This is a genomic window from Achromobacter sp. KK8 (genome assembly GCF_054188005.1).
This window is the reverse complement of the sequence record NZ_CM135178.1, coordinates 4602060-4658126: the sequence shown is the minus strand read 5'-3', so window position 1 is coordinate 4658126 and position 56067 is coordinate 4602060. Positions and strand designations below refer to the sequence as shown.

Annotated in this window: 53 protein-coding genes (2 of these 53 running past the window's edge); 40 read left to right on the top strand and 13 right to left on the bottom strand. The window is 68.6% G+C overall.

Translation table 11 applies throughout. The features are described 5' to 3' along the window. The 8 genes from ACVN9Z_RS21635 to ACVN9Z_RS21600 form a co-directional block, all read left to right on the top strand. On the top strand, positions 1-266 hold the 3' end of the coding sequence (locus ACVN9Z_RS21635) for an aminotransferase class V-fold PLP-dependent enzyme (protein ID WP_006384342.1). The gene continues 940 nt to the left of window position 1, outside the view; only the last 266 of its 1206 coding nucleotides appear in the window; its start codon lies off the left edge, out of view; the stop codon is at positions 264-266. Positions 267-310: 44 nt separating this feature from the next. Further along, complete coding sequence (locus ACVN9Z_RS21630; RefSeq protein ID WP_049050828.1) at positions 311-1864, top strand: ABC transporter substrate-binding protein; 1554 nt, start codon at positions 311-313, stop codon at positions 1862-1864. A gap of 10 nt (positions 1865-1874) precedes the next feature. Continuing rightward, the gene (locus tag ACVN9Z_RS21625) at positions 1875-2831 is read left to right on the top strand and encodes an ABC transporter permease (RefSeq protein ID WP_020927733.1); all 957 of its coding nucleotides are present in this window, start codon (positions 1875-1877) and stop codon (positions 2829-2831) included. Beyond that, a complete protein-coding gene (locus tag ACVN9Z_RS21620) occupies positions 2828-3658 on the top strand; it encodes an ABC transporter permease (protein ID WP_054443375.1) in 831 nt (276 codons plus the stop codon). The genes ACVN9Z_RS21625 and ACVN9Z_RS21620 overlap by 4 nt, the downstream gene beginning before the upstream one ends. Continuing rightward, positions 3655-4521: an ABC transporter ATP-binding protein gene (locus ACVN9Z_RS21615; RefSeq protein ID WP_458212600.1), complete on the top strand. Its 867-nt coding sequence runs from the start codon at positions 3655-3657 to the stop codon at positions 4519-4521. The genes ACVN9Z_RS21620 and ACVN9Z_RS21615 overlap by 4 nt, the downstream gene beginning before the upstream one ends. After that, a complete protein-coding gene (locus ACVN9Z_RS21610; RefSeq protein ID WP_053499887.1) occupies positions 4518-5357 on the top strand; it encodes an ABC transporter ATP-binding protein in 840 nt (279 codons plus the stop codon). The genes ACVN9Z_RS21615 and ACVN9Z_RS21610 overlap by 4 nt, the downstream gene beginning before the upstream one ends. A gap of 122 nt (positions 5358-5479) precedes the next feature. After that, entirely contained in the window at positions 5480-5878 is a 399-nt protein-coding gene (locus tag ACVN9Z_RS21605) for a DUF2946 family protein (RefSeq protein WP_024068885.1), read from the top strand. Positions 5879-5965: 87 nt separating this feature from the next. Continuing rightward, entirely contained in the window at positions 5966-8035 is a 2070-nt protein-coding gene (locus ACVN9Z_RS21600) for a TonB-dependent copper receptor (protein WP_054484357.1), read from the top strand. Here ACVN9Z_RS21600 and ACVN9Z_RS21595 read toward each other — a convergent pair. Further along, positions 8025-8939 carry a LysR substrate-binding domain-containing protein gene (locus ACVN9Z_RS21595; protein ID WP_006384141.1) on the bottom strand — a complete coding sequence of 305 codons (915 nt, stop codon included), beginning with the start codon at positions 8937-8939 and terminating at the stop codon, positions 8025-8027. The two genes, ACVN9Z_RS21600 and ACVN9Z_RS21595, sit on opposite strands and share 11 nt — an antisense overlap. Before the next feature lie 108 nt (positions 8940-9047). Between ACVN9Z_RS21595 and metC the strand changes: the two genes are divergently transcribed. From metC to ACVN9Z_RS21550, 9 genes are all read left to right on the top strand, one after another. Further along, positions 9048-10196: a cystathionine beta-lyase gene (gene metC, locus ACVN9Z_RS21590; RefSeq protein ID WP_047990801.1), complete on the top strand. Its 1149-nt coding sequence runs from the start codon at positions 9048-9050 to the stop codon at positions 10194-10196. A 133-nt stretch (positions 10197-10329) separates the two neighbouring features. Further along, the gene (locus ACVN9Z_RS21585) at positions 10330-11451 is read left to right on the top strand and encodes an amino acid ABC transporter substrate-binding protein (protein WP_020927727.1); all 1122 of its coding nucleotides are present in this window, start codon (positions 10330-10332) and stop codon (positions 11449-11451) included. Between the two features lie 19 nt (positions 11452-11470). Then, entirely contained in the window at positions 11471-12619 is a 1149-nt protein-coding gene (locus ACVN9Z_RS21580) for an amino acid ABC transporter permease (RefSeq protein ID WP_458212599.1), read from the top strand. After that, positions 12616-13713, top strand: a complete 1098-nt coding sequence (locus tag ACVN9Z_RS21575; RefSeq protein WP_458212598.1) for an amino acid ABC transporter permease — start codon at positions 12616-12618, stop codon at positions 13711-13713. Before ACVN9Z_RS21580 ends, ACVN9Z_RS21575 begins: the two co-directional genes overlap by 4 nt. After that, complete coding sequence (locus ACVN9Z_RS21570; protein WP_054497043.1) at positions 13710-14465, top strand: amino acid ABC transporter ATP-binding protein; 756 nt, start codon at positions 13710-13712, stop codon at positions 14463-14465. The genes ACVN9Z_RS21575 and ACVN9Z_RS21570 overlap by 4 nt, the downstream gene beginning before the upstream one ends. Before the next feature lie 88 nt (positions 14466-14553). Then, positions 14554-15057: a sigma-70 family RNA polymerase sigma factor gene (locus ACVN9Z_RS21565; protein WP_054499013.1), complete on the top strand. Its 504-nt coding sequence runs from the start codon at positions 14554-14556 to the stop codon at positions 15055-15057. Then, complete coding sequence (locus ACVN9Z_RS21560; protein ID WP_054499014.1) at positions 15044-16030, top strand: FecR family protein; 987 nt, start codon at positions 15044-15046, stop codon at positions 16028-16030. The genes ACVN9Z_RS21565 and ACVN9Z_RS21560 overlap by 14 nt, the downstream gene beginning before the upstream one ends. Before the next feature lie 162 nt (positions 16031-16192). Beyond that, positions 16193-18574: a TonB-dependent siderophore receptor gene (locus tag ACVN9Z_RS21555; protein ID WP_458213521.1), complete on the top strand. Its 2382-nt coding sequence runs from the start codon at positions 16193-16195 to the stop codon at positions 18572-18574. An 89-nt stretch (positions 18575-18663) separates the two neighbouring features. Further along, positions 18664-20337: an NAD(P)/FAD-dependent oxidoreductase gene (locus ACVN9Z_RS21550; protein ID WP_458212597.1), complete on the top strand. Its 1674-nt coding sequence runs from the start codon at positions 18664-18666 to the stop codon at positions 20335-20337. A gap of 45 nt (positions 20338-20382) precedes the next feature. Here ACVN9Z_RS21550 and ACVN9Z_RS21545 read toward each other — a convergent pair whose 3' ends face one another. Beyond that, entirely contained in the window at positions 20383-21309 is a 927-nt protein-coding gene (locus tag ACVN9Z_RS21545) for a LysR substrate-binding domain-containing protein (protein ID WP_049054372.1), read from the bottom strand. A gap of 99 nt (positions 21310-21408) precedes the next feature. Here ACVN9Z_RS21545 and ACVN9Z_RS21540 point away from each other — a divergent pair, with 99 nt between their 5' ends. Both ACVN9Z_RS21540 and ACVN9Z_RS21535 read left to right on the top strand, forming a co-directional pair. Then, complete coding sequence (locus tag ACVN9Z_RS21540) at positions 21409-22428, top strand: aldo/keto reductase (RefSeq protein ID WP_238925936.1); 1020 nt, start codon at positions 21409-21411, stop codon at positions 22426-22428. 14 nt (positions 22429-22442) lie between these two features. Continuing rightward, positions 22443-22865, top strand: coding sequence for an SRPBCC family protein (locus tag ACVN9Z_RS21535; protein WP_054507515.1), 423 nt, complete (start codon positions 22443-22445; stop codon positions 22863-22865). Positions 22866-22936: 71 nt separating this feature from the next. On the opposite strand, the gene ACVN9Z_RS21530 is transcribed toward ACVN9Z_RS21535, so the two are convergent. Beyond that, positions 22937-23503, bottom strand: coding sequence for a TetR/AcrR family transcriptional regulator (locus tag ACVN9Z_RS21530; protein WP_053498852.1), 567 nt, complete (start codon positions 23501-23503; stop codon positions 22937-22939). Positions 23504-23704: 201 nt separating this feature from the next. Between ACVN9Z_RS21530 and ACVN9Z_RS21525 the strand changes: the two genes are divergently transcribed. The 5 genes from ACVN9Z_RS21525 (at position 23705) to ACVN9Z_RS21505 (ending at position 30456) form a co-directional block, all read left to right on the top strand. Beyond that, positions 23705-24859 (top strand): efflux RND transporter periplasmic adaptor subunit, encoded by a 1155-nt coding sequence (locus ACVN9Z_RS21525; RefSeq protein WP_054514023.1) that lies wholly within the window; start codon positions 23705-23707, stop codon positions 24857-24859. A 68-nt stretch (positions 24860-24927) separates the two neighbouring features. After that, positions 24928-28071, top strand: a complete 3144-nt coding sequence (locus tag ACVN9Z_RS21520) for a multidrug efflux RND transporter permease subunit (protein WP_238874338.1) — start codon at positions 24928-24930, stop codon at positions 28069-28071. A gap of 5 nt (positions 28072-28076) precedes the next feature. Next, positions 28077-29537, top strand: coding sequence for an efflux transporter outer membrane subunit (locus ACVN9Z_RS21515; RefSeq protein ID WP_458212596.1), 1461 nt, complete (start codon positions 28077-28079; stop codon positions 29535-29537). Positions 29538-29562: 25 nt separating this feature from the next. Next, on the top strand, positions 29563-30198 hold the full coding sequence (locus tag ACVN9Z_RS21510; protein ID WP_458212595.1) for a TetR family transcriptional regulator: 636 nt from the start codon (positions 29563-29565) through the stop codon (positions 30196-30198). A 15-nt stretch (positions 30199-30213) separates the two neighbouring features. Then, on the top strand, positions 30214-30456 hold the full coding sequence (locus tag ACVN9Z_RS21505; RefSeq protein ID WP_054505994.1) for a transporter suffix domain-containing protein: 243 nt from the start codon (positions 30214-30216) through the stop codon (positions 30454-30456). 42 nt (positions 30457-30498) lie between these two features. On the opposite strand, the gene ACVN9Z_RS21500 is transcribed toward ACVN9Z_RS21505, so the two are convergent. Further along, on the bottom strand, positions 30499-32655 hold the full coding sequence (locus ACVN9Z_RS21500; protein ID WP_233639521.1) for a mechanosensitive ion channel domain-containing protein: 2157 nt from the start codon (positions 32653-32655) through the stop codon (positions 30499-30501). A gap of 181 nt (positions 32656-32836) precedes the next feature. Here ACVN9Z_RS21500 and ACVN9Z_RS21495 point away from each other — a divergent pair, with 181 nt between their 5' ends. From ACVN9Z_RS21495 to arsH, 6 genes are all read left to right on the top strand, one after another. After that, positions 32837-33427: a YceI family protein gene (locus ACVN9Z_RS21495; protein ID WP_054507520.1), complete on the top strand. Its 591-nt coding sequence runs from the start codon at positions 32837-32839 to the stop codon at positions 33425-33427. Positions 33428-33681: 254 nt separating this feature from the next. Continuing rightward, positions 33682-34008 (top strand): ArsR/SmtB family transcription factor, encoded by a 327-nt coding sequence (locus tag ACVN9Z_RS21490; protein ID WP_035181149.1) that lies wholly within the window; start codon positions 33682-33684, stop codon positions 34006-34008. Positions 34009-34052: 44 nt separating this feature from the next. Next, positions 34053-34553: an arsenate reductase ArsC gene (locus ACVN9Z_RS21485; protein ID WP_006384123.1), complete on the top strand. Its 501-nt coding sequence runs from the start codon at positions 34053-34055 to the stop codon at positions 34551-34553. Positions 34554-34556: 3 nt separating this feature from the next. Then, a complete protein-coding gene (arsB, locus tag ACVN9Z_RS21480; protein WP_006384122.1) occupies positions 34557-35639 on the top strand; it encodes an ACR3 family arsenite efflux transporter in 1083 nt (360 codons plus the stop codon). 3 nt (positions 35640-35642) lie between these two features. Further along, positions 35643-36842, top strand: coding sequence for an MFS transporter (locus ACVN9Z_RS21475; RefSeq protein ID WP_049055604.1), 1200 nt, complete (start codon positions 35643-35645; stop codon positions 36840-36842). A gap of 31 nt (positions 36843-36873) precedes the next feature. After that, entirely contained in the window at positions 36874-37638 is a 765-nt protein-coding gene (gene arsH, locus ACVN9Z_RS21470) for an arsenical resistance protein ArsH (RefSeq protein ID WP_458212594.1), read from the top strand. Between the two features lie 30 nt (positions 37639-37668). On the opposite strand, the gene ACVN9Z_RS21465 is transcribed toward arsH, so the two are convergent. The 4 genes from ACVN9Z_RS21465 to ACVN9Z_RS21450 all read right to left on the bottom strand — a co-directional run bounded on the left by ACVN9Z_RS21465 (position 37669) and on the right by ACVN9Z_RS21450 (position 40675). Beyond that, complete coding sequence (locus tag ACVN9Z_RS21465; RefSeq protein WP_020927687.1) at positions 37669-37974, bottom strand: hypothetical protein; 306 nt, start codon at positions 37972-37974, stop codon at positions 37669-37671. A 68-nt stretch (positions 37975-38042) separates the two neighbouring features. Next, positions 38043-39269, bottom strand: coding sequence for a hypothetical protein (locus tag ACVN9Z_RS21460; protein ID WP_458212593.1), 1227 nt, complete (start codon positions 39267-39269; stop codon positions 38043-38045). Positions 39270-39375: 106 nt separating this feature from the next. Further along, on the bottom strand, positions 39376-40005 hold the full coding sequence (locus ACVN9Z_RS21455) for a glutathione S-transferase family protein (protein ID WP_320565451.1): 630 nt from the start codon (positions 40003-40005) through the stop codon (positions 39376-39378). 52 nt (positions 40006-40057) lie between these two features. Continuing rightward, positions 40058-40675: a TetR/AcrR family transcriptional regulator gene (locus ACVN9Z_RS21450; protein ID WP_049055608.1), complete on the bottom strand. Its 618-nt coding sequence runs from the start codon at positions 40673-40675 to the stop codon at positions 40058-40060. Between the two features lie 131 nt (positions 40676-40806). Here ACVN9Z_RS21450 and ACVN9Z_RS21445 point away from each other — a divergent pair, with 131 nt between their 5' ends. The 7 genes from ACVN9Z_RS21445 to ACVN9Z_RS21415 all read left to right on the top strand — a co-directional run bounded on the left by ACVN9Z_RS21445 (position 40807) and on the right by ACVN9Z_RS21415 (position 49598). Further along, a complete protein-coding gene (locus ACVN9Z_RS21445; RefSeq protein ID WP_109442112.1) occupies positions 40807-41892 on the top strand; it encodes an MBL fold metallo-hydrolase in 1086 nt (361 codons plus the stop codon). A 449-nt stretch (positions 41893-42341) separates the two neighbouring features. Beyond that, entirely contained in the window at positions 42342-44042 is a 1701-nt protein-coding gene (gene mqo / locus ACVN9Z_RS21440) for a malate dehydrogenase (quinone) (protein WP_049053977.1), read from the top strand. Positions 44043-44201: 159 nt separating this feature from the next. After that, positions 44202-45167, top strand: a complete 966-nt coding sequence (locus ACVN9Z_RS21435; RefSeq protein ID WP_458212592.1) for a hypothetical protein — start codon at positions 44202-44204, stop codon at positions 45165-45167. Between the two features lie 251 nt (positions 45168-45418). Further along, complete coding sequence (locus ACVN9Z_RS21430) at positions 45419-46744, top strand: MFS transporter (RefSeq protein ID WP_035181302.1); 1326 nt, start codon at positions 45419-45421, stop codon at positions 46742-46744. After that, entirely contained in the window at positions 46741-47760 is a 1020-nt protein-coding gene (locus ACVN9Z_RS21425) for a histone deacetylase family protein (RefSeq protein ID WP_053500662.1), read from the top strand. The genes ACVN9Z_RS21430 and ACVN9Z_RS21425 overlap by 4 nt, the downstream gene beginning before the upstream one ends. A 64-nt stretch (positions 47761-47824) precedes the next feature. Further along, complete coding sequence (locus tag ACVN9Z_RS21420) at positions 47825-48796, top strand: LysR family transcriptional regulator (RefSeq protein ID WP_006384364.1); 972 nt, start codon at positions 47825-47827, stop codon at positions 48794-48796. A gap of 175 nt (positions 48797-48971) precedes the next feature. Continuing rightward, positions 48972-49598, top strand: coding sequence for a glutathione S-transferase family protein (locus ACVN9Z_RS21415; protein ID WP_006384363.1), 627 nt, complete (start codon positions 48972-48974; stop codon positions 49596-49598). A gap of 82 nt (positions 49599-49680) precedes the next feature. Here the strand turns inward: ACVN9Z_RS21415 and ACVN9Z_RS21410 are convergent, their stop codons facing one another. After that, on the bottom strand, positions 49681-50148 hold the full coding sequence (locus ACVN9Z_RS21410; RefSeq protein ID WP_238879267.1) for a DUF6389 family protein: 468 nt from the start codon (positions 50146-50148) through the stop codon (positions 49681-49683). 78 nt (positions 50149-50226) lie between these two features. Between ACVN9Z_RS21410 and ACVN9Z_RS21405 the strand changes: the two genes are divergently transcribed. The 3 genes from ACVN9Z_RS21405 (at position 50227) to ACVN9Z_RS21395 (ending at position 52595) form a co-directional block, all read left to right on the top strand. Then, positions 50227-50757 (top strand): GbsR/MarR family transcriptional regulator, encoded by a 531-nt coding sequence (locus ACVN9Z_RS21405; protein WP_006384361.1) that lies wholly within the window; start codon positions 50227-50229, stop codon positions 50755-50757. Positions 50758-50868: 111 nt separating this feature from the next. Next, positions 50869-52125 (top strand): SDR family oxidoreductase, encoded by a 1257-nt coding sequence (locus ACVN9Z_RS21400; protein WP_458212591.1) that lies wholly within the window; start codon positions 50869-50871, stop codon positions 52123-52125. After that, positions 52122-52595 (top strand): DUF2269 family protein, encoded by a 474-nt coding sequence (locus ACVN9Z_RS21395; protein WP_006384359.1) that lies wholly within the window; start codon positions 52122-52124, stop codon positions 52593-52595. Before ACVN9Z_RS21400 ends, ACVN9Z_RS21395 begins: the two co-directional genes overlap by 4 nt. Before the next feature lie 71 nt (positions 52596-52666). Here the strand turns inward: ACVN9Z_RS21395 and ACVN9Z_RS21390 are convergent, their stop codons facing one another. The 4 genes from ACVN9Z_RS21390 to ACVN9Z_RS21375 form a co-directional block, all read right to left on the bottom strand. Continuing rightward, positions 52667-53647 (bottom strand): Bug family tripartite tricarboxylate transporter substrate binding protein, encoded by a 981-nt coding sequence (locus tag ACVN9Z_RS21390; protein ID WP_458212590.1) that lies wholly within the window; start codon positions 53645-53647, stop codon positions 52667-52669. A 101-nt stretch (positions 53648-53748) separates the two neighbouring features. Next, a complete protein-coding gene (hpaH, locus tag ACVN9Z_RS21385) occupies positions 53749-54549 on the bottom strand; it encodes a 2-oxo-hept-4-ene-1,7-dioate hydratase (protein WP_054481340.1) in 801 nt (266 codons plus the stop codon). A 49-nt stretch (positions 54550-54598) separates the two neighbouring features. Continuing rightward, on the bottom strand, positions 54599-55006 hold the full coding sequence (locus tag ACVN9Z_RS21380; RefSeq protein ID WP_458212589.1) for a nuclear transport factor 2 family protein: 408 nt from the start codon (positions 55004-55006) through the stop codon (positions 54599-54601). Positions 55007-55024: 18 nt separating this feature from the next. After that, positions 55025-56067: the 3' portion of an NAD(P)/FAD-dependent oxidoreductase gene (locus ACVN9Z_RS21375; protein ID WP_038503541.1), read on the bottom strand. It continues 184 nt past the right edge of the window; only the last 1043 of its 1227 coding nucleotides appear in the window; the start codon falls outside the window, past its right edge; its stop codon occupies positions 55025-55027.

Here is a 56067-nt window from a genome sequence, read left to right as displayed (position 1 = left end):
TCGAAACCCACATCCTGGAGCTGACCGACCATGCCGGCGCCGCCCTGCAGCGCAAGGGCTACCAGATCGTCAGTTCGCGGGCGCCGGGCGAGGCGTCGGGCAACCTGTCGTTCAAGCATCCGGGCCATGACGCGCAGGAACTGGCGCAGCGCCTGCGCGACGCCGGCGTCGACCTGGCGGTGCGCGGCGGCAACTTGCGCATTTCGCCGAGCTACTACAACGATTCCAGTGAAATCGACCGGCTGGTCGAGGCGCTGCCGTCCTGACGGCGCGCCCGGCACGGACCGGCATTGTGTACAAGGGGTAAAACATGACGATGATGCATACCTGGCGCCGCCTGGCGCACCTGTTGAGCGCCTGCGCCCTGGCGGCTGGCGCAGCGGCCGCGCAGGCCGCCGAGACGCCCAAGCAGGGCGGCACGCTGCGCTATGGCACGGTGTCCGAGATCGTGTCGCTCGATCCGCACGTCTATGGCGGCAGCGCCTGGAAGGTGCTGATCGAGGCGCTCTACAGCCCGCTGGCGGGCTATGACAAGAGCGGCGCGATCGTGCCGCGGCTGGCGCAAAGCTGGGAACAGCCCGACGCCCGCACCATCGTGTTCCACCTGCGGCCCGACGTGGCCTTCCAGGACGGCTCGCCGGTGACCGCCGACGACGTCAAATTCTCGCTCGACCGCATCCTGGACCCGGCCACCGGAGCCACGCTGCGCTCGAACCTGCAGGGCGCCGTCGTCACCGTGGTCGATGCGGCCACCGTCAAGGTGGAAAAGCCCTCGGCCGACGCCACCATGCTGAGCGTGCTGGCCTTGCCCGAGGCCGCCATCGTCTCGCGCAAGTGGGTCGAGGGCGGCGCCAACCTGAAGCTGTCGGCCAACGGCACCGGCCCGTTCCAGCTAAAGAGCTACGAACCGGCCGTGCGCGCCAGCCTGACGCGCAACCCGCGCTACTTCGTCAGTGGCCAACCGTACCTGGACGGCGTCGACTTCCGCATGATCAAGAGCGACGACGCGCGCGTCAACGCCTTGCGCAGCCAGTCGCTGGACATGATCGACTTCGTGCCGTGGAAGGACATCGACGTGCTGCGCCGCAATGCCGGCACCCGAATCGACACCGCCGGCGGCGCTTTCATGAGCGTCTGGTTCAACACCGGCAAGAAGCCGTTCGACGACGCCCGCGTGCGCCGCGCGGTGTCCTACGCCATCGACCGCGAGGCCGTGTCCAAGGCCGCCTTCTTCGGCTACGGCAAGCCGATCTACGGCGCGCCCACGCCCGAGGATTCGCCGTACTACGACAAGTCGCTGGACGGCACCTACAAGCGCGACACCGCCAAGGCCCGCGCCCTGCTGGCCGAGGCCGGCTACGGCAACGGCGTGGACGCGTCCATGGTGGTGTTCCAGGGCCTGGGCATCTACACCACGATGGCACAGGTGGTGCAGGCCAACCTGAAGGAAGTCGGCATCAACCTGAAGCTGGAACCCGTCGAATGGGCCACGCTGGTCGAGCGCAAGAACCGCGGCGACTACGAGTCGATGATCTACGGCGTGTCGGTCAAGCTGCCCGACCCGGACGCCTACGCCTATTACCTGGGCGGCGACTCCAGCTACTGGGCCAAGCCGATAGGCTACCGCGATCCCGAGCTGGAAAAGCTGCTGGCCCAGGGCCGCGCGCTGACCGATCCCAAGGCGCGCCAGCCGATCTACCAGCAGGCGGAAAAGCGCATCCTGGAGACCAGCCCGTGGGTCTTCGTGAGCTGGCGCGAGCAGGCCCAGGGCTACCTGCGCAAGGTGCAGGGCTACACCCAGCTGGGCGGGGCGCTGAGCGAAAGCAGCCCGGGCATCTCGCTGCCCACCATGTGGCTCAAGTGAGCGCGCCGGCATGCTGCCCTTTCTGCTGAGGCGCCTGGGGTCGGCCGCCATCACGCTGGCGCTGGCCACGGGCGTGGTGTTCATCGCCATCCACCTGCTGCCCGGCGATCCGGTCGCCATCATGCTGGGCGACCAGGCCGGCAGCGATCCGGTGGCCGTGGCGCGGGTGCGGGCGCAACTCGGCCTGGACCTGCCGCTGGGCACGCAGTTCACGCACTGGGCCGGCGCGCTGGCGCGCGGCGACCTGGGGGTTTCGCTGCGCACCGGCGAACCGGTGGCCGACGAACTGGCGCGGCGCATTCCGCGCAGCCTGGAGCTGATCGGCGCCGGGCTGTTGATCGCCGTGCTGCTCGGCGTGCCGCTGGGCGTGGTCGCGGCGCGCTCGCGCGGCCGGCTGGCGGGCGCCCTGGCCGCGGTGATCGCGGTGGCGGGATTCTCGGCGCCGGTGTTCGTGCTGGGCATCCTGCTGGTGCTGCTGTTCAGCCTGGCGCTGGGCTGGCTGCCGTCGTCGGGCTTCGTGCCGTTCTCGGACGACCCGCTGCAGCACTGCCTGGCGCTGATCCTGCCGTCGCTCACCATCGGCCTGAACTTCATGGGCGTGGTGGCGCGCATGACGCGCGCCAGCCTGGCGGACGTGATGGGCCGCGACTACGTCAAGCTGGCCCGCGCCAAGGGCATGCCGCGCGGCCGGGCGATCCTGCGGCACGCGCTGCCGAACGCGCTGGTGCCGGTCATCGCCATCGTCGGCGTGCGCGCCGGCAACCTGCTGGGCGGCACCGTCATCATCGAGGCGCTGTTCGATTGGCCGGGCCTGAGTTCGCTGCTGGTGAGCGCGGCATTCTCGCGCGACTACCCCGTGATCCAGGGTTCGCTCCTGGCCATCTTCGCCTTGTTCATCCTGATCAGCCTGGTCATCGACCTGGCGCAGGGCTTCGTCGACCCCCGTATCCGCAGGCCTTCCGCATGATCGCATCGCTTCGTATCCCCAAGACCGGCGTGGCGGTCCGGCTGGCGCTCGGCTTCCTGGCCGTGGTGGTGCTGGCCGCCATCCTGGGCCCGGCGCTGGGCCTGGCCGATCCGTACCGCATCGACGCCGCCAACCTGCTGTCCTCGCCGTCCTGGCGGCACTGGCTGGGCACCGACGAACTGGGCCGCGACCTGCTGGCGCGGGCGGTCCACGGCGCCCGGGTGTCGCTGTCGGTGGCCGCGGCGGCGGTGATCCTGGCGGGCGTGCTGGGCGTAGCGCTCGGCGTCGGCGTGGCCTTCCTGGGCCGGCGCGCCGAGGCCGCCGCGATCCGCGTGGTCGACGTCTTCGTGTCGCTGCCGGAGATCTTCGTGGCGCTGGTGGTGCTGGCCTTCATCGGCGGCAATCTGCCGACGCTGGTGGGCACCATCGGCATCCTGTACGCACCCCAGTTCGCCCGCGTTGCCTGGGGCGTGGCGCGCGGCATCCGGGCGCGTGAACACGTGCTGGCGGCCAGTTCGCTGGGCGCGGGCAGCGGCTGGATCATCTGGCACGAGGTGCTGCCCAATATGCGCTCGATCATCGCGGTGCAGGCTTCGTTCACGTTCTCGTTCGCCATGCTGCTGGAGGCCGGCCTGAGCTTTCTCGGCCTGGGCGTGCGGCCGCCGGTGCCTTCCTGGGGGCAGATGGTGGGATCGCTCAAGGATTACCTGTTCACCAATCCGTGGCCGGTGCTGGTGCCGGCGCTGGCGCTGTTCTTCACCGTGCTGGCCGTCAACGTGCTGGGCGACTGGCTGCAGGACGCGCTCAATCCGGAGTTGCAACGATGAGCCACGACGCCGACGTGCTGCTGGCGGTCAGGAACCTGACCATCGATTTCGACACCCCGCAAGGGCCGTTCGCCGCGGTCAAGGGCGTGGACCTGACGCTGCGGCGCGGCGAGGTGGTGTGCCTGGTGGGCGAATCCGGCTCCGGCAAATCCGTCACGGGCTTTTCCCTGATGGGCCTGGTGGACCCGCCGGGGCGGGTGGCGGCCGATTCGCTGCGCTTTGACGGCCGCGACCTGCTGCGCGCGACCGAGAGCGAGCGGGATGCCCTGCGCGGCAAGGAGATGGCGATGGTGTTCCAGGAACCGATGACCGCGCTCAATCCCGGCCGAACCGTGGGCAGCCAGATCGCCGAGGTCATCCGCCTGCACGGCCAGGCGGGCCGCAAGGCGGCCTGGGAGCGCGCCGTGGCGCTGCTGGAGCGGGTCGGCATCCGCGAGCCGGCGCAACGCGCCAAGGCCTATCCGCATGAGCTTTCGGGCGGAATGCGGCAGCGGGTCATGATCGCGATCGCCTGCGCGCTGTCGCCCAAGCTCATCATCGCCGACGAGCCGACCACCGCGCTGGACGTGACGGTGCAGGCCCAGGTGCTGGAACTGCTGTTCTCGATCCAGGCCGAAACCGGCGCCGCCGTGCTGTTCATCACCCATGACCTGGGCGTGGTGGCCGAGATCGCCGATCGGGTGGTGGTGTTGCGGGCGGGCGAAGTGGTGGAGGAGGGCATGGTGCAGCAGATCTTCGCGCGCCCGGCGCATCCCTACACCCAGGCGCTGCTGGCCGCCGTGCCGGACGTGGACGCGCCGCGCGACCGCGCCCGCCGCCTGGCGCCACCGGCGCGGGCCGCCGTCCGGGGAGCCACGCCATGACCGATTTCATCCTGCGCGCCGAAGGCGTCACCAAAGACTATGTCGCCGCCCGCGGCCTGCTGGGCCGGCCGACCCGCGTGGTGCACGCGGTCAAGGGCGTCAGCCTGGCGATGGCCGCCGGCACCACGCTGGCCCTGGTGGGCGAGTCCGGCTCGGGCAAGAGCACGCTGGGCCGCTGCATCGCCGGCCTGCTGCGGCCCAGCGCGGGCCGCATCCATCTGGCCGGCCATGACGTCGGCCAACTGGCCGGTCCCGCGCTGCGCGCCTTCCGGCGCCAGGTGCAGACCATCTTCCAGGACCCGTACTCCAGCCTGAATCCGCGCCGCACGGCAGGGGACGCCATCATGGACGGCATGGTGATCCATCGGCTGCACACGCCCGACGAACGCCGCGCGCGCATGCTCGCGCTGCTGCAACGGGTGGGGCTGCGGCCCGAACACGCGCAGCGTTTTCCGCACCAGTTCTCGGGCGGCCAGCGCCAGCGCATCGCGATCGCCCGGGCGCTGGCGCTGGAACCGCGCTTCATCATCGCCGACGAGGCGGTGTCGGCGCTGGACGTGTCGGTCAAGGCGCAGGTGCTGGACCTGCTGGCCGACCTGCAGGCCGAGCATGGACTGACCTACCTGTTCATCTCGCACGACCTGGGCGTGGTGCGGCACTTCGCCGACCGCGTGGCCATCATGGCCGCGGGCGGGCTGGTGGAAGAGGGCGAGTGCGACCGCATCTTCGAGGCGCCGGCGCACGACTACACCCGCAAGCTGATCGCCGCGGTGCCGCGGCCCGATCCGACGCGCAGGCGCCTGCGTCCGCCGGCGGGGCAGGGCCGGCCGGCTTGATCCACGTCAAGGCAAGGGGCTGATCGCCGCGCGATTGGCCTTTCCGTGCGTCCTACAGCTGCCCGCGGGGCCTTTTTCACGGCGCCCTGCGTGCTACCATCCGCGACTTCAAGAGGATGCGAATGCACACAGGCGCCGTTGCCCGAAGACGCTGCACCGCGCTGGTCGCGGTGTTCCTGTTCGTCTTCCAGGCGCTGATCGCTTCCGCCGCATTGGCCGGGCCCAGCACCGCGCCCGGCGCCACCACCATCATCTGCACCGCCAGCGGACCGCGTGTGGTCACGCTGGACGCTGGCGGCGGCCTCGCGCAGGACGTGCAGCAGCATAGCGGCGCATTGCCGCATTGCTGTTTCGCCGGGTGCGCCATGCTGGGCGGCGCGGCGCTGCCCGGGCTGGCGTTGCTGGCCTGGCTGTTGCCCAGCACGCCGCTGGCGCTGCCGGCGCCCACCATCGATATCCATTTCTCCAGCGCGCAGGCGCGGTTGCCACGGCAGCCGCGCGCGCCCCCTCTGTTGGCCTGAACCCCGTCCTTTCCATTTTTTGCTGGCGCGCACCGATGCGGCCCGCGTGGTCGCGCGCGTCCAGCCTGTTCAGATCCAGAGAATCCCATGCGCAAGAAAAAGGAAATCCTGCGGGCCAGCTGCCTGGCCACCGCGTTGGCGGCGGCATTGCCCGCCTGGTCGAACACCGTCGACAGCGACGGCATCACGATGACCGACCCGGTGGTCATCACCGGCGTGGCGCCAAGCGCCCCGCTGACCGTCACCACCGATCCAAAGATCCCGCGCCAGCCGCTGCCGGCCAGCGACGGCACCGACTATCTCAAGACCATCCCGGGCTTCTCGGCCGTGCGCAACGGCGGGACCAACGGCGATCCGGTGCTGCGCGGCATGTTCGGTTCGCGCCTGAACATCCTGACCGATGGCACCTCGATGCCGGGCGCCTGCCCGGCGCGCATGGATGCGCCCAGTTCGTACATTTCGCCCGAGAACTTCGACAAGCTCACCGTCATCAAGGGTCCGCAGACGGTGCTGTGGGGGCCGGGCGCCTCGGCCGGCACCATCAAGTTCGACCGCGACACGCCACGCTTCACCGAAGCCGGCGCGCGCTTCGATGGCAGCCTGCAGGGCGGATCAAACGGCCGCAACGACCAGGCCGCCGACCTGACGGTGGGCAACGACAAGGTCTACACCCGCTTCACGGCCAATCACTCGCATTCGCAGGACTACAAGGATGGCGACGGCAACACCGTGCCGTCGCGCTGGGACAAATGGAATGCGGACGTGGCGCTGGGCTTCACGCCCGACGCCGATACGGTCTATGAATTGACGGCGGGCACCGGCGACGGCCAGGCGCGCTATGCCGGCCGCGGCATGGACGGCTCGCAGTTCAAGCGCGAGAGCTTCGGGCTGCGCGCCGAGAAGCGCAACCTGGGCGGCATGCTGGACAAGCTGGAGGCGCAGCTCTACTACAACTACGCCGACCACGTGATGGACAACTACACCCTGCGCAAGCCGGACCCGCACGGCATGATGCCGATGGCGATGGCCTCCAACGTGGACCGCGCCACCTGGGGCGGCCGCATTGCCGGCACCTGGAACCTGGCGCCCGACCTGAGCCTGGTGACGGGCCTGGACTTCCAGCAAAGCCGCCATCGCTCGCGCAAGGGCAACGCCAAGGTTTCGTACCGCGCCAACAGCTGGATCAAGGACGCGAGCTTCGCCAACACCGGGGTATTCGGTGAACTGACCTGGCATGCCGCCGACGACAGCCGCGTCATCGGCGGCGCGCGCGTGGACTGGGCCTCGGCCAAGGACTTCCGCCGCGAGACCGGCTCCAGGATGATGCTCAGGCCCAACCCCACGGCCGGCGAGCGCCGCAACGACACGCTGCCCAGCGGCTTCCTGCGCTATGAACGCGATCTGGCCGCGCTGCCGGCCACCGTCTACATCGGCCTGGGCCACGCGGAGCGCTTCCCCGACTACTGGGAGCTGTTTTCGCCGACCAAGGGGCCGGACGGTTCGGTCAACGCGTTCCGCGGCGTCAAACCGGAAAAGACCACGCAACTGGACCTGGGCGCGCAATACAAGACCGATACGCTCGACGCCTGGGTGTCGGGCTATGCGGGCTACGTCGACGACTTCATCCTGTTCGACTATGGCAAGGGCGGTATGGGAGGCATGGGCGCGACCGCCCAGGCGCGCAATGTCGACGCGCGCATTGCCGGCGGCGAGCTGGGCGTGTCGTACCAGGTCGCGCCGCGCTGGAAACTGGGCGGCACCTTGGCGTATGCGTGGGGCCAGAACCGCAGCGACGGCCGCCCCATGCCGCAGATGCCGCCGCTCGAAGCCCGGCTCAGCGCCGCCTACGACGATGGCACCTGGTCGGCGGGCGCCCTGTGGCGCGTGGTGGCCGCGCAGCGCCGCTACGCCCTCGAGCAGGGCAACGTCGTCAGCAAGGACTTCGGCCCGAGCGCCGGCTTCGGCGTGTTTTCGCTCAACGGCGGCTACGCGTTCAGCAAGCAGGTGCAGCTGTCGCTGGGCGTGGACAACCTGTTCGACAAGACCTATGCCGAGCACCTGAACCTGGCGGGCGACGCCGGTTTCGGCTTTGCCGCCAACACGGCCTTCAACGAACCCGGGCGCACCTTCTGGGCGCGCCTGAGCTTCAAGTACTGAGCGCCGTCCGGATCCGCTTGAGATCCCGGTCCAGCTCGATGCGCATCGCTTTCAGCAACGCCCGCGCGTTCTCTGAAAGCGGTGTGCCGGGCCGGAACACCAGCAGGCAGGCAAAGCCGATGTCCAGTTCCAGCGGCTTGATGGTCAGGCCGCGCGCCAGGTAGTCCAGCGCCATGACCGGATGCACCAGGCCGATGCCGACGCCGTGCAGCGCGAACTCGCAGACGGAATTGGAATAGGGCGTCTCCAGCACCGGCCGCAGCGCCAGGCCCTGGTCGTGCAGCGCCGTTTCCAGGCGCCGGCGGCTGGCGTCCTCGGGATTGAGCGCGATGAAGGGATGCTCGGTCAGGTCGCGCAGCGTGATGCGCGGCCGCGCCGCCAGCGGATGGCGGCTGTGCATGGCGATCACGCCCGGCACCCGCAGGAATTCCGAATGCTCCAGGCCGGCCACCGACAGTTCGTCGGCCATCAGGCCGAAATCGAGTTGCCCGGCCGTGACCTGTTGCAGCACCTCGCGCGAACTCATGATCTGGAACGACATCTGGATGCGGCGGTCCTGCAGGCCGAACGCGGCGATCGCGCGCGGCATGAAGCCGGTGCCCAGCGCCGGCAGCGACCCCACCGCCAGGCGCCCGACGCCGAACGATTTGAGGCTGCGGATGCGGTGCTCGATCAGCTCGAAGCCGGCGAAACAGCGATCCACTTCCTCCATCAGCGCGCCGGCCTCCTGGGTCGGCACCAGCCGGCCGCGCACGCGCTCGAACAGCCGCAATTCCGACGAGGTTTCCAGCTTGCGGATGGCCTGGCTCACCGCCGGCTGCGAAATGCCCAGCAGGGTGGCGGCCTTGCTGGTGGTGCCGGCCTGCATCACGGCCCGGAAGACCTGGATCTCGCGCATGTCCATCTATAAGTCCCGCTTATTGACTAAGTTTCTTCGATTGTTGAGGCAATGGTAGGAAAGGCAGACACTGGCGCTGTTCCCGATCACTCCTAAGCCCAGCAAATAGATTAGATGAAAGCTATCAATCAGACTAATAGAGATTTCGCCAGCCTGTCGCCCGCCGTGCAGCGCGCCTCGACCGTGGTGTTCGACTCGCTCGACGCCTTCGTCAACCGCAAGCACCGCCAGCCCGACGGCTTCAGCTACGGCGTCACCGGCACGCCCACGGCGCGCCTGCTGGAAGATCGCATCGCCGCGCTCGAAGGCGGCCGCCACTGCGTCATCACGCCGTCCGGCGCGGCGGCACTGATGACGGTGGTGATGGGCTTCGTGCGCGGCGGCGACCACCTGCTGCTGTCGGCCGCCTGCTATGGCGCGCTCAAGACCTTCGGCGAGAAGTGGCTGGCGCACATGGGGGTGGACGTGGAACTGTACGACCCGTCGATCGGCGCCGGCATCGAGGCGCTGATCCGCCCGGCCACCCGCATGATCTGCATCGAGGCGCCCGGCACCGTCACCATGGAAATGGCCGACGTGCCCGCCATCGCCGCCGCCGCGCGGCGCCACGGCGTGCTGACCATGATGGACAACACCTGGGCCAGCCCGCTGGGCTTCCAGCCGTTGGCGCACGGCGTCGACTTCAGCGTCGAGGCCGCCACCAAGTTCTTCGGCGGCCATTCCGACGTGCTGATGGGCAGCATCAGCATGAACGACGCCGACCACTACGCCGTGCTGCGCGAGACCCAGAGCATCCTCGGCCAGCAGGTCAGCCCGGACGACTGCTTCCTGGTGCTGCGCGGCCTGGAGACGCTGGCGCTGCGGCTGCGCGCGCAGAGCGACGCGACGCTGCGCGTGGCCGAGTGGCTGCAAAGCCAGCCGCAGGTCGAGCGCCTGTTGTATCCGCCGCTGCCCTCCGACCCGGGCCATGGCCTGTGGCAGCGCGACTTCCGCACCAACGGCTGCCTGTTCTCGATGGTGCTGGCGCCGGCGCCCGAGGCGGCCTTCAACGGTTTCTTCGACTCACTGCGGCACTTCGCCATCGGCGCCAGCTGGGGCGGGGTGCACAGCCTGGCCGCCTATTACCCGGCGGGGCTGCAGGCCGGCCGCGCCTTCCCGGCGACCGACCGGCCCATCGTGCGCCTGTCGATCGGCCTGGAGGAGGTCGACACGCTCAAGGACGACCTGCGCGGCGCGCTGGCGGCCTACCAGGCGCAACGCTGAACGCGCGGCGGGCGCCGTCGCTCGCCCGCGCGGCCGGAGCCTTCCGGCGCACCTGTTCAACACCGGCCGGCCACGCATGGCCGACCGGCTCGAAGCGCCTCGAGGCGCTCACCACATCGCAAGGGGAATTGCCATGTTCAGCTTCAAGCAGACTTACCGTTGTCTCGCCCTGGCCATCGCGGCCTGCGCCCCGGCCGCCGTGCCGCTCCCGGCACAGGCCCAGGCCGCCGCCCAACCCGCGGCGCAACCCACGGCGCCCGCGACCGGCGCCTCGCCGGTGGCGGCCGCGGTCACGCAGACCAACAGTCCCACGGTGGACCAGATCCGCGCCCGCGGCTACGTCATCTGCGGTTCCGGCCATGGCACCACCGGCTTCTCGGCGCCCGACAAGGACGGCAACTGGAAGGGCCTGGACGTCGACACCTGCCGCGCCATCGCGATCGCGGTGCTGGGCGACGCCAGCAAGACGCGCTTCGTGCCGCTGACGGGCCAGCAACGCCTGACCGCCTTGCAGACCGGCCAGATCGACGTCCTGCCGCGCACCACCTCGTGGACCCTGCGGCGCGATGCCAACGGCATCAACTTCACCTACCCGAATTACTACGAGTACGACGCCTTCATGGTGCGCAAGGACCTGGGCATCACCCAGACCAAGGACATGAACGGCGCCACCATCTGCGTGCAGACCGGCTCGACCAACGAGGTCACGGTGGCCGACCTGTCGCGCAAGTTCAAGCTGGGCCTGAAGACCGTGCTGTTCGACAACGTCGCGGCCTCGCGCCAGGCGTTCTTCTCCGGGCGCTGCGACGGCCTGATCACCGACGCCTCGGCGCTGGCGGCGGTGCGCGCGACCCAGGCGCAGAACCCGGACGACTACGTGATCTTCCCGGCCAGCGGCCACAGCGAGGCGCTGACGCCGTCGGTGCGCCATGGCGACGACCGCTGGTTCGACATCGTCAAATGGGTCATCCAGGTGCCGATCGCCGCCGAGGACATGGGCATCACCCAGGCCAACGTCGACGACATGCTCAAGTCCGACGATCCGCGCATCGCCCGCTTCCTGGGCAAGGAGCCCGGCAACGGCAAGGCGCTGGGGCTGGATGAGCGCTGGGCCTACAACATCGTCAAGCAGCTGGGCAACTACGGCGAGATCTTCGAGCGCAACGTCGGCAAGAACAGCCCGATGAAGCTCGAGCGCGGCATGAACCGCCTGTATCGCGACGGCGGCCTGATGTACCCGTACGTCTTCAACTGATCGGCGGCCGAGTCTCATCATGTTCAAGCGACTCTGGTTCGACGGCCGCGCCCGGTCCGTCCTGGCGCAGCTGCTGATCGCCGGCGCCTTCGTCGGCGGCGTGGGCTGGCTGGCCTGGAACGCCCACGCCAACCTGACCCAGCGCGGCATCGCCATGGGGTTCGACTACCTTGGCGAGGCGGCCCGTTTTCCCATCGCCGAAAGCCTGCTGGCGTACCAGCCGACCGACAGCTACGGCCGCGCCTTCCTGGTGGGGCTGGCCAACACGCTGTACATCTCGGCGCTGGTGATCGCGGCCTCGACGCTGCTGGGCTTCGGCCTGGCGCTGGCGCGCCGCAGCCGCCATCCGCTGGTGACGGGCGTGGCCACGGTCTACCTGGAAGCCGTGCGCAACACGCCGCTGGTGGTGCAACTGCTGTTCTGGTACAGCCTGGTGACGATCAACCTGCCGCCGGCGCGGCAGGCGCTGCAACCGCTGCCGGGCGTGTTCCTGTCGCTGCGCGGGCTGTTCTTTCCCAGCCTGTCGCTGCAGGGCGACACGCAGCCGCTGTGGTGGGCGCTGGGCGCGGCGGCGCTGCTGCTGTGGGGCGCGTGGCGCCTGGCGCGACGGTCCGTGGGCGGACGCGTGCCGTGGCGCGGCCTGGGCCTGCTCGCGGCGGTCGCGCTGGTGGCGGCCGCGGCGGGGTGGGGCGGCGCCTCGCTGCACGCCGACGTGCCGGCGCTACGCGGCCTGAACTTCGCCGGCGGCAGCGCCTTCACGCCGGAGTTCACCGCCTTGCTGGTGGGGCTGACGATCTACTCGGCCGCGTTTTCCGGCGAGATCATCCGCGGCGGCATCGACGCGGTGCCCGCCGGGCAATGGGAAGCGGCCCATTCGCTGGGCCTGAAACCCGGCGCCGCGCTGCGCTGGATCGTGGTGCCGCAGGCGCTGCGCGTGATCATCCCGCCGATGACCAGCCAGTACCTGTCCATCATCAAGAACACCACGCTGGCGCTGGCGGTGGGCTACCCGGACCTGTCCTTCGTCATCACCACCACCATCAACCAGACCGGCCAGGCCATCGAGGGCGTGGCGGTGCTGATGGCGGTGTACCTGAGCATCAGCCTGAGCGTGTCGCTGTTTATGAACCTGTACAACCGCCGCATCCTGAGGACGCAACGCGCATGAGCCTGTCCCATCCTTCCTCCCTGCCGCCGCAGGCCCTGCGGCCGCCGCGCGAGCGCCGCGACAGCGCCTGGCACCGCCTGTTCGGCAGCGCCGCCAGCGCGCTCGCCACGGTGGCCACGCTGGCGCTGGTGCTGGCCGCTGCCGGCAAATTGCTGAACTGGGCGGTGCTCGATGCCGTCTGGCCAGGCGCCACGGGCGATGTCTGCCGTCAGGCCAGCGGCGCCTGCTGGGCCTTCCTGGGCGAAAAAATGCGCCAGATCCTGTTCGGCATCTATCCGCCCGGCGAGCAATGGCGGCCCACCGTGGTCTGCCTGTTCATCCTGGCGATGACGGTGTTCTCGCTCAGCCCGCGCCAATGGCGCGCGCGCACGGCGGTCATCTGGATCGCGGGGCTGCTGGCGGGCCTGGCGCTGATGCAGGGCGGCATGTTCGGCCTGGCGCGGGTGCCGACCTCGTCGTGGGGCGGCCTGCCGATCACGCTGCTGCTGGCGGTATGCGCGTTGGGCGCCGGACTGCCGCTGGGCGTGCTGCTGGCGCTGGGACGCCGCGGCAGCCTGCCGACGGCGCGCTTCATCAGCATCGGCGTGATCGAGCTGATCCGGGGCCTGCCGCTGGTCAGCCTGCTGTTCATGGCGTCTATCGTGCTGCCCATCATGCTGCCGGCCGGCATGACCATCGACAGCCTGCTGCGCGCCGGCATCGCGCTGACGGTGTTCTCGGCCGCGTATCTGGCCGAGGTGATCCGCGGCGGCCTGCAGGCGATCCCGCCCGGGCAGGTCGAGGCCTCGCGCGCGCTGGGGCTGTCGTGGTGGCAGATGACGCGGCTGGTGGTGCTGCCGCAGGCCCTGCGCAAGGTGATCGCGCCGCTCACCAATACCGCCATCGTGATGATCAAGAACACCAGCCTGGTGCTGATCGTGGGCCTGTTCGACCTGCTCAGCTCGGGGCGCGCGGCGCTGACCGATCCGGCCTGGCCCACGCCCTACGTCGAGACCTATCTCTTCATTGCATCGATCTATTTCTGCATCTGCTTCGGCCTGTCGCGCTATTCGATGTGGCTGGAGCATCGCTATAAAAAAGGGGAACTCCGATGACCACGCCTTCCGCCGCCACGCCGCCCGCCATCGCCATCGCCGGCATGCACAAGTGGTATGGCGAATTCCATGTGCTGCAGGACGTCAACCTGCAGGTCCGGGCAGGCGAGCGCCTGGTGATCTGCGGGCCGTCCGGTTCCGGCAAGTCCACCATGATCCGCTGCATCAACCGGCTCGAACGCCATCAGCAGGGCTCCATCGTGGTCAACGGCGTCGAGCTGACCGACGACCTGCGCGCCGTGGACGGCGTGCGCACCGATGCCGGCATGGTGTTCCAGCACTTCAACCTGTTCCCGCACCTGACGGTGCTGGAAAACTGCATCCTGGCGCCGACCCAGGTGCGGCGCATGGCGCGCGCCCAGGCGGTGGATCTGGCCATGCGCTACCTGGAGCGGGTGCGCATTCCCGACCAGGCCGGCAAGTATCCCGGCCAGCTGTCGGGCGGGCAGCAGCAGCGCGTGGCCATCGCCCGTTCGCTCTGCATGCAGCCGCGCATCATGCTGTTCGACGAGCCGACCTCGGCGCTGGACCCCGAGATGGTCAAGGAGGTGTTGGACACCATGACCTCCCTGGCCGAGGACGGCATGACCATGCTGTGCGTGACCCACGAGATGGGTTTTGCCCGCAACGTCGCCGACCGGGTGGTGTTCATGGACGGCGGCCGCATCATCGAGATGGGCGAGCCGGGCGATTTCTTCGACAACCCGAGGCACGAGCGCACGCGGGCGTTCCTGGAGCGCATCCTGCATTGAGGGCAGGGCGGCGGACGCGGTCGGAGCGCGGGGGTTTGTTTATGAAAATGGAAACCATTATCATGCATGCCTCTGTTGATTGCGCGCCATGTCCTTGCGTCCGTCCCGTCCATCCGGCTTTCTGGCCTATTACGAAGAACTGCTCGCGGTCTGGACCCGCAAGCTGGGCTGCCGTGACGCCGCGCGCGACCTGGCCCACGACGCGCTGGTGAAGTGCCTGGAAACCGATCCGGCGCAGGTGGCGCAACCGCGCGCCTACCTGCACCAGGCCGCGCGCAACATGGCCGTGGACCAATTCCGCCGCGATGCCGGGCAGGAATGGGTGCCGCTTGATACCATTGCCCACCACACCAGTCCGCTGGGCGACCCGATGGCCCAGGCGCGCACCGGCCAGCTGGGCCAGGCGCTGGAAGCGGCGCTGGCGGAATTGCCGCTCAAGTGCCGCCAGGTGTTCGTCTGGCAGCGGCTGGAAGGCCTGACGCAGGCCGAGATCGCCGAGCGCATGGGATTGAGCAAGAACATGGTCGAGAAATACATGATCCGTACCGCCCTGCATCTGCGCGAACGGCTGGGGGCGTATGCGCCCAGCTGACGCCGCATCGCCCGCAAACGCCGGTCACGACGCCGGCCGCGACGCCATCCGCGCCGAAGCGGCGCGTTGGTTCGCGCGCGCCCATTCCGGCGAATGGGACGCGGCGCGGGAACAGGCGCGCGCCGACTGGCTGGCCGCCGATCCGCGCCATGCCTACGAATACCGCCTGCTGGAATCGATCTGGCAGGCGGCCGGCGCCGTCGCGCCAGAACGCCTGCGCGCCCTGGCCGAAGCGCCGCGCCGGACGGCCCGTTCCGGACGGCGAGCCGCGCTGGCCTTGAGCCTGGGCGCCGCGATCATCGCCGTGGGCGGCTGGGCGCTGTGGCCGCGCGGCGCGGGCTGGACCGAATACCGGACACAGGTTGGCGAACTGCGCAGCGTGGCGCTGCCGGACGGCTCGCGCGCCGAATTGAACAGCCGCAGCCACATCCGCGTGCGCTTCGGCGAGGCCGAGCGGCGCGTCGAGCTGGTGGCGGGGGAGGCGCTGTTCTCGGTCGAAAAGAACACCGGCCGCCCCTTCGTGGTGGACGCCGGCCTGGGCACCGCGGTGGTGACCGGCACGCGCTTCGACGTGCGCCGTGACGCCGAACAGGTACGGGTGCTGGTGGAGTCCGGCTCGGTCAAGGTGGCCGGCGCGCGCGATGCCGCGGCCGTGCCCGTGGGGCCGGGCCAGGGCATCCGCATCGACGCGGCGGGCCAGGCCGACCGGCCCGCGCCCGCCGACCTGGCCGCGACGCTGGCCTGGCGCGGCGGCCAGATCCGCTTCAGCGATACCGACCTGGCCAGCGCGGCGCGGGAAGTGTCGCGCTATCGGCAGCATCCGATCGTGCTGGCGCCGGGGGTGGAGCACCTGACCGTGACCAGCGTGTTCCAGACCCGCGACACCGACGCCTTCCTGACCGCCTTGCCGCACATCCTGCCGGTGCGGGTGCGCCAGCTGCCCGACGGCCGCAGCGAAATCGTGGCGCGCTGACGCTGTTACAAAATAGTTCGGCGACGCATTCAGGTTTTTCAGCCGTATTGCGTCTTCTTCTTGATTCCGTGGGGCATGGGGCCCGTCGAGCACGGAGCAGGAGCAGAAGCTGTGGTTCACAAGAAAACAGGACAAGGCGCGCCGGTGGGTGCGCGCCTGACGATGGCCGCGATCGCGGTATTGCTGGCATGCGGCGCGGGGGCCGCCCACGCGCAGGCGACGGCGCCGGTCGCCATCGACATGCCGGCGCAATCGCTGGACCAGGCCCTCAAGCGCCTGGCCGAGACGCATGGCCTGCAGATCTTCTACGCGCCGCAAACCGTGGCCGGCATGCAGGCGCCGGCGCTGTCCGGGGCGATGACGCCGCAACAGGCGCTGGCGGCGCTGCTGCAGGGCAAGCCGCTGCGGCTGCGGCAGGAGGGGTCGGCCACCATCATCGAACCCGAGGCGGCCAGCGGCGGCGCCACCGTGATGGCGCCGATCGAGGTCAGCGCATCGCGCACGTCCAGCAACCTGGTCAGCCCGGTGCAGCAGACCATCGTGCTGGAACGCGATGCCTTGCAGGAATTGCGGACCGGTTCGGACAGCCTGGCCACGGTGCTGGCCAAGACGGTGCCGGGCATGGCCGATTCCAGCCGCACCATGACTAACTACGGCCAGACGCTGCGCGGACGCGGCGTGCTGGTGCTGGTCGATGGCATTCCGTTGAACACCAACCGCGATTCCTCGCGCAATCTGGCCAACATCGATCCAGCCATGATCGAGCGCGTCGAGGTGCTGCGCGGCAGCAGCTCGATCTATGGCGCCGGAGCCACCGGCGGCATCGTCTCGATCACCACCCGGCCCGCCGGCGGCGAACCGGTGGCCGAAACCACCTTGACCGCCGTCAGCCCGCTGAGCCGGCTGAATTCGGACGGGCTCGGCGGCCAGTTGCAGCAGTACTTCGCCGGCAGCCAGGGCATGCTCGACTACGCGCTGGACCTGGGCGCGCGCCACAATGGCGCGTCCTATGACGCCCGCGGCCGCCGTATCGCGCCCGAACCAGCACAGGGCGATCTGTTCGACTCCAATATCTACAGCCTGGGCGGCAAGCTGGGCCTGCGGTTGGACGACAAGCAGCGCCTGCAATTGTCGGCCAGCTACTACAACGCCAACCAGAGTTCCGATTACACCTCCGATCCGTCGGTGGGCAGGCTGCCTCCCGGCGCGGCGCGCGCGCTGCCGATGAGCGGCCTGGACCTCGCAGACCAGAACCAGATCCGCAATACCCTGGTGAACCTGGAATACCAGCATCTGGACCTGCTGGGCAGCAAGGTCACTGCGCAGATGTACTACCGCGATTACTACACCCGCTTTACGCCGTTCGATGCGCGCGCGGTGGTGACTCGCGGCAACAACATCGACCAGGTCATGCAGAACAGCAAGGTGTTCGGCAGCCGCCTGACCGTCGATACGCCGCTGGGCGCGCAATCGAAGCTGCTGTGGGGCATGGACTACAACCAGGAACGCAGCGACATGCCGATCGACGTGTTCGACGCGGCTGCCTATGATGCCAGCGGGGGCAGGGTATTCCGCAAGACCGGCCGCCTGACCTACATGCCCGAGCTGACCACGCGCAGCACCGGAATCTTTGGCCAGACTGAGCATCGCTTCAACGAGCGATGGTCAGTGCAGGGCGGAGCGCGCTACGAGTACGCCACGGCCCGGTTCGACGATTTTGTGCCGTTGTCGCAGTCAAGATTGGCGTCGCCAGCATGGGTGCGCGGCGGCTCCGTCAGCTACGATGCCTTCCTGTTCAATGCCGGCCTGACCTACGCCCCGATCCGGGGCCAGGAGTTGTACGCAAACTTCAGCCAGGGCTTCCAACTACCGGACATCGGCGTGCAGATGCGCAATGCGCGGCCGGGCTTCGACATCGGCTCGTCGGACCTGGAACCAGTCAAGACCAACAACTATGAGCTTGGCTGGCGCGGCGGCGTGGGCAACACGACGGCGTCGCTGGCGCTGTTCTACACCACCTCAAAGCTGGGCGACGTGCAGAGCTTCAACAATGGCCTGATCCTGACGCGCACCGAAGAGCGCATCCACGGCATCGAGGCGACGGTGGACTACCTGACCGACGACGAGAAATGGGGCACCGGCGGCACCTTCACCTGGATGAAGGGACGCGAGCGTCCGGCTGGCGGCGCCTGGCGCGACTTGAACGGCTACCGCATCCCGCCGATAAAGCTCACTGCCTATCTGCAATACAGGCCGAACGAGCGCTGGAACAACCGCATCCAGGCCAACTACTTCGGCGCGCGGGACTACCGGCTGGATGGCGTCCAGGGATTCGGCCGCCGCGACGTGAGCGGATATTTCACGGTGGACCTGATGAGCCGCTATCAGTTCACTCCCAAGGACACGCTGGTGGTCGGGGTCGAGAACCTGTTCAACCGCGACTACTACCCGCTCTATAGCCAGCTGATGCGCAGCGACACCAACACCAGCCGCCTGCCGGCGCCAGGCACGGTGCTGACGCTGACTTATCAGCATCGCTGGTAGGGACCGGGAAGGGGCAGGGCCAAGGGCCTCCGGCGTGTTTTAATACGCGCTTTACGAGCCCTTGAACCCTGACACGGTTCCGCTGCCTCATGTTGCGCCTGACCGAAATCATCCTGCCCCTGTCGACCTCCCAAGCGGATATCGACGACACCCTGCGCGCCGCGGCCTGTAGCCGCCTGGGAATCGCCCCCGATGCCCTGCGCGCGCTGACCATCTTCCGGCGCAGCTACGACGCGCGCAAGCGCAGCGCGATCACGCTGACCTATTCCGTGGACGTCGAGGTGGCCGACGAGGCCGCCGTGCTCAAGCGCGTCGCCGGTCTGCGCACGGTAATGCCGACGCCGCCCATGGAATACCAGTACGTCGGCCTGGCGCCGGCCGATCTGCCCGAGGGCAGTCGCCCGGTCGTGATCGGCTTCGGTCCCTGCGGCCTGTTCGCGGCGCTGATCCTGGCCCAGATGGGGTTCCGGCCCATCATCCTGGAACGCGGCCGGGTGGTGCGCGAGCGCACCAAGGACACCTGGGGGCTGTGGCGCAAGAACACGCTGCAGCCCGAGTCGAACGTGCAATTCGGCGAGGGCGGGGCGGGCACGTTCTCGGACGGCAAGCTGTCGACCCAGGTCAAGGATCCCAAGCACTACGGCCGCAAGGTGCTGCAGGAGTTCGTCGCCGCCGATGCGCCGCCGGAAATCCTGTACGTCAGCAAGCCGCACATCGGCACCTTCCGCCTGGTCAAGATGATCGAGCAGATGCGCGCGCAGATCGCGACGCTGGGCGGCGAGTTCCGTTTCGAAAGCCGTGTCGACGACATCGAGATCGAAGACGGCCGGGTGCGCGGCGTGCGCCTGGCGGGCGGGGAGTTCATCGCCGCCAGCCACGTGGTGCTGGCCGTGGGCCACAGCGCGCGCGACACCTTCCGCATGCTGCACAAGCGCGGCGTGTTCATCGAACCCAAGCCGTTCTCGCTGGGCTTTCGCATCGAGCATCCGCAGTCCGTGATCGACCGGGCCCGCTTCGGCCCGAGCGCCGGCCACCCGGTGCTGGGCGCGGCCGACTACAAGCTGGTGCACCACGCCGGCAACGGCCGCGCGGTCTACAGCTTCTGCATGTGCCCGGGCGGCACGGTGGTGGCCGCCGCGTCGGAACCCGGCGGGGTCGTGACCAACGGCATGAGCCAGTATTCGCGCAACGAGCGCAACGCCAACGCGGGCATCGTGGTGGGCATCGAACCCAAGGACTTCCCGGGCATCGAAAACTCGCCGCTGGCGGGCATCGACTTCCAGCGCCATTGGGAGGCGCGCGCCTACGAGCTGGGCGGCGGCGACTACAGCGCGCCGGCGCAGCTGGTGGGCGACTTCCTTGCCGGCCGGCCGTCGACCGCGCTGGGCAGCGTGACGCCGTCGTACAAGCCCGGCGTCAAATTGACCGACCTGTCGGCCAGCCTGCCGGACTACGTCATCGCCGCCATCCGCGAAGCCTTGCCCGCGTTCGAGCGGCAGATCAAGGGTTTTTCCATGCACGATGCCGTCCTCACCGGCGTCGAGACGCGCACCTCGTCACCGCTGCGCATCACGCGCCGCGACGATTTCCAGAGCATGAACACGCTGGGCCTGTTTCCGGCGGGCGAGGGCGCAGGCTACGCGGGCGGCATCATGTCGGCCGCCATCGACGGCATGAAGGTCGCCGAGGCCGTGGCGCTGCACTTGCTGGGCCGCGACGACATCACCGGCGGCAACCGTCGCGGCGCCAGCGACGACTATTGACCAGCTTCGGCGTGGCGGCGCGCCCCGCGCGCCCTGCCAGCGGGCTCAGGCCGCTTCCATCGCGGCTGTCTGCCGCGCCGCATCGCTGCCCGCCACCAGGGTCTTGCGGAAGATCTCGACCAGCGGCCGCAGGTTGACCTTGTGCCACGCCGCCCATAGCGGCGTGCGGTACGCAAACCACGACAATTCGCGCAATACCACGCCGGCCGGCGCCTGATGGCGCAGGCTGCGCTGGATCGTCGTCACCCCCAGTCCCGCCGCCACCAGGCCCAGCGCCGCCAGCGGCTCGGTCGCCTCCAGCGAGATGGCGGGCGTGAAGCCGGCCTTGGCGCAGGCGGCGATGAAGGTGTCGTGCCGCAACGCGCTTTCCTTGTGCATCACGCCGATCCATTTCAGTTCGGCCAGGTCCTGCGGGCTGATGGCGTCGGCCGTGGCCAGCGGATGGCCGGCGGGCAGCGCCAGCAGCATCGGGTCGTTGAGCACCTGGGCCGACTCCAGGTCCGGGTCGTCGGGTGGCGGCGGCTCGCACACCAGCGCGATATCCAGGCTGCGCTGGCGCAGGCCTTCCAGCTGGACGTCCGATTGCTGGTTGTAGAGCGCGATATGTACCGCCGGGCGGCCGTCGCGCAGCTCGCGCAAGGCGTCTGGCAGCACCCCGGAATGCATCGCGTATTCCAGGTAGCCGATGCACAGCCCGCCTTCGTCGCCGCGGCCCAGCCGCCGCGCCAGCGATTCGAGCCGGCTGGCGTGCGTCAGGAAGGCGCGCGCCTCGGCCAGGAAGGTGCGTCCGTCACGGGTGAGGCGGATGCGCTGCTGGGAACGCTCGAACAGCACCAGGCCAAGCTTTTCCTCCAGCTGCGCGATCTGCCGGCTGAGGGGGGATTGGGAAATATGCAGCCGCTCGGCGGCGCGCCCGACGTGTTCGTCTTCAGCGACGGCAACGAAATAGCGGAGTTGGCGCAGATCCATAATTAAGACCGAAATTGACTCAAATTGCGCAAATTATGTCTTGGACAGACTCAACTGGCAACCCTAGACTGGCTCCACTTCAACTGATTTGCAGGAGCAAACATGAGCATCAAAGACAAGCTGGCCGGTGGCGTCATCGGCTTCGGCACGGCCCCGCTGGGCAATATGTTCCGTGACATCCCCGAAGAGCAGGCGCAGGCAACGGTGGATGCCGCCTGGGAGCAGGGCGTGCGCTACTACGATACGGCACCGTTTTACGGCGCCGGCCTGGCCGAGATCCGGCTGGGAGACGCGCTGGCCCGGCGCAAGCGCGACGACTACGTGCTCAGCACCAAGGTCGGCCGCGTCATCCTGGATGAAGTCGAGGACGCCGGCGCTCGCGCCCTGGGCGAAAAAAGCGGCCTGTTCGCGGCCGGCCGCCCCAACAAGATGATCGACGACTATTCCGCCGACGCCACCTTGCGGTCGATCGAGGACAGCCTGAAGCGGCTGAAGACCGACCGCCTGGACATCGTCTGGGTCCACGACATCGCCCAGGATTTCCATGGCGACGAATGGTTGTCGTATTTCGAGGTGGCCCGCAAGGGCGCGTTCCGCGTCCTGAGCCGCCTGCGCGACGAAGGCGTGATCAAGGCCTGGGGCCTGGGCGTGAACCGGGTCGAGCCGATCGAACTGACGCTGGACCTGGCCGAGGCGCAACCCGACGGTTTCCTGCTGGCCGGCCGCTACACGCTGCTGGACCATGAACGCGCCTTGCAGCGCCTGATGCCCAAGGCCGCCGAGCGCGGCACCGACATCGTGGTGGGCGGCCCGTACAGCTCCGGCATCCTGGCCGGCGGCTCGCACTTCGAATACCAGGAGGCGCCGGCCCACATCATCGCCAAGGTCGAACGCATCAAGGCGGTGGCGCAGCGGCACGCCGTCGGCATCAAGGCGGCGGCGCTGCAATTCTCGCTGGCCAACCCCGCCGTGGCGGCGGTGATCCCGGGGGCCAGCCGGCCGCAGCGCATCGCCGAGGACGCCGCCGCCCTGGCGGAAACCATTCCCGCCGATTTCTGGCGCGAACTGCGCGAACAGGGTTTGGTGGCCGCCAGCGCGCCGCTGCCCATCGACCGCATCTGAGCCAGGAGACCGACATGGCACAAGCCTCTGCAAGCATCACCCTGCCGGCGACGCCGGACCGCGTCTGGCAACTGATCGGCGGCTTCGATTCGCTGCCCGACTGGCTGCCTTACATCCCCAGCAGCGAACTGAGCGAGGGCGGCCGCGTGCGCAGCCTGCTCAATCCCGACGGCGACGCCATCGTCGAGCGGCTGGAAGCCTTCGACAACGACGCGCGCAGCTACACCTATTCCATCCTGCGGGCGCCTTTTCCCGTCACTGGCTACCGCTCCACGCTGCGCGTGGTCGGCATCGACGACGGCCACGCCGCGCGGGTGGAATGGTCGGGCAGCTTCACTCCGGCCGGTGTCAGCGATGAAGACGCCGCGGCCCTGTTCGAAGGCATTTACCGCGAGGGCCTGGCGGCGTTGAAGGATACGCTGGCCTCGATGGCCTGACAGCGCGAGCCCGGCATGGAAAGGGCCGGCGCCCATATGGCGCCGGCCAAGGCGCGCACCGGGCGCGCGGATCAGGCGCGGGCGTCGCTCGCGCCTTCCAGGAACAGCTTCTGCACCATCGAGGTCATGCCCAACGGCGCGATCTCGCCGCGCTGCGCGGCGTCGATCGCCGCGTACAGCAGGAAGTCGTAGGCCCTGACCAGCCACAGCGACGGCACGTCGATGCGGAACACGCCGGCCTTCTGGCCATTCAGGAAGAAATTCTCCAGCGCCTGCCCATAGAAAGAGGGGATGGGCACGCTCAGGTCCACGGTGCGGGAGTCGATCACGCGTACCCACTGGGCGTGGTTCCAGAACATGTAGAACTCGCGCCCCTGCACCACCGCCTCGGTCAGCCGCTGCAAGGCGGCGGCATAAGGGGGCGTCTCCAGCTCGGCCCGCACCAGCGCATCCTGCAGATACTGGGTGGCGCGTTCGAGCAACAGGTCGATCACGGCGTCGCGCGTGGGGGCGATGCGATACAGCGTGGCCTTGCTGATGCCGGCGCTGCGCGCCAGTTGTTGCAGATTGGCGCGGGGCTGTTGCGCGACCGACAAGGCCAGGGCGCGGGCCAGCTTGTCGTCCAGACCGTCAGACATGGGGGCTCCTTTGTGGCCGAACCATATGAGTCTTCTTGAATTCAGCCAAGGGTGGGAAAGCGTGGATCGAAGTCTACTACGGCAGGTTGAATCTACAAAACTTAACATGAATCTATATTGACTCAATTAATCCCTATATATATCATTCGGTCCTTGATCGCCTCAGACCTGAGGCGGCATCTGGATGTCAAAGGGACCCACATGAGCCAATTCACAACCAGCGGCGCGGCCTTATGCCTGCTTGCCCTCCTGGCGGGGTGCGGCGGGCAGGAGCCGCAAGCCCCGCAGGAACAGACCGTCGAAGTTGCGCCGCTGGTGGTGGCGCCGCGCGCGCAGGCCATCATGGCCGACCTGCCGGGGCGGATTTCGCCCGTGCGCGTGGCCGAAGTCCGCGCCCGGGTGGCGGGCATCGTGCGCAAGCGCCATTTCGAAGAAGGCGCGACCGTCAAGGAGGGCGATCTGCTGTTCACGATCGAGCCGGCGCCGTTCGAGGCCGCCCTGGCCCGCGCCCAGGGCGCGCTGGCACGGGCCGAGGCCCAGGTCAGGCAGGCCCAGGCGCTGGTGGACCGCTACGCGCCGCTGGTCAGGATCGAGGCCGTCAGCCGCCAGGAATACGATGACGCCGCGGCGGCGTTGCAGACCGCGAAAGCCAACCGGGTGTCGGCGCAGGCCGAAGTCAAGACCGCGCAGCTCGACCTGGGCTATGCCAGCGTGCGCGCGCCGATCTCCGGTCGCATCGGCCGGGGCCTGGTGACCGAAGGCAGCCTGGTGGGGCAGGGCGAGTCGACGCCCATGGCGCTGATCCAGCAGATCGATCCGGTCTATGCCGATTTCCGCCAGCCCATCAACGCGGTGCTCAAGCTGCGCGAAGCGGCCGAGGCCGGCCATGTGCGCGCCGGCGGCGCGCTCGAGCCGGCGGTCGGCCTCCGCGTCGACGGCACCGGCTACACCGCGCGCGGCAGGCTGCTGTTCTCGGATGTGTCGGTGGACCCGGGCACCGGCCAGGTGCTGCTGCGCGCCGAATTCCCCAATCCCGACGGCCTGCTGCTGCCGGGCATGTATGTGCGCGTCAGCGCCGAGCAGGGCGTGGACCGGCAGGCCATCTTCGTGCCGCAGCGCGCCGTGATGCGCGGGCCGGACGGGCAGGCCAGGGTGCTGGTGGTGTCGGCGCAGGGCAGGGCTCAGGAGCGTGCCGTGCAGACCGGCGCGATGCAGGGCGCGCAATGGCAGGTCACGCAAGGCCTCGCGGCGGGCGACCAGGTCGTCGTTGACGGCGCCGCCAAGATCGCGCCCGGCACGCCGCTCCACGTCAAGCAGCCGGACGCGCAAGCCCCCGCGCAACCCCCCTCGCGCTGAGGCGCACAGGCCGAGCCACGCCATTCCCGCCCGCGCGGCGGCGGGCTTGCGCCCAGACGGATCACATCATGCCGAATTTCTTCATCCAGCGACCCAACTTCGCGTTGGTCATCGCGATCTTCATCGCCCTGGCGGGCCTGCTCGCCATTTCATCCTTGCCGGTGGCGCAGTACCCCAGCGTCGCGCCGCCGCAGGTCATCGTGCGCGCGGTCTACCCGGGCGCGTCCGCCGGCACCATCAACGACAGTGTCACCAGCCTGATCGAGGAAGAACTCAACGGCGCCAAGGGCCTGCTTTATTACGAATCGCAGAGCAATGGTTCCGGCGTCGCGGAAATCACCGTCACCTTCGAGCCCGGCACCGATCCCGACCTGGCCCAGGTCGACGTGCAGAACCGCATCAAGCGGGTCGAATCGCGGCTGCCGCAGTCGGTCATGAAGGAAGGGTTGCAACTGGAACAGGCCAGTTCCAGCTTCCTGCTGATCTATGCGCTGACCTACAAAGAAGAGGGCAAGGACCAGGTCGGCCTGGCCGACTACGCGGCCCGCAACATCAACAACGAAATCCGGCGCGTGCCGGGCGTGGGCCGGGTGCAGATGTTCGCGGCCGAGCGCGCGCTGCGCATCTGGATCGATCCGGCCAAACTGGTGGGCTACGGCCTGTCGGTCGATGATGTGAACCGCGCGATCGCGGCCCAGAACGTGCAGGTATCGGGCGGCGCCACCGGCGACCAGCCGAGCCCGTCTTCGCAGGAGATCACCGCCACCATCAATGTGCGGGGGCAGTTCAGCACCATCGAGGAATTCGCCGGCATCGTGCTGCGCGCCAACGCCGATGGTTCCACCGTGCGCCTGGGTGACGTTGCCCGTCTCGAAATGGGACGCCAGGACTATCGCATGGGCAGCCGGCTGAACGGCCAGCCGGCCGCCGCCATGGGCGTGCAGCTGGCGCCCGGCGCCAACGCGCTGGAGACCGCCAAGGGCATCAAGGCGCGCCTGGCGGAACTGTCGGGCAATTTCCCCAGCGATATTTCCTACAGCGTGCCCTTCGACACCTCGGTCTTCGTCGACGTGGCGATCAAGAAAGTGGTGATGACGCTGGCCGAGGCCGTCGTGCTGGTGTTCCTGGTGATGCTGCTGTTCCTGCAGAATTTCCGCTACACGCTGATCCCGACCATCGTCGTGCCGATCTGCCTGCTGGGCACGCTGGCGGTGATGCTGCCGCTGGGCTTTTCGGTCAACATGATGACCATGTTCGGCATGGTGCTGGCGATCGGGATCCTGGTGGACGACGCCATCGTGGTGGTCGAGAACGTCGAGCGCCTGATGGCCGAGGAGGGCCTGTCGCCCAGGGACGCCACGGTCAAGGCCATGGGCCAGATCAGCGGCGCCATCGTCGGCATCACGCTGGTGCTGGCGGCCGTGTTCCTGCCGCTGGCGTTCATGACCGGCTCGGTCGGCGTGATCTACCGCCAGTTCTCGGTCTCGCTGGCCGTGTCCATCCTGTTCTCGGGCTTCCTGGCCTTGACGCTGACGCCGGCGCTCAGCGTCCTGCTGCTCAAGCCGGTGGCGCAGGGCCATCACGAAAAGAAGGGCTTCTTCGGCTGGTTCAACCGGGTGTTCGCGCGCATGACCGAGCGCTATACGGCCACCACGGCACGCCTGCTGGCGCGCACCGGCCGCGTGATGCTGGTGTATGCCGTGCTGGTCGGCGCACTGGGCTATGCCTACACCGTCCTGCCGTCGGCCTTCCTGCCGACCGAAGACCAGGGCTACATGAATACCGACGTGCAGCTGCCGCCGGGCGCCACCTTGTCCCGCACACTGGAAACCACCCGGCAGCTGGAGCAATACCTCGGCACGCGGCCCGCGGTGGCCGACGTGCTGGCTTTGCAGGGCTTCAGCTTTTCCGGCCAGGGCCAGAATGCCGGCCTGGGCTTCGTGATGTTCAAGGACTGGGCCCGGCGCGCCGGCAGCGAATCGGCCATGGCCGAGGCGGACCGGGCCAACCAGGCGCTGGCCGGCGTGCCCGATGGCGTGCTGTTCTCGGCGGTGCCGCCGCCAGTTGAAGGCATGGGCAATGCCACCGGTTTCTCGCTGCGCCTGCAGGATCGCGCCGGGCTGGGCCGCGAGGCGTTGCTGGCCGCCACCGAAACCCTGATCAGGAAGGTGTACGAGGCGCCACAGACCTTCTCGTACATCATGGTCGAGGGCCTGTCCGACGCGCCGGAACTGGACGTGCGCATCGATCGCGACAAGGCCGAGGCCCTGGGCGTGCCGTTCGACGCCATCAATTCGGCGCTGTCGACCGCGTTCGGGTCGGCGCTGGTCAATGAGTTCCCCAACCATGGCCGCATGCAGCGGGTCATCGTGCAAGCCGAGCCCGAAAGCCGCGCAACGCCGGAATCGGTGGCCAGGTTGAACGTCATGAACCGCTCGGGCGACCTGGTGCCGCTGGAATCCTTCAGCGAGATCGGCTGGAAGCACGGGCCGGTCCAGTTGATCCGCTACAACGGCTATCCCAGCATCAAGCTGAACGGCGACGCGGCCTACGGCAGCAGCACCGGCCAGGCGATGAAGGAAATCGAGCGCCTGGTGGGCCAGCTGCCGCATGGCATCGGGTTCGAGTGGACCGGCCTGTCCTACCAGGAAAAAGCCGCCGGCTCGCAGGCGCCCATGCTGCTGGCCCTGGCGCTGCTGGTGGTGTTCCTGGTGCTGGTCGCGCTGTACGAAAGCTGGAAGATCCCGGCGTCGGTGCTGTTGATCGTGCCGGTCGGGGCGCTGGGCGCGGTGGCGGCGGTGATCGTGGCCGGCATGCCGAACGACGTGTACTTCAAGGTGGGGCTGGTGACCATCATCGGCCTGGCCGCCAAGAACGCCATCCTGATCATCGAGTTCGCCAAGGACCTGCATGCGCAGGGCCGGACGCTGCGCGAAGCCGCGATCGAAGCCGCGCGGCTGCGCTTCCGTCCCATCGTGATGACGTCGGTCGCCTTCATCCTGGGCGTCGTGCCGCTGGTCATCGCCACCGGCGCCGGCGCCACCAGCCAGCGCGCCATCGGCACCGGCGTGCTGGGCGGCATGCTCAGCGCCACCATCCTGGGCGTGCTGTTCGTGCCCGTGTTCTTCGTGTGGACCCTCTCCCTGCTCGAGCGCCGCAAGACGCAAGCCGCGTCGCGCCCGCTGGCGCCCATCCAAGAAGGTGAAAAGTGAAAGCCATGAACCGTACCCTGAACCGTGTCCTTGCGCGGCTCAAGCCGCTGGCCGCGGCGGCCGTCGTCCTGGCGCTGCTGTCGGGTTGCGCGCTGGCGCCGACCTACCAGCGCCCGGCGTCGCCCGTGGCGCAGCACTGGGACGCCGAAGGCCAGGCGGGCGCTGCGTCCGCGCCGGGCTCGGCCGCGTCAGTGCTGGACTGGCGCGATTTCGTGACCGATCCGTCGCTGCGCGGCCTGGTCGAGACCGCGCTGGCCAACAACCGCGATCTGCGCCGCGCGCTGCTCAATGTCGAGGCGGCGCGCGCCATGTATCGCGTGCAACGCGCCGAGCGGCTGCCCGGCATCGGCGCGCAGGCCTCCGGCTCGCGCCAGCACAACCCCGCGGACCTGAATCCCGCCGGCAGCGCGGGAGTGCAGAGCGAATGGCGCGCCGGCCTGGGCGTGAACGCCTTCGAACTGGACCTGTTCGGCCGAGTGCGCAGCCTGTCTGAGGCCGCACTGGAAGAGTACCTGGCCACCGAAGCCGGCGCCCGCGGCGCCCGCATCAGCCTGATCGCGGAAGTGATCGAGGCCTATCTCACCCGTGAAAGCGCGCGGCAGCGTGGGCTGCACACCGAGCGCACGCTGGCGTCGCGCGAAGCCTCGCTGCAGCTGATCGGCCGGCGCCGCGCCGAGGGTATTGGCAGCGCGCTGGACTACGAACAGGCCAAAGGCCTGGCCGACCAGGCGCGGGCCGACCTGGCGCGCATGGAACGCGAGTACCGGCAGTCGACCAACGCGCTGACGCTGCTGGCCGGCATCAGCGACCTGAGCCCCTATCTGGCGCCGCATGACGACGCCGCCGCGCCGTTGCTGGTGCAGCAGCTGGCGGCGGGCGTTCCCTCCGAACTGCTGGCGCTGCGCCCGGACATCCTGGCCGCGGAGCATCGCCTGCGGGCGCGCAACGCCGACATAGGCGCCGCGCGCGCGGCGTTCTTCCCGCGCATCTCCCTGACCGGCATGTTCGGCAGCGCCAGCGCCGACCTGTCCGACCTGTTCAAGGGCGGCCAGCGCGCCTGGTCCTTCGCACCGCAGCTGACGCTGCCGCTGTTCGACGGCGGCCGCAACCAGGCCAACCTGGACCTGGCAAAGCTGCGCAAGGACATGGCCGTGGCCGAGTACGAGCAATCCATCCAGACCGCGTTCCGCGAGGTCATGGACGGCCTGGCGGCGACCGACACCCTGCGGCGGCAGGAAGCGGCGCAACAGGCGCAGGCCGACAGCAGCCAGGCGGCGCTGCGCCTGTCCGAGGCGCGCTACCGCGGCGGCGTCGACAGCTACCTGCGCTACCTGGACGCGCAGCGCAGCGATTTCGTCAACCAGATCGCGCTCATCGAGGTGCGCACCCAACGCCAGGTGGCGCTGGCCACGCTGTTCCGCGCCCTGGGCGGCGGCTGGCGTGGCGACGCGGACGCCGGGCAGTGACCGGGCCGGGAAAAGGGGAACGCGCATGGCAAGACGCAAGCACCACGACGCCCGCCTGACGCGCGAGGCGGTGCTGGATTCCGCCGAACGCTGCTTTCGCCTTCAGGGCGGGGCGCATGCCTCGGTGGAATCGATCGCCGCCCGCGCGGGCTGGTCGCGCGGCGCCGCCACCTATCATTTCCGCGGCAAGGCCGAGCTGTTGCGGGCGGTCCTGGCGCGCGGCCAGTTGCCGCTGACGCGCGACCTGGCCCGGATCGCCCGGACCAGCGGGCCGGTTATCCCCGCGTTGCGCCAGTGCGCGCATCGCTGGATGCACGCGCTGCAAAGCGAGCCACACGCGCGCAATGCCTTCGGCATCCTGGCCTGGGCCTATGACTATGCCGACGACTACGCCGGCATCCGGCGCGACATGCGCGTCGCCGCCGCGCGCGGCTTGCGCCGGCTGCGCGGCCTGATGCAGCGGGCCGCGGCGGCGGGCGAATTGCGCGAGGGGCTGGGCGGCCGCGAATGCGCCAGGCTCCTGGCCGCCTGGTGGCTGGGCGCGGCCTCCATGGCCGTATCGACGCCTCGCGGCAACGAGGCGGCCATCAGGCCTTGCCGCCCCAGCGCCATCGAAACGATCTTCACGCTGATATCCGGTGAAGCTCGCGCAAACCAATGACAACCTGGTGTGGACATGCCCAAAGCAAGATTGAACGCAAGAAAGAAGATCGGCCTATTCCTCCTGGCACTGGTGCTGCTGTACTGGATCGCGGTGCCGGTGCTGCCGTTCCTGGAGATCCCGCACAAGGCGGCCACGATCTCGATCCTGGTCGTGGGCGGAGAAATACTCTTCATCCTGGCCGTCGCCGTCCTGGGCAAGGAATACTGGGGCGCCATCAAGCAATGGTGCCGGCGGTTCGTGGCCCGAAAGCCATGACGCGGCCGGGCAGGGCGGCACGGGGCCGCAAAGGGACGAACCTCAGGTTTCCCGTTCCGCCGCCGGGCCACGGTCCGCGCCCCTGGCCGGACGCGCCCGCGACAACTGCACGTTCATGCGAGGCATGGACGGCTCCAGCCCGGCCTGGTCCAGGCGCCGCCGCAGTCGCAGGTTGAAGGCGCGCTGGACCTCCCATTGCCGGATCGGCGCGGTCTTGAAGCGGAAACGCAGGATGGCCTGGCCGCTGTCGAAGCTCTCGACCCCCTGGAGTTCGATGGCCGACCACAGGAAGGGATAGACCGCCGGATCGGTGCGCAGGTCCAGCGCCACCTCGCGCACCAGCGCGACGGCGTCGTCGATCGGCATGCTGGCCGGCACCGGCCAGCGGAACATGGCGTAGCCAAATTCGCGCGAGTAGTTCTTGATGGTCTTGATCTGGCTGAACGGAATCGTGTGCACCACGCCGTCCAGGTCGCGCAGGCGCACCGTGCGGATGGTCAGGCCTTCGACCGTGCCCAGGTGGTTGCCGACGTCGACATAGTCGTCGATGGACAGGGAATTCTCGATGATGATGAACAGTCCCGTGATCAGGTCGGTCACCAGCGATTGCGCGCCAAAGCCGATGGCCAGGCCGATGACGCCGGCGCCGGCCAGCAGCGGCGTGACGTTCATGCCCATGTTGGCGAGCGCCACGATCAGCGCGATCACGGCGATGGTCGCGAACAGCACGTTGCGGATCAAGGGCAGCATGGTCAGCGCGCGCACGTTGGCGCGGTTCCTGCCGCTGGTGCCCAGGCTGTGCTGCAACGCTGTGTCCACCAGGATCCAGACCAGCCAGGCCGCCAGCATGGTGCCAACGAAACTGGCCACCCGCGGGCCGATCGCCGAGCCGCTGCCTTCCATGAAGCCGGCCAGCGACAGGCCCACCACGCGCAGGCCGATTTCCAGGAACACCAGCAAGTTGACGATCTGCAGCAGCGTGTAGCCGAAACTGCGCATTTGCCCCAGGTAGGCCGCGCGCCGGCCGACTTCGCGGCCGCCCCGCAGGTAGGAACGGCGGATCAGGCCGCTGACGGCCATGCCGATGATCGCGACCAGCGCGCACAGCAAGGCGCGGCGCATGGCCTGGCTGCTGTCGTCGGCGGTGGCCAGGGTGGCGAACAGCGAAATGGCCACCAGGATCAGGAACGGCACGAACCACAGCGGCCCGATCAGCCGCAACAGTTCCTGCACGCCGCGCCGCTCCACCCGGCGGTCGCGCGGCTGATTGCGGATCAGGTGAGTGACGGGACGCCGGAACCGCAGCACGAACAGCGCGCTGAACAAGGCCGCGGCCACATTGGCCAGCAGGCCGGCGAACTGCGCCACGCCGGGGCCGAACACGGCCATCACCTGGGGATCATGCAGCGAATCGCCCAGCGCGGCCAGGCTGCCGATCAGCCAGAGCGGCACCATCGCGCGCTGGTACAGGATGTCCAGTGCCCGCGCGCGGTGCGGGCCGTCCAGCAGGCTCAGGGCGATCAGGCACAGCGACGAGAACAGCGCCCCGACCAGCAGCACGTAGGCCAGCACCAGCGCCCCGATCTGGCCGACGGAATCCGGCCCCACGACGGATAGGTAGAGCATGATCACGAAGGCGATCGCCCAGGGCGCCAACTGCCGGGCCGCCAGCCACAGCAAGTCCCGCGGCTGCCAGCGGCGCGACGGCGTCGCGGCGGGCGCCCGGCGCCGGTCGAAACGGCGCCAGGCCCAGCGCATGCCCAGCGCCAGCGCGGCCCAGATGGCCAGGACGATCAGGAAGTCGCCGAACAGCGTCGGCCATTGGCGCCAGGCGGGCAGGCCCGCCGTGAGTTCCGCGTGCGCCCGCGCGTACAGCGCCGCCCAGCGCGCCACGGGGCCATCCGGCCCATCCAGGCGTTTTTCCAGGCCTTCGGCGGTATCGCGGATGAGGGCAAGAATGCCGCCTTGCGGCGCCTCCTTGTCGTCCTTGGTCGCGTCGCGCAGTTGCTTGAGCCGGCTCAGGAGGTCGGTGCGTTCCTTGTCGTTCTCCAGCATCTGGATGACCTGGTCGAGCGAGCGGTTCAACTGCGCGTCGTCGGCGGGCTGGCTGGAACCGGAACCGGTCAGGGCGCCCAGGGGGCCGGGCAGGGCGGCGCTGGCGGCCGGCGGGCCTGACAGACACCAAACGAACAGGAACAACGACAGGAACCGGAGAAGGCAGGAACGGACTGGAACGCGCACAATGGTTTCCGTGGGAATGATACGGATAGCTTTTAGAGAAGGGGAGATAATTCTATCCATAGGACACTGATAACCAAATCAATACCTACCGGGAATCATTGTTGATCGAAAGCGATGTAGCCCGTCAAACAGGAACCCCATGAAAACCCATCTGAATCGACTCCTGCTCGCGGCCGCGCTGGCCGGCGGCGCCATCCCCGTCCATGCCGCCGGCGTGGACTACCGCATCGACCCCGAACACGCGCAGGTGGTGGTGACCTGGAACCACCTGGGCTTCTCGAAGCCTTCGGCGCACGCTGGCGACATCCAGGGGGTGATCCGCTACGACGCGGCCAACGTTTCCGCCTCGTCGGTCAAGCTGGACGTGCCGCTGGCGAGCTTCACCTCGCATGTGCCGAAGCTGGACGAGATGCTGCGCGGCCCCGAATTCTTCGCCGCCGGCAAATATCCCGCCATCGGCTTCGAAAGCACCTCCGTCGAGGACAAGGGCAACGGACGGCTGCTGATCCACGGCAAGCTGCGCATCAAGGACCACGAGAAAGCCATCGTGCTGGAAGCCAGGCAGAACAAGGCCGGCGTGCATCCGATGGCGCAGCGGCCGGCAATCGGTTTCGACGCGGCCACGGTCCTCAAGCGCAGCGATTTCGGCGTCCAGGCGTACGCGCCCGACGTCAGCGACGAGGTCACGCTGCGCATCACGGTCGAAGCGTTGGCCGACGCGGCGCGCTGAGCATAGCGGTGACGAACGGCTCGTCTAAGCCTGGCGAGCCGTTCTTGTCGGCGCACGGTTATCGGTGGGCCGGCAACAGGCAACGTGTCGGGAAGATGCGGACAGTCGAGCCACGGCGGGACGCGCGCCTGGACCGGCATAAAATACGCATAATGTATATTATGTAAAGTAAAGAATGGATCCGGGCCCCACGGATTATTGGGATCGGCATGGCAATCTATTCAATGATTCTCGAATCATTGTATTATCCCGCCATGAATGAAGATCAAACCGTTCTCGCCCTTGGCGCCCTGGCCCACACCCAGCGGCTTCGCGTTTTTCGCGCGCTCGTCGTGGCTGGCCTCGGCGGCCTCACGCCCAGCGTGCTGGCCGACCAGCTGGACGTCGCCCGCAATACCTTGTCCTTCCATCTGAAAGAGCTGTCCCATGCCGGCCTGGTCACCATCGAGCAGCAAGGCCGCAATCTGATCTACCGGGCCGACTTCTCGCGGATGAACGGGCTGCTCGGCTATCTCACCGAACACTGCTGCCAAGGGGCTCCCTGCGAGATCTCCGACTCCAGCGGTTGCACAACCTGCTGATCCCCGAATATCCGATCCTCCACTCGTTGCCGCCAGGAATTTGCATGTCACGTTCTCCTTTCAAGGTACTGTTTCTCTGCACGGGCAATTCCGCGCGCTCCATCCTGGCCGAAGGCCTGCTCAACGGGCTGGGTGGCGACCGCTTCCAGGCCTATTCCGCTGGCAGTACGCCCAAGGGCGAAGTTCACCCGCTGGCGCTCTCCACGCTGAGCTCCTTTTCGCTGCCGACCGACGGCTATCGCAGCAAGAGTTGGGACGAGTTCGCGGCGCCCGAGGCGCCACGGATGGATTTCATCATCACTGTCTGCGACAACGCCGCCGGCGAGGTCTGCCCGATCTGGCCAGGTCAGCCCATGACGGCGCATTGGGGCGTTCCCGACCCCGCGGCCCACGAAGGAACCGAGCAAGCGCGCCGCAAGGCGTTCCAGGATGCCGCGCGCGTACTCAAGCGCCGCATCGAGCTGTTCCTTTCCCTGCCCATGGAACGCCTGGACGCGATGTCGCTCCAGGCCGAATTGCGTGGTATCGGCAAGGCCCGGGAGTAAGTCATGTCATCCAATGCACAGGCAGCCGCGAGCGCCCCGCGGACGCGGGGCGGGATGAGCCTCTTCGAGCGTTACCTGACGCTCTGGGTGTTTCTCTGTATCGTCCTGGGCGTGGTCCTTGGCCAGCTCATGCCGGCCTTGTTCCAGGCGATCGGGCATCTCGAAGTCGCGCAGGTCAATCTTCCCGTCGGCCTGCTGATCTGGGTAATGATCATCCCAATGCTGCTCAAGGTCGATTTCGGCGCGCTCGGCCAGGTCCGGCAGCATTGGCGCGGCATCGGCGTGACGCTGTTCATCAATTGGGCGGTCAAGCCGTTCTCGATGGCATTCCTGGGATGGCTGTTCATCCGCCAGGTCTTTTCCCCCTGGCTGCCCGCCGACCAGCTGGATAGCTACATCGCGGGCCTGATCCTGCTCGCCGCCGCGCCGTGTACCGCGATGGTGTTCGTCTGGAGCCGGCTGACGGGCGGCGATCCGGTATTCACGCTATCGCAGGTCGCGCTGAACGACACGATCATGGTGTTCGCATTCGCGCCCATCGTGGGATTGCTGCTCGGCCTGTCGGCCATCTCCGTACCCTGGGACACCCTGCTTGTGTCGGTCGGGCTGTACATCGTCATCCCGGTCATCATCGCCCAGCTCTGGCGCCGCGCGTTGCTGCGTCGCGGGCAGCAGGCGTTCGAGGCGGCCCTGGCCCGGATCGGACCGTTCTCGATGGCCGCCCTGCTCCTGACGCTGGTGCTGCTGTTTGCGTTCCAGGGCGAAGCGATCATCGGGCAGCCGCTGGTGATCGCCATGCTGGCGGTGCCGATCCTGATCCAGGTGCTGTTCAATTCGGGGCTGGCGTACTGGCTCAATCGTCGCCTGGGCGAAAAGCACGACATTGCCTGCCCGTCGGCGCTGATCGGAGCCTCCAACTTCTTCGAGCTCGCCGTCGCCGCCGCGATCAGCCTGTTCGGATTCCAGTCCGGCGCCGCGCTGGCGACCGTGGTGGGCGTGCTGATCGAGGTGCCGTTGATGTTGCTGGTCGTACGGGTGGTGAACCGGTCCAGGGACTGGTATGACGCGGGCGCCAAGCGGAGCTGACCGGTGACGGGCGCCCCCGTCCGGGTCGTCGGCGCCCTGGGCACCGCCCAGACGCTGGCCTGGGCCTCCTCCTACTATCTGCCTGCCATGCTGGCGGCGCCGATGGCGGCTGATCTGGGCGTTGCGACGCCTACCGTCTTCGCGGCCTTTTCCGGCGCGATGGTGGTGTCGGCCCTGGTCGGCCCGTGGGCGGGGCTGGCGATCGACCGCCACGGTGGCCGCGTGGTGCTGGCCGGCACCAGCCTGGTATTCGCGCTCGGATTGGGCATGCTGGGTTTTGCCCAGGGTCTTTGGACGATGGTCATCGCCTGGCTCGTCATTGGCGCAGCGATGGGCGCCGGCCTGTACGAAGCGGCGTTCTCCAGCCTGGTTCGCCTGTATGGACAGCACGCCCGCGGCGCGATCACGGGCATTACGCTGCTCGCCGGATTTGCCAGCACCGTCGGCTGGCCGCTGTCGGCCTGGATGGAAACTCGGTTCGGGTGGCGCAACGCGTGCCTCGGGTGGGCCGGCATACATTTGCTGATCGGCTTGCCGCTGAACGCCTGGCTGCCCACGCTGCCGTCACCGGCGCAGCCCGAACGGACTGCCGCCGCGGACCCCGCGCAGGCGATTGCGTCGGCATCCCCTTCCCCCGTTGCCGCGGCCGGGGGGGCTGGATACGCGACCGCCCTGCTCGCCTTCGTGTTCGCCGCAACCTGGTTCATCAGCACCGCGATGGCCACGCATTTGCCGCGGATGCTGGAGGCTGCCGGCGCCACGCTCGCCGCCGCGGTCGCCGTGGGCGCCCTCGTCGGTCCCGCGCAGGTGGCCGGCCGCGTGCTGGAGTTCGGGCTCCTGCGGCGCGTCCACCCGTTGCTGTCGGCGCGCCTGGCCGCGCTGGCACACCCCGCCGGCGTGACCGTGCTGTTGATGGCGGGGCCGGTGGCGGCCCCCCTTTTCGCGATCCTGCATGGGGCGGGCAACGGCATCCTCACCATCGCGAAGGGCACCTTGCCGCTGGTGCTGTTTGGCGCCCAGGGCTATGGCGCGCGCCAGGGCTGGCTGATGCTGCCGGCCCGCATCGCCCAGGCGCTTGCCCCGCTGCTTTTCGGGCTGGCGCTGGACGCCTGGGGGGCCAACGCTTTGTGGCTGTCCGGCGCCATCGGCCTGGCTGCCTGTGGCGCGCTGATGCTGCTGCGCGGCCCGACCCACACACATTGAAATTCCCGTCTTGCATCAAGAGAGGCATTGCATGAGTTCCACTCCCATTCATCACAACCACATGGAAGGCATTACGCCGGCAGCGTTCGCCGACCTGCCCAACATCGATCCATCCCGGTTCAACCGGCCGTCCCCCGGGGAATTGTTCTCTCCCCGGCGCGCCACGCACGCGCCGCGCTTCCTGGTGCTGTATGGCTCGTTGCGCGAGCGTTCCTACAGCCGCCTGGCCGCCGAGGAATCCGCGCGGCTGCTTCAAGCGCTGGGAGGCGAAACCCGCATTTTCAACCCGTCCGGGCTGCCGCTGGTCGACGACGCCAGCGATGATCACCCCAAAGTCCGCGAGCTTCACGAGCTGGTCCAGTGGTCGGAAGGCATGGTGTGGAGTTCGCCGGAGCGCCACGGCGCCATGACCGGCCTGATGAAGACGCAGATCGACTGGATTCCGCTGTCGATGGGCGCGGTGCGCCCGACCCAGGGCAAGACACTGGCCGTCATGCAGGTGTCCGGCGGCTCGCAGTCGTTCAATGCCGTGAACCAGATGCGGGTGCTGGGCCGCTGGATGCGGATGCTGACGATACCCAACCAATCCTCGGTCGCCAAGGCCTACCAGGAGTTCGACGATGCCGGGCGGATGAAGCCCTCGCCCTACTATGACCGCATCGTTGACGTCGTCGAGGAACTGATGAAATTCACCTTGCTCACGCGCGACGTCGCGCCCTACCTCGTGGACCGCTACAGCGAACGCAAGGAAACCGCCGCGGCGCTGTCGCACCGGATGCGGCAAGCCTCCATCTAGACGACCCCTGGCGTCCCCCCTTCGCGGCATTCAGCCCGGGTGGAACTTGTACAGCGCATACGCCAGAAAACCCGCTCCCAGCGCCAGGTGGATGGCAATCCCCTGCCGCCCTTGCAGGATCGATGCCGGTTGCCTCGCGCGCACCAGGCAGGCGAGCAAGCCGGAATGCGCCAGCAGCAGCCCGACCGGCCACAGCGACAGGTAAAGCAGCACCCCGAGCGGATCGGGACCGTAGCCGTCGCCGTGGCGCGGCGCTTCGTAGACGGCGACGGTGATTGCCCAGACCGCCAGCGCCAGCAGGCTCGCCACGAAACTGATCCGGTAGTACAGAAACAAGGAACCCCCTTTGCTTTTTCCGGGGCGCCATCGGCCCCGATTGTGGCATTCATGCAAACGTTCCCGGCTCAATTTCCCAGCAGCCGCACCGTCTGCGGGTTGTAGCCGGAATAGGCGCCGGCGCCGCAGGCCACGACCGCTTGCGCCTGCGGCGGCACGCCCGTGGCGCGCACGGCCAGGTCCCCCCCGCGCAGGCGCATTTCGCGGAACCGTTCCGCAGCCACCGACCCGTCGGGCAGGAAATACAGCCGCACGCGTGGCAGGCCCTTGTCGGGATCGGCCTGGCTCGCGGCGCTGAAGGCGGGCACCACCACCCTCGCCTCCTGCCAGCGCGACGGATCCTGCAGCGTCTGCCAGCGCACGCGCAGCGGCTGTTCCAGGTCCAGCATCGCGGGGCTGCCGCCGCGCGCCGGGTCGCAAGGCTGGCCAGCCTGGCTGCGCGCGGGATCGCCGCCCAGGTCCAGCGTCTGGCCGTTGATCTCCAGGCGGGCGATGGCGTGCGGGCTGTGGTTGTCCAGGCTGACGATGGCCAGCCCGGCAACGCGGGCCGCGGTCATGGCGTCCTCGGTGCTGGCGGCAAAGCGGCCGAGGCTGGGCGCCACCTCGACGCGATCGGGGTAATGGAAGTACTGATAGACCAGCAGCGCCGCTTCGCCGTAGGCGAATGCCGGCAGCAGCTTGCCCAGGTCGGGCGCGGGCAGGCGTCGCAGCGGCTGGGAATCGCCGGCCTGGCCGTCCTGCGAGGAATACGCATAGCGTTCGACGTCCGGCTTCAGGTGCGCGCCAGCGTAGGGAAACGTGCCGGCGGCAACCAGGTCCGGACCGGGATTGCGGCGAAAACGCGAGAAGCGGTCGTTTGTCGCTGAAGCGGGTTCCATATAGGGCTGGCCGCCGCCGTCGGTCGAGGATCCGGCGCGATAGTCCAGCCAGAGCGTGCGTCCGCTGAAGTTGACGTGGTTCTCGGTGATCGCCGGGTTGGCGCCGCGGAAGCGGTCGGCGCCGGCCCGGCGGATCTGGTCGTCGATCGGCACGATCATCAACGCCACCAAAGACGGCAGGAACAACAGTCCGTGCACCCGCGCGGGCACCTGGCCGCGATCCCGCACCAGGTACACGATCCAGGTCAGCGCCAGCACGATGGCCAGCGGTCCGCCGAACAGGACGCCATATGACAACAGCGCCGCCATGCCCCAGCCGAGGTTGTCGCTGGAGACGGCCACCAGCCCCAGGAATGCCAGGAGCGTTGCCAGCACCAGCGACACGATGATGCCAAACAGATAGTTCTTGGTCTTCAAATCGATAAGGCCTCGTCGGATGCCCGATGCGGGCGGCGGGGTCTTGCGCGGCGGACACGGCGGTCCGGCCGCGCCCACGATAACAGAGACGAGGGTCCAGGCGCGATCAGGTGGGGTCGGCGCGTCCGTCCGGCCAGGGATCGGCCCACGCCGGCAGCCGCATCAGGCCGTCGAGCCAGGCCACGATGCGCGGATACGGTGCCATCGGCATGCCGGCGGCCTTCCAGTACGCCGCCATCGACGCCAGCTGGAAGTCGGCGATGGTCAGCCGGCCACAGGCGACCTGTTCGCGGTCGCGCAGATGGGTATCGAGGACCGCGGCATAGCGGTCGAAGGCTTTTTCCTTGCCGGCCAGTTCGCCGGCGTCCGGCGGGCCGATGCCAAAGGTCGATTTGACGATGTGCTCGAAATAGTACGGAGCAACCGCCGGGGCCCAATGACAGTCGTTCCATGACAGCCAGCGCAGCACCTCGATCTGTTCCCGCGTATCGGCGGGCCACATGTCCGAGCCGGCCTTGACGCACAGGTACGCCATGATCGCGGACGACTCCCACAGATGGTAATCGCCGTCGACCAGGGTGGGCACCTTCATGTTGGGATTGATGGCGGCGTACTCCGGCCGCCGCAGCGCGCCCGCCATCAGGTCCATTTCGATGAATTCGGCCTCGATGCCCAGGTGCTTGACGAGAGCGAGGACGCGCCGCGGCGCCTGCGCCTGGATCCAGTAGATCTGCATGGGTTGCTCCTGCGGGGTGTCGATATGGTTGCCACTTGCGGAACACGATACTTCACTCGCCGCGGCCGTAGCACCCCAGGAACATCGCCACCGCCGAATCCACCACGCGGTCGCGCTCGGCCGGTCCCAGGGGTGGCTGTCCCAGCGTGACCTGCGGCCAGAAGGCGAAACTCTTGACCAGCCCCTGCAACTGATGGCCGGCGAACTCCGGGTCGACCTGGGCCAGTCGGCCGTCGGCGATGGCGGCACGGATCCAGGCGATCTCGCCGCCCTCCTTCGCGCCCATGCGGCAGACGATGGCCTGGGCCCGTTCCGGCGTGTGGATGATCTCCGCCATGGCAACGCGCGCCAGATCGATGAAGTTCGGATCGCCCAGCAGTTCCAGCTTCTGCATCAGCATCTGGCGCAACTGCGCGGCCAGCGGCTGGTCGGCGCGATACACGACGGTGGCGTTGGCAATGCTGCGGTTCCACAGCTGTTCCAGCATCAGCCCGAACAGTTCGTCCTTGCTGGGGAAATGGTTGTAGACCGTGCGCTTGGACACGCCGGCCGCGGCGGCGATGCGGTCCATGCTGGTGGCCTCGTAGCCCGCCGTGCGGAACTCCTCCACCGCGGCGCGGAGGATGGCTTCGCGCTTTCTGTCGGTGAGCCGCTGCGGTACTTCTGCCATGGGAAATGTCCTGATAGAGGGATAGCGAAAATTTTACACTCAGCGGTGTACTTTCATAAAAAAGGAAACTACACTGCTCGGTATACTTTTGGCCATGCCGGCCGTCTCCCTTCTTTCCCTGGAATCGTGCCGTGACTGCTCCAACGCCCGCCTCCCCCGCCCTGCCCTCCACTCACGCCGTCCCGCCGCATCACCGCGACGGCCGCTTCCACAATGCCCGCCCGCGCCCCTCCATGGGCTTTTGGCAGGGGCTGAAACTGACCTGGGCCTTCCTGTTTGGCAAGCCGGCGGGCACCGTGCCCGGCCAGCCGATCCCGGTGCGGCCGCTTACCCGCGCCGCGCTCGGCGCCGCGCCCGACCGCAGCCTGTTCCGGCTGGGCCATTCGACCATCCTGCTGAAGCTGCGCGGCCGCTACTGGCTGACCGATCCGGTGTTCTCCGAGCGGGCGTCGCCGGTGCAGTGGGCCGGCCCGGCGCGTTTCCACGCGCCGCCCATCGCCCTGGACGACCTGCCGCCGATCGCCGGCGTGATCCTGTCGCACAACCACTATGACCACCTCGACCGCGCCGCCGTGACTCGGCTGGCGGCCCGCACCGGCCGCTTCATCGCGCCGCTGGGCGTGGGCGACCAGTTGATCGCCTGGGGCGTCGATCCGGCCAAGGTCGAGCAATTGGACTGGTGGCAGTCGACCGAGGTCGAAGGCCTGCGCCTGACGGCCACCCCGGCCCAGCATTTCTCCGGCCGCGGCCTGACCGACGGCGACCGCAGCCTGTGGGCCTCCTGGGTCATCGACGACGCCGGGATGCGGATCTTCTTCAGCGGCGACAGCGGCTATTTCGATGGCTTCAAGGCCATCGGCGACGCCTTCGGTCCGTTCGACCTGACGCTGATGGAAACCGGCGCCTATGACAAGCGCTGGGTTTTCGTCCACATGCAGCCCGAGGAAACGCTGCAGGCCCACCTGGACCTGCGCGGCCGCTGGCTGCTGCCGATCCACAACGGCACCTTCGACCTGGCCATGCACGCCTGGCAGGAACCGTTCGAACGCATCGCCGCGCTTGCCGCGGAGCGCGGAGTGGCGCTGGCCACGCCGGAGATGGGCGAACGGCTGGACCTGGCCGCGCCACATCCGGGATCGCCGTGGTGGCGGGCGGTTGCCGCGCGCCAGCCAGCATCCGGCGCGTGCCGCCTGCTGGCGCCTTGCCGGGCCAGGTGAGCCGGCAGGGCCGGTCCGCGCGGCCGGTCCGGTATCAGTCGAAACGCCCGAAGATGTGGTGAGGATGGCGAGGCGCCGTCCCAGCCCGTTGCCCGCCGGCCTCGCAACCGCAATTTGTTTACAATCGCAACGCAACGCGTATTGCGCCCAAGCCAATGCCCGCGACCCGGGTATTGCGGCTTGATGAGCCCGCTTCGGCTAGGCTTTGGCCTGCGCGCATGACCTGACCCCCGCGCGCCCGTCGGCAGACGCGTCGCCCCGGCCGCGTGCCGGACCGGTCAGGCTCCCATTCCATGATGTTCCCCGCAATCGCCCCGTCCCGGCCTGACGCCCTGGACGGCCGGGAAACCGTTTGCGTATTTTTTCCGCCCGGAGGTGCCTACGTCCTTTTCCCTGAAGTGCCGATAACTACAACAACATAATCCTTTGAACCGTAAGGTCTAATACCCATGAGAAAGTTTCTCAAGATCCTGGGCAGCCTGGTGGTGACGGTGGTGATCGCGGTCGCCCTGTTCCTGTACTGGCCGCTGCACCAACGTTCGGTCCCGGCGCCGGACAATGACAAGCCCCTGGACGCCGTGCTCGTCGGCGGCGGCATCATGAGCGTGACGCTCGCCACCTACCTGCAGGAATTGCAGCCGGACTGGCGCGTCGAACTCTTCGAACGCCTGGACGGCGTGGCGCTCGAAAGCTCCAATGGCTGGAACAACGCGGGCACCGGCCACTCCGGCTTCGCCGAGCTGAACTACACCCCCGAAATGCCCGACGGTTCGGTCGACATCAAGCGGGCCATCAACATCGCCGAACAGTTCGAGATCTCGCGCCAGTTCTGGGCGCACCAGGTCAAGACCGGCCGCCTCGGCCAGCCGTCGGACTTCATCAATCCGACCGGCCACATGAGCTTCGTCTGGGGCGATGACCGCATCGAGTACCTGCGCAAGCGCCGCGATGCCCTGGTCAAGAGCCCGCTGTTCTACGGCATGGAGTATTCCACCGACCCGGCGCGGATCCGCCAGTGGGCGCCGCTGCTGATGGAAGGCCGCGACGCCAGCCAAAAGGTCGCCGCCACCTACATGCCGCTGGGCACCGACGTGAACTTCGGCGTCATCACCAACCAGCTGACCCAGGGCCTGCAGCGCAACCCCAACTTCAAGCTGCAACTGCAGCATGAGGTCACGGCGTTGCGCCAGAACGGCGACAAGACCTGGAACGTCACGGTCAAGGACCTCAAGACCAACCAGGAGCGCACGGTGAAGTCGCGCTTCGTCTTCATCGGCGCGGGCGGCGCCTCGCTCAAGGTGCTGCAGTTGTCCGGCATTCCCGAGTCGAAGAACTACGCCGGCTTCCCGGTGGGCGGCCAGTTCCTGGCCTTCGACGCGCCGGCCATCGCCGGCCGCCACGAGGTCAAGGCCTACGGCATGGCCGATACCGATTCGCCGCCGATGTCGGTGCCGCACCTGGACGCGCGCAAGCTCGACGGCAAGCCGGTGGTGCTGTTCGGCCCGTTCGCGCTGGCCACCACCAAGTTCCTCAAGCAGGGCTCGGCCTTCGACCTGTTCTCGTCCGTGAACCACAACAACGTCGCCAGCATGGTGGACGTGGGCCTGGAGAACCTGGACCTGGTCAAATACCTGGTGGACCAGGCGCAACTGACCGACGCGGACCGCCACGCCCAACTGCTCAAGTACTTCCCGCAGGCCAAGCGCGAAGACTGGCGCCTGGTGACGGCCGGTGAACGGGTGCAGGTCATCAAGCGCGATCCGGAAAAAGGCGCGATCCTGCAATTCGGCACCGAAGTCGTGACCGACAAGGACAACACCATCGCCGCGCTGCTGGGCGCCTCGCCCGGCGCCTCGACCTCGCCGCCCATCATGCTGAATCTGCTGGCCAAGGCCTTCCCGCAGCAGATGGAAGCGGGCTGGAAGGCGCGCCTGAAGGAGATCATTCCGTCGTATGGCCAGAAGCTCAACGACAGTCCGGCGCTGACCAACCAGATCCGCGCCATGACGAGCCAGGTGCTGCACCTGCCGTACGTGGAAGTGCCGGTGCCGGGCGCGGCGCCCGCCGCCGCGCCCACGGCCCCGGCCACCAACGCGCCGGCCCAGCCGGCGCCGGGGCGCAATGCCAACACCGAGATGCAGGCGCTGTAGTGGCCTGCCCCGCCCTCCCTTTCCGGGAGGGTTTTTTTTGTACGGCGGCCGGCGGCATTCGCGCCGGCGGCCGCCTTGCCCCGCTTTTGCCTCTTCGCGTCGGCCGCCCCGGTCACTGTGCTAAGGTGCCCCATCGGCTATCGGATGATGACAAGAGACATGCACAATCCCCTGGCTTGCCTGCGGCCGCCCATGGCCGCCGCCCTGATGTCGCTGGCCCTGGCCGCGCTGGCCGGCCCGCTGCAGGCCCGCACCCTCTACAACGACAAGGGGCTGCGGGTCGAAGAGACCGACATCGGCTTCCAGGACTACCAGGAAGGCAGGCGGCGCAACGCCAGCCAATACACCCTGGCCTACCAGCGCCAGCCGCTCTGCGGCAAGGGCGTCAAGCTGGGCGAGCGTTTCCTGCCGGCGGGCGACCCGCGCCGCGCGCGCGACTACTTCTGCGGCCCCGCCAAGCCGATCAACCCGCACGGGGTGCTGGCCTTCGTCACCCGCACCTCCGGCCACGGCAACCTGCTGTACCTGGATGTCGGCGGCGGCGATCTGCGCATCACCGCCATCCCGGTGCAGAAGGAAGGCGACGGCGACAGCATCGGCGGCCAGGTGTTCCTGGACGCCGGCGAACCCGGCTGGACGCGCTACGAAAACGGCTGGTACGAGACCACGCTGATCCGCCACGAACCATTCCAGGCCGTGAGGCTGGGACCCGGCCGCCTGCTGGATATCGACAATGGCGTGGCCTTCCTGCTGGTGCCGCGCGGCCAGGAGGTGCAGACCGTCAAGCCGGCCAGCGTGGGCCAGACGGCCAACGGCACGCCGGTGGTGATCGCCGCCGAGCTGCGCCAGCGGCCGACGCCCGTGCGCTTTCGCGCGGTGGACCTGGCCACTGGCCGCGAGCTGGCCAGCGTGGCCGCGGGCGATGCCTGCCTGGATGCGCCGAGCATGGATTTCTGGGGTACCGGCAGCGCTTCGTCGGCCCAGGTGCCGTATGCCGAGCTGGCCGTGTGGCGGTCGCGCAATCTGGTCTACGTGGCCGGGGCCAAGCCGTCCTTGCGCCTGGCGGCGGCCAACGAACTGCGCCCGCTGGCCAATTGCCGGCGCGACTGGCAGCCGGCGCGCTGAGGCGCGTCCATGCCTGCCGCCCGCTTTAGGGGGGCGTACGGGGCGCTCCCACGATCCCGCTGAACCGCTGCGCCAATCTCGGAGCGCGAGACGGACGCGGGCGGTTCTGCGCGCATCGTCGCTCAATACTAGGGTTTTCACTCATAAATTCGCTGAATTTCGCGGATAAGAATTCAGAATTTTTCTTATGGCGAGGGCACGCGTATAACGGTCTACGCAGTAAACCTCGACCTACCTACAGAGAGAAAACCATGAGGGGAAATTCCAGGACGGGCCACCAGCCGGTGCGCGCGTCGACCGCCGCATTCATCGGCACGATGATCGAGTGGTACGACTTCTACATCTACGCCACCGCCGCCGCGCTGGTGTTCGGCAAACTGTTCTTTCCATCGGCCACGGGCTTCTACGGCACGCTGGCGGCTTTTGGCACCTTTGCCGTGGGCTTTTTCGCGCGGCCGTTGGGCGGCGCGCTGTTCGGCCATATCGGCGACCGCATCGGCCGCAAGAAATCGCTGGTCATCACGCTGTTGATGATGGGCAGCGTGACAGTCCTGATCGGCCTGTTGCCGACCTACGCCTCGATCGGCGTCTGGGCGCCGGTGCTGCTGGTGCTGCTGCGCATCGTGCAGGGCGTGGCGGTTGGCGGCGAATGGGGCGGCGCGGTGCTGATGGCGGGCGAACACTCGCCCGACAAGAGCAAGCGCACCTTCTTTGCCTCGTTCGCGCAGCTGGGCAGCCCGGCCGGCCTGATCCTGTCGATGCTGATGTTCAAGCTGGTGACCGGCCTGGACGACGCCGCTTTCCTGACCTGGGGCTGGCGCGTGCCGTTCCTGTTCTCGGCGGTGTTGCTGGTGGTGGGTTTCGTGATCCGCCTGAGCGTCAATGAATCGCCCGACTTCCTGGAAGAAAAGCAGGCCCAGGCGCAGCGCGCCAAGCCGGCCCGCGCGCCGCTGGCGCAAGTGCTGACGGGCGCGCCCGGGCTACTGGCGCTGGCCGTGGGCGCCAACGTGCTGGGCATCGCCGGGTTCTACTTCACCAGCACCTTCATGATCGCCTACACCACGCAGTACGTCGGCCTGAACCGCGCGGTGATCCTGGACTGCCTGCTGGTGGTGTCGATCATGCAGTTCTTCATCACGCCGCTGGCGGCCTATATCGCCAGCCGCGTCGGCAACCTGCGCTTTCTGGCGACGATGGCGCTGGTGTCGGTGTTCACGCCATACGCCATGTTCAACCTGGTGGACCTGGGCTCGCTGTCCGCTATCACGCTGGGCATCGGCGTGGCGGTGCTGTTCATGGGCGCCTATTATGCGGTGATCGCCGGCTTCGTCAGCGACAGCTTTCCCACCGCGATCCGCTACACCGGGATTTCCATGGCCTACCAGTTGTCGGGCGCCATCTTCGGCGGCCTGACGCCGATGCTGGGCACGGTGCTGGCCGAGAACTTCAAGGGCCAGTGGTGGCCGCTGGCCGTGCTGTTCTCGGTGATTTCGCTGCTTTCCCTGGTATCCGTGCTGGCGCTGGGCGCCCATGGCCGGCGCCATGTCCAATTCCAACCCGAGGGCCATCGAGCATGAAGGCGTATTTCCACGACGATCAGAAATTGCACCATCCGCAGACCTATTTCTCGCGTGGCAAGATGCGCACGCCGCAGGAAGTGCCATCGCGCCTGGACGCGTTGGCGCAGGCGGCGCGCAACCTGGGCTTCGACGTGCAGGCGCCGCCCGACCACGGCCAGGCCCCGCTCGAAGCGGTGCACACGCCGGCCTATCTGCGCTTCTTGCGCGAGGCGCACGCCGAATGGAAGAAGCTGCCCGATGACTGGGGCGACGAGGTGGTCTCCAATGTCTTCGTGCGCGAGCCCAACGCCTTGCGCGGCGTGCTGGCGCAGGCCGCGCGCTACCTGGCCGACGGCAGCTGCCCGGTGGGCCCGAACACCTGGCAATCGGCGTACTGGTCGGCGCAGTGCGCCATCGCCGGCGCCGACCGCATCGCGGCCGGCGACCGCCATGCCTATGCCCTGTGCCGTCCGCCCGGCCACCATGCGCGCCGCGACGCGGCCGGCGGCTTCTGTTACCTGAACAACGCCGCCATCGCCGCGCAGCGCCTGCGCGGCACCTATGGGCGCGTCGCCATCCTGGACACGGACATGCACCATGGCCAGGGCATCCAGGACATCTTCTACGAGCGCAGCGACGTGCTGTACGTGTCGATCCACGGCGATCCCGAGAACTTCTATCCGGTGGTCGCCGGCTTCGAGGACGAGCGCGGCGCGGGCGAAGGCGAAGGCTACAACCTCAACCTGCCGATGCCGCACGGCTCGCCCGAGTCGGTGTTCTTCGACCGCCTGCGCGAAGCGCGCGCCGCGATCGAGCGGTTCCAGCCGGACGCGCTGGTGCTGTCGCTGGGCTTCGACATCTTCGAGAAGGATCCGCAGGCCATGGTGGCGGTGTCGGAAGACGGCTTCGAACGGCTCGGGCGCGAAGTCGCCGGGCTCAAGCTGCCGACCTTGATCGTGCAGGAAGGCGGCTACTATATCGAGGGCTTGGAATCGAACGCCGCGCGCTTCTTCGCGGGGCTGGCCGGAACCTGATCACGGGGCCGGCGCGGCGGACGGAAACCGGCCCTGTCCTTTCGCCGGAATCCGCCACGCCGCCATGTGCCCTGCCCCCGTCCGCCCCGCCCACGCCCTGTCGCTCGCGCCCGAGCGCATGGACTGGAACCTGCTGCGCACCTTCATGTTCGTGGTGCAGGCGCGCGGCGTAGGCCGGGCGGCGCAGGCGCTGCATCTGAGCCAGCCAGCGGTCAGCCAGGCCTTGAAACGGCTGGAGGATGCGGTCGGCGGCATGCTGCTGCACCGGCGCAATGGCGAATTCCGCCTGACCGGGCTGGGCGAAGAAATCTACGCCATCGCCCGCGACATGTACGGCGCCATGGCGCGCATCGAGACCGCCGCGCTGCAGGACCGGCACGAGGTCGCCGGCACGCTGCGGCTGCTGGTCATGAGCCGCATCCAGAGCGCGGCCTACGACGACTTCCTGGCCGACTTCCACCAGCGCCATCCCCGCATCGAATTCCACATCGAGGTGCTGCCCAGCGCCGACATCCTCGACGCCCTTTCCAAGCGGGTGCCCGCGCTGGGCCTGTGCCTGTGCCGCAAGCCGGTCGAGGCGCTGGAGCGCCGGCTGTTCCTGCGCCACCATTACGCGGTGGTCTGTGGCCGGCGCCATCCGCTGTTCTCGCGGCCGCGGGTGGGCATCGAAGACCTGATGGACCAGAACTTCGTCTGTTTCGCCAGCGACCAGATCGGCGACACGCTGTCGCCGCTGACCATCTTCCGCGACCAGCAGGGCTTCACCGGCCGCATCGTCGGCACCTCGCCGCACATCGAGGAAGTGCGGCGCATGGTGGTGGCGGGCATCGGCCTGAGCTTCCTGCCGGAACACCTGATCGTGCCCGACGTGGTCAACGGCGAATTGCGCCGCCTGCCGCCCAACGAGAGCGTGGCCGAGATCGACGTGTACCTGGCCTGGCACCGGCAGCGCAAGCTGAGCGCGGCCGAGACCGCCTACCTGGAGGCGTTCGAGCGCTTCCTGGCGCGCACGCCGCTGGCGGCGCGGGCGCGCTGACGGCGCTGACCGCGCCCTGAATCGGCGGCCGCATTTGACCCGGGATCGGGCAATCCGTCCGACCTTGCCGCCCGCGCACGGCACGAACCGTAGGCGGCGGCGGGGGTTCTGGCGATAATGGCCGCCTGGCTGTGCGCATCACCCTTCCTTCACCTCCCTTCACCAAGAGGACGCCATGTCTCGTTGGACCTTCTATACCGCGCCGGGCACCTGCGCCCTGGCCACCCACATCGCCTTGCAGGAAGCCGGCGCCGAATTCGACGTCGTCAAGCTGGATTTCGGCGCGGGCCAGCAGCAGAGCCCGGAATTCCTGCGCGTCAATCCCAAGGGGCGGGTGCCGGCGCTGGCCACCGAGCATGGCGTGCTGACCGAGACCCCGGCGCTGCTGGCGTTCGTCGCGCAGCGCTTCCCGGCGGCCGGGCTGGCGCCGCTGGACGATCCGTTCGCGTTCGCGCGCCTGCAGGAACTGAACAGCTACCTGGCGTCCACCGCCCACGTGGCGCATGCGCACAAGCGGCGCGGCGCGCGCTGGGCCGACGACCCGGCGGCGCACGAGGCGATGCGCGCCAAAGTGCCGGAAACCATGACGGCCGTGGCCGCCTACCTGGAATCGCAGATCGCCGGGCCGTGGGCGCTGGGCGAACGCTTCAGCGTGGCCGACGCCTATCTCTACACCATCGGCAGCTGGCTGGAGGGCGACGGCGTGGATCTGGCGCGCTTCCCGGCGCTGACCGCCTACCTGGCGCGGGTCGCGGCGCGCCCGGCGGTGCAGCGCGCGCTGGCGCAAGCCAAGGCCGAATAAGGCAGGTCCGCACAAGGCGGGTCCGAACGGGTCGCGTCCCAACAAGGCGTGTCCCAACAAGGCGCGCGGCGCGCCGGTCGGCTCAGCGCAAGGCCGGCGCCGCGTCCGCCGACAGGCTGCGCGGCGTGGTCGTGCCGTAGTCCTCGTCCGCATAGATGCAGGCCGGCAGCGGCGACACCGCGCGGCCGCCCCGCTCCCACAAGGCCTCGATCCAGTCGGCCGCGGTGTCGGCGATGGCGTCCTGCACGCAGAAGCCGGGGTCGCGCGCGAACATCGGCACCGGCGGCGTCAGGCCGGTTTCGCCGTGCACCACGTCGAACAGGTGCCGATGGCCTTCGATGGCCTTGTTCAGCACGTACAGGTCGGGCCCGTCCAGGCCGATGACGACGGAAAACGTGCCCTCGCCGTCCTGGTCGGGGAAGATGCCGAACTGGATCTCGCGCGCTTTTTCGGGCAGGCGCGGGAACAGGCCGGCCAGCACGCGCAGCGCGGCGTCGGTGTGGGCATCGAGTTCACGCCGCAAGGCGGATTGATAGTCGCGTTGGTTCATGCCGCGAGCTTAGCGGATCGCGCCCATTTCTGTTATTTCTGTCTTGACAGAAATAACAGAAATACCTACAGTGGCCGCATGAAACTGACTCCGATCGCCGAACGCTTCATCCTCCATTGGGGCGAAATGGGCTCGCGCTGGGGCGTGAACCGCACCGTGGCGCAGATCCACGCCCTGCTCTACCTGCTGGGCCGGCCCGCGCCCGCCGAGGAAATCGCCGAAACGCTGGGCGTGGCGCGCTCGAACGTCAGCAACAGCCTCAAGGAACTGCAGGCGTGGCGGCTGGCCAAGGTGGTGCATGTCATGGACGACCGCCGCGACCATTTCGAGACCTCCACCGACATCTGGGAATTGTTCAAGCTGATCGTCGAAGGCCGGCGCCAGCGCGAGATCGACCCCACCCTGTCGATGCTGCGCGACACCCTCGCCAGCCCCGAGATGGCCGACGAAACCCCGCTGACCGCGCAGCGCGTGCGCGAGACGCTGGCGTTCCTGGAAATCCTCACCACCTGGTCCGATGAAATGCTGCGCATGAAACCCGAGACGCTGATGAAGACGCTGGGCATGGGGGCCAAGATCAGCAAGACCATGCGTCGCACCAAGGCGTGAGGGCGTGGCGGGAGCGCGTGTCCCGCCATTTTTTTGGCCTGTTATTTCTGTTTATACAGAAATAACAGAAATAAAAGAACCAAGCGGTCGATACGGCCGGAGGCGGGTCACATGAACATTCTGGTATGCGGTGCCAATGGCTTTATTGGCCACGCGTTGTGCCAGGCGCTGGCGCGCGACGGGCATCGGGTCCTCAAGGGCGTGCGGCGGGCGCGGCATGCCGACGAGCTCGCAGTGGACTATCGCGTCGATACGACGCCGGCCGCCTGGGTCGACCGCCTGCGCGGCATCCACGTTGTCATCAACGCGGTCGGCATCCTGCGCGAAGGCGACCGCGGCGATTTCGACCGGCTTCATCACCTTGCCCCGGTGGCGCTGTTCGAGGCGGCCGCGCAGGCCGGCGTCAGGCAGGTGCTGCAAGTGTCGGCGCTGGGCGCCGAGGGCGGCGACACCGCTTACTTCCGCAGCAAGCGCGCCGCCGACGACCATCTGCGCACGCTGCCCATTGCCCACCACATCCTGAGGCCGGCGCTGGTGTACGGCGCCCAAGGCGAGTCGGCGCGCTTTTTTCGCGCATTGGCGTCGCTGCCGCTGCATGCCCTGCCCGCCGGCGGCTGCCAGCCGCTGCGTCCGATCCACATCGACGACCTGGCCGAGATCGTGGTCCGCCTGGTCAACGGCGCGGTCGACGCGCCTGCGGTGCTCGATCTGGTGGGCGACACCGAGGTCACCTTCAAGCGCATGCTGGCGGTCTATCGCACATCAATGGGCTTTGCGCCAGCGTGGACGCTGACCGTGCCGGGTGCGCTGGTGGCCGGGACCGCGGCGCTGTGCGACCGTCTGCCCGGCTCGATCCTGACGCGCGATACCTGGCGCATGCTGCGCGCCGGCAACAGCGGCGATCCGGCGGCCACGGCGCGGGCGCTGGGACGCCCGCCCGCCGGCATCGACGCCTTCATCGGCCCGGATGAAGCGTCCGCCCTGCGCCAGCAGGCCCTGGCGGCCTGGCGCCCCGCCCTGCTGCGCGGCGCGCTGGCGCTGATCTGGCTGTGGACCGCGCTGTGCAGCGCTTTTATCTACCCGACCGGCGACAGCCTGGCGCTGCTGGCGCGGGTCGGCCTGCACGGCCCGGGGGCCGTGGCGGCGCTGTACCTGGCCGCCGCGCTGGACGCCGTGTTCGGCGTCGCCACGCTCTGGCGACCCGGCCGGCGGCTGTGGGCCGCTCAGCTTGCCCTGGTGCTGGGCTATTCCGCGGTGATCGCGGTGGCTTTGCCGGAATTCCTGTGGCATCCGTTCGGCCCGCTCCTGAAGAACGTCGCCGTCGTCGCGCTCCTATTCATCCTGTTCAGCGAGGAAACCCAATCATGAACGCCTATCTCACGATCAAGACCCTGCACATCCTGTCGTCAGTCCTGCTGGTCGGCACCGGTTTTGGCACCGCGTTCTACCTGTTCTTCGCCAACCGCAGCGGCTCGGTGCCGGCGATCGCGGCGGTCTCGCGCCTGGTGGTGCGGGCCGACCTGTGGTTCACCACGCCCGCCGTGGTGGCGCAGCCGCTGACCGGCCTGTGGCTGGCGCACGCGGCGGGCTGGAGCTGGACCACGCCGTGGATCGCCGTGTCGATCGGACTGTACCTGCTGGCCGGCGCCTGCTGGCTGCCGGTGGTGTGGTTGCAGTACGAAATGGCGAAGATGGCCGCCCGCGCCCACACGGCCGGCGCCACGGCGCTGCCGGCGCGCTACTGGCGCTTTGCGCGCTGTTGGGAATGGCTGGGCTACCCGGCGTTCCTGGCGATGGTGGCGGTGTATTTCCTGATGGTGGTCAAGCCGGCGTTGTGAGGACGGGGCCGCCCTGCCCCCTTTTCGGCATGGGAATCCGCGCCCTGCCGGCGCGGATTCCCGGCGGCGCGTCAGTCGATGGCGGCGCCGGCCGTTTTCACGACCTTGCCGAGCCGCGTGTACTCCTCGGCGCTGAACTCGGCCAGCGACTGGCGCGAGGTCGGCGACGGAATCGCGCCGCGCGATTCCAGCGCCTGCTTCACCTCGGGGCGTTGCAGCGCGCGGTTCACGGCGGCGTTCAGCTTGTCGAGAATGGCGGCGGGCGTGCCCTTGGGCGCATACAGCCCGTCCCAGGCGAAGAACTCGTAGCCCTTGACGCCGGCCTCGCTCAAGGTCGGGATGTCGGGATTCGACGCAACGCGCTGCGGCGTGGTCACGCCCAGCGCGCGCAGCTTGCCCGCGGCGATCTGCCCCGACACGTTCGGCATGACGTCGATCAGCAGCGAAATGCGCCCGCCCAGCAGGTCGGTCATGGCGGCGCTGCCGCCCTTGTACGGGATGTGCATGATCTTGACCCCGGCCATCTGGTTCAGCAGTTCACAGGCCAGGTGCGACGAGGTGCCGTTGCCGGCCGAGCCACAGGTCAGTTCGCCCGGGTGCGACTTGGCGTAGGCCAGCAGCTGCGCCAGCGACTTGAAGCGCTCGTCGGTGGCGTTGACCACCAGCGCGGCCGCGATGACGGTGAAGCGCGAGACCGGCTCGAAGTCGCCCGGCGCGTATCCCGGCGACTTGTAGAGCCAGTGGTTGGTGGCCTGGGTGCCGTTGGTGCCGTAGGACAGCGTATAGCCGTCCGGGTTGGCGCGCGCCGCGATGGCGGTGCCGATGTTGCCGCCGGCGCCCGGGCGGTTCTCGACGATGATGGACTGTCCGAGTTCGCGCGACAGCGGCTCGGCCACCAGCCGAGCCAGGGTATCGCCGCCACCGCCGGCGGCGAACGGCACCACCAGGGTGATGGCATGGGTGGGCCAGTCGGCGGCCTGCGCCGGCGCGGGGCCGGCCGCCAGCGCCATGCAGGCGGCGGCGATGCCGATCGAGGTCTTGAGGGGGATCATGGTTTGTCTCCTTGGGGGTGCGGGGCGCGCGGCCGCTGGTTTTGATGTATCGGACGCGCGTGGAACGAAAAAAGGAATGGCGCGACGGGCTCCCGGCGGCGTCACACGAAGCGGCAGCTGACCGCGCCGAGCACGCCGTAGTCCACGTGGAAGGTGTCGCCGCGCTGGGCGAACACCGGCCGCGTGAACGAGCCGCTCAGGATGATCTGGCCGGGTTCCAGCGCGACGTCGTAGCCGGCCAGCTTGTTGGCCAGCCACACCACGCCGTTGGCGGGATGGTTCAGCACGCCCGCCGCCAGGCCGGTTTCCTCGATCACGGCATTGCGCGACATCATGGCGCCGACCCAGCGCAGGTCCACGTCGCCGACCCGCACCGGCCGGCCGCCCATCACCACGCCGGCGTTGGCGGCGTTGTCGGCGATGGTGTCGAAGACCTTGCGCGGCCGCTTGCTGTCGGGGTCGATCTGGTGCGAACGCGCGTCGATGATTTCCAGCGCCGGGATCACGTAGCGCACCGCGTCCAGCACGTCGAACAGCGTCACGCCCGGGCCTTGCAGGCGGCGCTCCAGGATGAAGGCCAGCTCGACCTCGACCCGCGGCACGATGAAACGGTCGTGCGGGATCTCGGCGCCGTCCTCGAACAGCATGTCATCCAGCAAGGCGCCGTAGTCGGGCTCGTCGATCTGCGAGGACAGCTGCATGGCGCGCGAGGTCAGGCCGATCTTGTGGCCGACCAGCCGGCGGCCGCCGGCGATCTTGGCCGCCACCCATTCGCGCTGGATGGCGTAGGCGTCGGCGATGGTGATGTCGGGATGTTCCAGCGACAGCTGGCGCACCTGGGTACGGCTGCGTTCGGCCTGGTCCAGTCGCTGGGCCAGCGCCTTGATGGTCGCGGCGTCCATGGAGGTTCCTTGGGGTGTCATGGGATTTTCGGGCACGGTTTGGGGGATGTCATTCGGGCGGCAGATGGCGCCGGCTGCGTTTTTCCGCCAGCAGCCAGTCCTGGCCATGGACGGCCAGGCGGTCCTGGCAGTCGCGGATGGCGACCAGCCGCGGCGCCCCGCCCTGCACTTGCGGATCGCTGTCGTAGGCGGTGAGGAAATAGCCGACCATCGCCCGCGACCCGTCGTATTCGAGCAGGCGCAGGTTGGTGATGACATGGCAGGTGGTGCGCTGCGGCGGCCGTGCCTCCAGGGCCGCCAGCACTTCGCGCGGTCCCGTCAATAGCTGGCCCTGGCGCAGCCAGGTGCCATCCAGCGCCATCAGCGCGGCGGCGGCCTCGTGGCGCCGGGTATCCAGCGCGTGGAAAAAGGCCAGGACGACCGCCTCGCAGGCGGCCTTGGCGTGTTCGGTCTGCATTCGGTTCTCCATCGTGGGTCAGCCGATCCGGGCGCTGGACAGCGGCGCGTCGGCGCGCGCCAGTTGCGCGGGATCCACCTGGGTGCCCTGGGCGATCCACTGGCGCAGCTGGCGCAGTTCGCGCGCCGCGTTCACCGCCACGGCGCCAACCACGCGTCCGCCCTCGTCCAGCGCCACCGACAGCAGCGCCCGCGCGTCCGCCAGGGGCCGCAGGACTTCGCGCCCGCCCCGCGCCGGAAAGCCGGCGATCTGCACCATGGCGTCGTACTGTTCCGACCAGACCGCGCCGCTGGGCAGGTAGGGCTGGCCCGCATCCAGCGCCGACAAGGCCGCCGCCGCGCCCTGGTCCTGCGCGTTCTGCCAGGATTCGAGACGGATGGGTCCGCCGCCGGCGGGCGTGGCTACCGCCACGTCGCCCGCGGCCAGCACATCGGGCGCCGACGTGCGGCAGTATTCGTCGACCAGCACGCCGCGTTCGCAGGCGATGCCGGCCTCGCGCGCCAGGGCGTCGTTGGCCTGCATGCCGACGCCCAGCACCACGGCGTCCGCCTCCAGGCGGCTGCCGTCCGCCAGTTCGGCCACGCAGCCGCCCTCGGGCCGCGCATGCACCGCGCGCAGGCTGGCATTCAAGCGCAACGAAACGCCCTGCGCGGCGTGCAACGCCGCCAGGTGGGCCGAGACGCCGGGCGGCACGCTGCGGGCGCACAGGCGCGGCGCCTGTTCCAGCACCGTGGTGGCGCAGCCCGCCAGGCGCGCGGTGGCGGCCACTTCCAGGCCGATCCAGCCGCCGCCGGCGATGACGATGCGGCGGCCGGGGCCCAGGCGGGCCCGCAGGCGCAAGGCATCGTCGCGGGTGCGCAGCACATGGACGGCGGGGCCGTCGGCGCCGGGCAAGGCCGGCACGATGGGACGGCCGCCGGTGCACAGGATCAGCTTGTCGTAGCTGAGCATGGCGCCGTCGGACGTCTCGACCTGATGGCGCTCGGGCCACAGCCGCGTCGCCGCGACGCCGGGCCGGAACGTGATATCCAGTTCCGCCAGGCGTTCTTGGGAAAACAGCT

What these genes read in the sequence shown, in the direction of transcription:
- ACVN9Z_RS21565 (WP_054499013.1), top strand. Translation starts at nt 14,554, where the DNA reads ATGTCCTTGCGTCCGTCCCGTCCATCCGGCTTTCTGGCCTATTACGAA.
- ACVN9Z_RS21580 (WP_458212599.1), top strand. Translation starts at nt 11,471, where the DNA reads ATGTTCAAGCGACTCTGGTTCGACGGCCGCGCCCGGTCCGTCCTGGCG.
- ACVN9Z_RS21560 (WP_054499014.1), top strand. Translation starts at nt 15,044, where the DNA reads ATGCGCCCAGCTGACGCCGCATCGCCCGCAAACGCCGGTCACGACGCC.
- ACVN9Z_RS21520 (WP_238874338.1), top strand. Translation starts at nt 24,928, where the DNA reads ATGCCGAATTTCTTCATCCAGCGACCCAACTTCGCGTTGGTCATCGCG.
- ACVN9Z_RS21380 (WP_458212589.1), bottom strand. Translation starts at nt 55,006, where the DNA reads ATGCAGACCGAACACGCCAAGGCCGCCTGCGAGGCGGTCGTCCTGGCC.
- ACVN9Z_RS21615 (WP_458212600.1), top strand. Translation starts at nt 3,655, where the DNA reads ATGAGCCACGACGCCGACGTGCTGCTGGCGGTCAGGAACCTGACCATC.
- ACVN9Z_RS21525 (WP_054514023.1), top strand. Translation starts at nt 23,705, where the DNA reads ATGAGCCAATTCACAACCAGCGGCGCGGCCTTATGCCTGCTTGCCCTC.
- ACVN9Z_RS21420 (WP_006384364.1), top strand. Translation starts at nt 47,825, where the DNA reads ATGTGCCCTGCCCCCGTCCGCCCCGCCCACGCCCTGTCGCTCGCGCCC.
- ACVN9Z_RS21390 (WP_458212590.1), bottom strand. Translation starts at nt 53,647, where the DNA reads ATGATCCCCCTCAAGACCTCGATCGGCATCGCCGCCGCCTGCATGGCG.
- ACVN9Z_RS21605 (WP_024068885.1), top strand. Translation starts at nt 5,480, where the DNA reads ATGCACACAGGCGCCGTTGCCCGAAGACGCTGCACCGCGCTGGTCGCG.
- mqo (WP_049053977.1), top strand. Translation starts at nt 42,342, where the DNA reads ATGAGAAAGTTTCTCAAGATCCTGGGCAGCCTGGTGGTGACGGTGGTG.
- ACVN9Z_RS21450 (WP_049055608.1), bottom strand. Translation starts at nt 40,675, where the DNA reads ATGGCAGAAGTACCGCAGCGGCTCACCGACAGAAAGCGCGAAGCCATC.
- ACVN9Z_RS21395 (WP_006384359.1), top strand. Translation starts at nt 52,122, where the DNA reads ATGAACGCCTATCTCACGATCAAGACCCTGCACATCCTGTCGTCAGTC.
- ACVN9Z_RS21575 (WP_458212598.1), top strand. Translation starts at nt 12,616, where the DNA reads ATGAGCCTGTCCCATCCTTCCTCCCTGCCGCCGCAGGCCCTGCGGCCG.
- metC (WP_047990801.1), top strand. Translation starts at nt 9,048, where the DNA reads ATGAAAGCTATCAATCAGACTAATAGAGATTTCGCCAGCCTGTCGCCC.
- ACVN9Z_RS21530 (WP_053498852.1), bottom strand. Translation starts at nt 23,503, where the DNA reads ATGTCTGACGGTCTGGACGACAAGCTGGCCCGCGCCCTGGCCTTGTCG.
- ACVN9Z_RS21585 (WP_020927727.1), top strand. Translation starts at nt 10,330, where the DNA reads ATGTTCAGCTTCAAGCAGACTTACCGTTGTCTCGCCCTGGCCATCGCG.
- ACVN9Z_RS21485 (WP_006384123.1), top strand. Translation starts at nt 34,053, where the DNA reads ATGTCACGTTCTCCTTTCAAGGTACTGTTTCTCTGCACGGGCAATTCC.
- ACVN9Z_RS21630 (WP_049050828.1), top strand. Translation starts at nt 311, where the DNA reads ATGACGATGATGCATACCTGGCGCCGCCTGGCGCACCTGTTGAGCGCC.
- ACVN9Z_RS21415 (WP_006384363.1), top strand. Translation starts at nt 48,972, where the DNA reads ATGTCTCGTTGGACCTTCTATACCGCGCCGGGCACCTGCGCCCTGGCC.
- ACVN9Z_RS21405 (WP_006384361.1), top strand. Translation starts at nt 50,227, where the DNA reads ATGAAACTGACTCCGATCGCCGAACGCTTCATCCTCCATTGGGGCGAA.
- ACVN9Z_RS21400 (WP_458212591.1), top strand. Translation starts at nt 50,869, where the DNA reads ATGAACATTCTGGTATGCGGTGCCAATGGCTTTATTGGCCACGCGTTG.
- ACVN9Z_RS21600 (WP_054484357.1), top strand. Translation starts at nt 5,966, where the DNA reads ATGCGCAAGAAAAAGGAAATCCTGCGGGCCAGCTGCCTGGCCACCGCG.
- ACVN9Z_RS21430 (WP_035181302.1), top strand. Translation starts at nt 45,419, where the DNA reads ATGAGGGGAAATTCCAGGACGGGCCACCAGCCGGTGCGCGCGTCGACC.
- ACVN9Z_RS21625 (WP_020927733.1), top strand. Translation starts at nt 1,875, where the DNA reads ATGCTGCCCTTTCTGCTGAGGCGCCTGGGGTCGGCCGCCATCACGCTG.
- ACVN9Z_RS21555 (WP_458213521.1), top strand. Translation starts at nt 16,193, where the DNA reads ATGGCCGCGATCGCGGTATTGCTGGCATGCGGCGCGGGGGCCGCCCAC.
- ACVN9Z_RS21505 (WP_054505994.1), top strand. Translation starts at nt 30,214, where the DNA reads ATGCCCAAAGCAAGATTGAACGCAAGAAAGAAGATCGGCCTATTCCTC.
- ACVN9Z_RS21495 (WP_054507520.1), top strand. Translation starts at nt 32,837, where the DNA reads ATGAAAACCCATCTGAATCGACTCCTGCTCGCGGCCGCGCTGGCCGGC.
- ACVN9Z_RS21435 (WP_458212592.1), top strand. Translation starts at nt 44,202, where the DNA reads ATGCACAATCCCCTGGCTTGCCTGCGGCCGCCCATGGCCGCCGCCCTG.
- ACVN9Z_RS21490 (WP_035181149.1), top strand. Translation starts at nt 33,682, where the DNA reads ATGAATGAAGATCAAACCGTTCTCGCCCTTGGCGCCCTGGCCCACACC.
- ACVN9Z_RS21455 (WP_320565451.1), bottom strand. Translation starts at nt 40,005, where the DNA reads ATGCAGATCTACTGGATCCAGGCGCAGGCGCCGCGGCGCGTCCTCGCT.
- arsH (WP_458212594.1), top strand. Translation starts at nt 36,874, where the DNA reads ATGAGTTCCACTCCCATTCATCACAACCACATGGAAGGCATTACGCCG.
- arsB (WP_006384122.1), top strand. Translation starts at nt 34,557, where the DNA reads ATGTCATCCAATGCACAGGCAGCCGCGAGCGCCCCGCGGACGCGGGGC.
- ACVN9Z_RS21570 (WP_054497043.1), top strand. Translation starts at nt 13,710, where the DNA reads ATGACCACGCCTTCCGCCGCCACGCCGCCCGCCATCGCCATCGCCGGC.
- ACVN9Z_RS21410 (WP_238879267.1), bottom strand. Translation starts at nt 50,148, where the DNA reads ATGAACCAACGCGACTATCAATCCGCCTTGCGGCGTGAACTCGATGCC.
- ACVN9Z_RS21515 (WP_458212596.1), top strand. Translation starts at nt 28,077, where the DNA reads ATGAACCGTACCCTGAACCGTGTCCTTGCGCGGCTCAAGCCGCTGGCC.
- ACVN9Z_RS21540 (WP_238925936.1), top strand. Translation starts at nt 21,409, where the DNA reads ATGAGCATCAAAGACAAGCTGGCCGGTGGCGTCATCGGCTTCGGCACG.
- ACVN9Z_RS21535 (WP_054507515.1), top strand. Translation starts at nt 22,443, where the DNA reads ATGGCACAAGCCTCTGCAAGCATCACCCTGCCGGCGACGCCGGACCGC.
- ACVN9Z_RS21620 (WP_054443375.1), top strand. Translation starts at nt 2,828, where the DNA reads ATGATCGCATCGCTTCGTATCCCCAAGACCGGCGTGGCGGTCCGGCTG.
- ACVN9Z_RS21595 (WP_006384141.1), bottom strand. Translation starts at nt 8,939, where the DNA reads ATGGACATGCGCGAGATCCAGGTCTTCCGGGCCGTGATGCAGGCCGGC.
- ACVN9Z_RS21610 (WP_053499887.1), top strand. Translation starts at nt 4,518, where the DNA reads ATGACCGATTTCATCCTGCGCGCCGAAGGCGTCACCAAAGACTATGTC.
- hpaH (WP_054481340.1), bottom strand. Translation starts at nt 54,549, where the DNA reads ATGGACGCCGCGACCATCAAGGCGCTGGCCCAGCGACTGGACCAGGCC.
- ACVN9Z_RS21425 (WP_053500662.1), top strand. Translation starts at nt 46,741, where the DNA reads ATGAAGGCGTATTTCCACGACGATCAGAAATTGCACCATCCGCAGACC.
- ACVN9Z_RS21550 (WP_458212597.1), top strand. Translation starts at nt 18,664, where the DNA reads ATGTTGCGCCTGACCGAAATCATCCTGCCCCTGTCGACCTCCCAAGCG.
- ACVN9Z_RS21510 (WP_458212595.1), top strand. Translation starts at nt 29,563, where the DNA reads ATGGCAAGACGCAAGCACCACGACGCCCGCCTGACGCGCGAGGCGGTG.